Genomic DNA, 55,315 nt, shown 5'->3' with positions numbered 1-55,315 from the left:
GTTTCATCGGCGAGGTGAGGCGATATGTCCGGCTCCTCCGCGAACTTGGAACTACGAGAGGTGACCGTCCGCTTCGCCGGGCTGGTCGCACTGGACGGCGTGTCCCTCTCCGCGCCGCAGGGCCGGGTCACCGGCGTGATCGGCCCGAACGGCGCCGGCAAGACGACCCTCTTCAACGTGGTGTGCGGGTTCGTCCGGCCGGTGTCCGGCGAGGTGCGCTGGCGCGGCCGGGTCCTCGGCCGGCACCGGCCGCACGACTTGACGCGGCTCGGGATCGCCCGGACATTGCAGGGACTCGGGCTCTTCCCCGGGCTCACCGTCCTGGAGAACGTCATGGTCGGCGCGGACCGGCACGCCAGGGCCGGGTTCTGGTCCGGCCTCCTGGCGCTGCCGCGCGGCGACCGCGACGAGTCCGCGCTGCGCGAGCGGGCGATGGCCCGTCTCGCGGAACTGGGCGTAGAGGGGGAGGCGCACCGGCTGTCCGGTGAGCTGCCCTACGGCGTGCAGAAGCGCGTCGCGCTCGCGCGGGCGCTGGTCGCCGAGCCCGACCTGCTGCTGCTGGACGAGCCCGCCGCCGGGCTGTCGGCGGCGGAGATGGACGAGCTGGCCGAGCTGATCCGCGGCCTGCGCGGCGGCCCGGCGGTCGTGCTCGTCGAGCACCACATGGACCTGGTGATGAACGTCTGCGACCAGGTCGTGGTGCTGGACTTCGGCAAGGTCATCGCGAACGGGGCGCCCGCGGAGGTCCGCGACGACCCCGCCGTCCTCGACGCCTACCTCGGCGAGGAGGTCGCGGGTGCTTGAGGTGAAGGGGCTGACCGTCCACTACGGGGCCGTCCGCGCGCTCGGCGGCGTGGACCTGACGGTGGACGAGGGCTCGGTGACCGCGGTGCTCGGCGCGAACGGCGCCGGGAAGACCACGCTGCTGCGCACGGTCTCCGGGCTCCTGCGGCCCCGGGCGGGCCGCGTCGAGCTGGACGGGACGGACCTCACCCGGCTGCCGGTCGAGGACATCGTCCGGCTCGGGGTCGCGCACGTCCCGCAGAGCGGCGGCGTCATCACCGAGCTGACCGTCGAGGACAACCTGCGGCTCGGCGGGCTGTGGAGAGGGGACCGGGCCGCGCTCGCGCGGCGGGTCGCCGAGATGTACGAGCTGTTCCCGCCGCTCGCCGAGCGGCGCGCGAGGACCGCCGCCACCCTGTCCGGCGGCGAGCGGCAGATGCTCGCGCTGGCCCGGGCGCTCACCGGCGCGCCCCGGCTGCTGCTGGTCGACGAGCCGTCCCTCGGCCTGGCGCCGCGCGTGGTCGCCCAGCTGATGGCCGTGCTGCGCCGGCTGTGCGACGAGGACGGGCGCACGGTGCTGCTCGTCGAGCAGAACGCCCGCAGCGCGCTGTCGGTCGCCGACCGCGCGATCGTCCTGGACCTCGGCGCGGTCGTCGCGTCCGAGCCCGCCGCGACCCTCGCCGCCGACGACCGCCTCCGCCACGCCTACCTGGGGTTCTGATGGTGCGCTTCATCAATCTCACGCTCGCCGGCATCACCTCCGGCATGGTGTTCGCGGCCGTCGCGCTCGCGCTCGTGCTGATCTGGCGGGCCACCCGCATCGTGAACTTCGCGCAGGGCGGGATGCTGATGTTCACGACGTTCCTCGCCTGGAGCGTCATCGACGCCGGCGGCTCCTACTGGCTCGCGCTCGGCACCGCGCTGGCGTCCGGGCTGGTGCTCGGCGCGGTGATCGAGCGGGTCGTGGTCCGCCCGGTGGAGAACAAGCCGCCGCTGAACGCCGTCATCGTCACGCTCGGCCTGTACGTGCTGCTGCAGGCGGGCGCCGGGATGATCTGGGGCGACACCCCGCACTCCTACCCGCCCGCTTTCACGATCAAGGGGCTGTCGGTGGCCGGGACGCGGCTGCTGCTGTCGCCGTTCGACCTGTTCGTCATCGGCGCCGTCGCCGCGGTGATGGTGCTGCTGACGCTGCTGTTCGTCCGCACCGACCTCGGGCTGCGGCTGCGCGCGTCGGCGTTCGCGCCGGAGATCGCCCGGCTGCAGGGCGTCCGCGTCGGCCGGATGCTCACCCTCGGGTGGGCGCTCGCCGCGCTCGTCGGGTCGCTCGCCGGGGTGCTGATCGCCCCGTCGGTGTTCGTCGGCCCCGCCCAGTTCGACGCGATGCTCGTGTTCGGGTTCACCGCGGCGGTCATCGGCGGGCTGGACAGCCCGGCCGGCGCCGTCACCGGCGGGCTGCTGCTCGGCTGCGCGCTCAGCTACGTGTCCGGCTACGTCAGCTCGGACCTGGTCACGTTCGGGGCGCTCGCCGCCCTCATCACCGTCCTGATGGTCAGACCCAACGGCCTGTTCGCCGCGAGCACGGCGAGAAGGGTGTGACGCGGTGGACACCGTCCTGAACCTGCTGCGCCGCTCGACGCTGACGCGGCACACCGCCGGCGCCCTCGCCGCGCTCGCCGCCCTGTACGTCCTGACGACCGCCGTCGGCCCCTACCGGGACCTGCAGATCGCGCAGGTCGCCTACCTCACCTGCGCGGTCGCCGGCCTCACCGTGCTGACCGGGCTCGGCGGGCAGATCTCGCTCGGGCACGGCGCGTTCATGGCGGTCGGCGCCTACACGGCCGCGCTCGTCATCGGGCACTGGGGCTGGCCGCTCGCCGCCGTCCTCGCCGCCGCGGCCGGCGTCACCGCCGTCGCGGGCGTGCTGGTCGGCGCGGTCGCCGCCCGGCTCCACGGCCCGTACCTGGCGGGCGCCACGCTCGCGTTCGCGGTGGGGCTGCCGGGCCTCGCCAACTACGAGCCGCTCACCGACCTGCTCGGCGGGCAGAACGGGCTGACGCTCGTCCCGCCGGTGCCGCCCGAGGCGCTCGGCGAGACGTTCCCGCTGGAGCGCTGGCAGGCGTGGATCTCCTGCCTCGGCGCCGTCGTCACGCTGTTCCTGCTCGCCAACCTCACCCGCGGCCGGTTCGGCCGGACGCTGCGGGCCAGCCGCGACGACGAGATCGCCGCCGCGCTCAGCGGGGTCCGGGTCGCCCGGCTGCGGATCGCCGCGACCGTCGTCTCGGCGGCCTGCGCCGGCCTCGGCGGCGGGCTGCTCGCGGTCGTCGCGACGCTCGCCGCGCCGGGCGCCTTCCCCCTCACGCTCTCCCTCCAGCTGATCGCCGCGATCATCATCGGCGGCCTCGGCAGCCTGGCCGGCGCCGTGTGGGGCGCGCTGATCCTGGTGTACGTGCCGACGTGGGCGTCCGACCTGACGTCCTCGTCCGGCCTCTCGCACAACATCGCCTCCAACCTGCCCCTCGCCGTCTACGGCCTCGTCCTCATCGTGGTGACGCTGGCCTTCCCGCGCGGCCTGCAGGGCGGGCTGCGCGGCATCGGCGGCGCCGTCCGGCGCCGCGCGCACGCATGGCGCGACCGAGCTCCCGGGCCGCGCGGTTCCGCATCGACCGACACATCGGGGCCCACCACCACGCACCCAGGAGGAGCAGATGAAGCGATTGCGGACCAGGGCGCTCGCCGTGATGACCGCGGCGAGCCTGGCGATCGCGGCGAGCGGCTGCGGCGGTGACGGCGGGGACGGCGGCGGCTCGACCGCGCCCGGCGTCACCGCCACCACCGTCACCATCGGCAGCCACCAGCCGCTGACCGGCCCCGCCGCGCCCGGATACAGCGCCAACTCCGCGGCGTCCAAGGCGTTCTTCGACTACGTCAACGCCAACGGCGGCGTGCACGGCCGCAAGATCGTCTACAAGTACGTGGACGACGCCTACAACCCGACCCAGACCGTCAGCGTGACGCAGAAGCTCGTCCTCCAGGACAAGGTCTTCGCGATCTTCAACGGGCTGGGCACGCCCACCCACTCCAAGGTCGTCGACTACCTCAACGCCCAGCGCGTGCCCGACCTGTTCGTCGCGTCCGGCTGCGGCTGCTGGGACGAGCCGCAGAAGCACCCGCAGACGTTCGGCTGGCAGGTCGACTACATCCGCGAGGGCAAGATCCTCGGCGACCACATCAAGAAGACGTTCGCCGGCAAGAAGGTCGCCTACTTCTACCAGAACGACGACTTCGGCCAGGACGGCGTCAAGGGCCTCGACAAGTACATCCCGAAGGCCGACGTGGTCACCCGCCAGTCCTACCAGCCGGGCAGCACCGACATCGGCGCGCAGGCCCAGGCGATCGCGCAGTCCAAGGCCGACGTCGTCGTGCTGTTCAGCATCCCCACCTACACCGCGCTGTTCCGGCTCGCGGCGCTGAAGCTGAACTACAAGCCCACGTTCGTCGTCAGCAACGTCGGATCCGACCCGATCACCCTCACCGGGCTGCTGGAGAGCTTCGCCAAGAAGGGCGGCGCCGAGGTCAAGGGCAGCCCGCTCATCCAGGGCATGATCACCGACGGGTACCTCGCGGCGCCCGGCGACGACTCCAACAGCTGGACGCAGCTGTTCAAGAAGATCCACGCGCAGTACATCCCGAAGCTGCCGTTCAACGGCAACATCGTCTACGGGATGTCGGTCGCCTACACCTTCGTGCAGGCGCTGCAGGCGGCCGGGAAGAACCCGACCCGCAAGAGCCTCGTCGAGGCGCTGGAGAAGTCCGACTTCACCGGGCCCGGCGTCGTCCCCTTCGCCTACAGCAAGGAGTCGCACGCCGGGTACACCGGCGCGGTGATCGGCAAGATCCAGGGCGAGAACGTCGTGCCCGAGGGCCAGCCGCTGACCACCGACGACGGCGACGGGCCGATCCAGCCCTACACGACGCCGCAGCCGCAGGCGCCCGCCAACGGCGTCCCCGCCGCCGGCTGACGGGTACGCCGCCGCCCCGCGCGACCGCTCCGGCGGCGCCGGGGCGGCGGCATCCCGCCGCATCGGGCCCCCGCCACGCGCGGCGGGCCCGGGGCCGCTAGGCCCGGACGACCTCCGGCCCCGCGGCGGCGAGGTCGGCGGCGAGGTCGGTGTCCAGCCCGGTGTCGGTGATGAGCACGTCGATGTCGGACAGCCCGCCGAACCGCACCAGGTGGTCGTGCCCGATCTTGGTGCGGTCGGCGAGCAGCACCCGGCGCCGGGACGAGGCGATCATCGCCCGCTTCACCGCCGCCTCCGCCTGGTCGGAGGTGGTCAGCCCGCGCTCGACCGAGCAGCCGTTGGTCGCCATGAACGCCACGTCCACCCACAGGTCGGCGAGCGGGCGCAGCACCCAGTCGTCGACCGTGGCGAGCGTCCGGCCGCGCACCCGCCCGCCCAGGATGATCACGGTCAGGTTGGCGCGGGTGGCCAGCACCGCGGCGTGCGGCGGCGAGTTCACGATCACGGTCAGCTCGCGGTCGGCCGGCAGCAGCTGGACGAACCGGGCCGTGGTCGTGCCCGCGTCCACGATGATCGACCCCTCGGCGGGCAGCTCGTCCAGCGCCGCCTTCGCGATGCGCTGCTTCTCCTCGGTCATCACCGCGTCCCGCGCCGCCAGCTCCGGCTCGAACCCGAGCCGCTCCACCGGCATCGCGCCGCCGTGCACCCGGCGGATCGTCCCGGCGCGCTCCAGGACGGTCAGGTCGCGGCGGATCGTCTCGGTCGTGACCGAGAACTCCTCCGACAGCGCGACCACGTCCACCCGGCCCTTCGAGCGCGCCAGCGCAAGGATCGCCTGCTGCCGTTCCTCGGCGTACATGACCGTCCCACCCGTCCCGCGTCAGTCCCGTCCCGCCCCATTGTGGCGGGTGCGGGCGGGCCGCCGCGCCCCCGGCGGCTCACGCACGGCCGGCCTCCTCGGCGTCCAGGTCGCGGGAGAGCAGGCCGGCCAGCTCGTCCAGGGCCGCGGCGGCGCCGTCGCCGTCGGCCGACAGCGTCACCTCCGTCCCCGGCCCGGCGCCGAGCGACAGCACGCCGAGGATGCTGCTCGCCGGGACGGGCGCGCGGTCGCCGACCCGGATGGACACCGGGACGGGCTGCCGCGCGGCGGTCCGCACGAAGATCTGCGCGGGCCGCGCGTGCAGGCCCTGCGCCGAGCCGATGACGACGCTGCGTTCGGGCATGGCGTTGCTCCTTCAGGGTTCGATCGTGACCTTGATCGCCTCGCCCCGGGTGACCAGGTCCAGGGCGTCGTGCAGCGCGTCCAGTGGGAGCCGGTGGGTGATGAGGTCGTCCACCTGCACCTGACCGGAGCCGATCAGTTCCAGTGCGCGCGCGTTGTGCGCGGGGCTCGACCCGTTGGCGCCCACCAGCGACAGCTCCCGGTAGTGGACGCGGTTGGCGTCCACGGAGATCAGCGGGTCGTCCTTCGGCAGCCCGCCGAACAGGCTGACCCGCCCGCCCGGCGCCATCAGCCGCTGCGCCTGCTCCTGCGCGGCGCCGGACGCGGCGGCGGTGATCGCGACGTCGGCGCCGCGCCCGCCGGTGCGCGCGAGGACCTCCGCGACCGGGTCGGCGACGCCCGCGTCGATCGCGGCGTCCGGCTTGACCAGCGCGGCCGCCCGGTGCAGCCGCTCGGCGTTGACCTCGACGAGGAACACCCGGGCGGCGCCGCGGGCCCGCGCGACCCGCACGTGCAGGCAGCCGACCGGGCCGGAGCCGAACACCACGACGTCGTCGCCCTCGCCGACCCGCGCCAGCTCCTGGCCGTTGAGGACGCAGGCGAGCGGCTCGGCCACCGACGCCTCGGCGAACGAGACGCCGCCGGGGATCCGGTTGACCCCGTCCACCGCGAGCACCTTCGCCGGGACGATCATGTACTCGGCGAAGCCGCCGTCGTAGTGGTACCCCATCGACTCCTGCGCGGTGCAGACGGTCCGGCGGCCGCGCCGGCACTCCGCGCACGTCCCGTCCGGGACGGCGGCGATGACCTGGACGCGGTCGCCCGCCGCCCAGCCCGCGACGCCCGCGCCGGCCTCGGCCACCTCGCCGGCGATCTCGTGGCCCATCACCCGGGGCGGCACGATGTGGTGGTGCCCGAAGCGGGAGATCTTGACGTCGGTCCCGCAGGTGGAGCAGTTCCGGACGCGGATCTTCAGCTCGCCGGGGCCGGGCGAGGGCTCCGGCGCGTCCTCCAGCCGGATGTCGCCGGGAGCGTAGAAACGGGCGACCTTCATACGGTGTGTCCTTGTCCTGTCGGTCGGTGCTGCCTTGACTGCGGGTGTTCTTCCCGCGGGTGTTCTTCCCGCGGGGCGAGCAGGGCGAGGACCTTCTCGGGCTCGTCCGCCTCGCGCAGCGCGCGGGCCCGGACGGGGTCCATCAGGATCTCGGCCAGCTCGGCCAGGATCTCCATGTGCCCGCCGCCCCGCGCGGCGATCGCGATGCACACGGTCACCGGATGGCCGTTCCAGTCGGTCCCCTCCGGGAACCGGACGACGGCGAGGGCGTCGCGGCGGATGAGGCCGCGGCCCTCGTTCGTGCCGTGCGGGATGGCCACGCCCTCGCCGAGGTAGGTGGAGACCGAGCGCTCCCGCTCCAGCATCGCCTCGACGTAGCCGGGCTCGACGGCGCCGGTGTCCACCAGGACCCGCCCGCAGACCCGGACGGCCTCGTCGCGGTCCCCGGCGCGGGCGTCCAGCCGGATCGCCTCCGGCGCCAGCAGGGCCGCGGCGCGGTCAGGCACCGACCTCACCGCCGTCCTTGATCGCCTTGACCAGCCGGTCCACGGCCGGGTCGCCGAGGTAGACCTCGAAGGCGATGACCGGGGCGTCCCCGGCGCCGCGCCGGGCGCGGTCGGCGAGCCCGGCGTGGGTGACGACCACGTCGGCGTCGCCGGGGATCGCGTCGACGGGCGTGTGCTCGACGGTCACGTCGGTCTTCTTCAGCGCCTTGCGGAGCTGCCCGGCGAGCATGACGCTGCTGCCCATCCCGGCATCGCAGGCGATGACGAGCTTGCGGATGTCCTTGCCGTTCATCTGTCCTCGCCGTTCATCGTGGGTGTGCCCTCCATCGGACGGGGTGGTGGTTCAGGACGCGGCGGCCTCCTTGGCGGTCCCGCCGGCGGCCTTGTTCTCGGCCGTCCTCTTCTCGGCCTCCTTGAGTTCGTCCTCGGCCCCGTCCTCCTTCGGCTCGGCGAGCCGGCCGAAGCCGAGCAGGGCGGCGCCGACGCCGAAGGACACGGCGGCGGACGCGAGCAGGCCGGTGTAGACGCCGATCCAGTTGCCGGCGCCGCGCGGGGTCTGCGCGAGGTAGGCGAAGATGCTGCCGGGGGAGGGCGTCGCGACGAGCCCGGTGCCGGTCGCCACGAAGATAGCCACGCCGGTCATGCCGCCCGCCATCGCGGCGAGGATCATCCGCGGCTTCATCAGGATGTAGGGGAAGTAGATCTCGTGGATGCCGCCGAAGAAGTGGATGATGGCGGCCGCCGGGACGCTCGGCCGCAGCCGGCGCGGTCCGAAGAACCAGTAGGCGAGCAGCACGCCGAGGCCCGGCCCGGGGTTGGACTCCAGCATGAACAGCACCGACTTGCCGCTCTCGGCGGCCTGCTGCACGCCGAGCGGGCCGAGCACGCCGTGGTTGACGGCGTTGTTGAGGAACAGCACCTTCGCGGGCTCGATCAGCAGGGAGGTGAGCGGCAGCACGTCGTGGTCGACGAGCCAGCTCACGCCGTCCCCGGCCCACTCGCTGAAGGTGTTCATCACCGGGCCGATCACCCGGTTGCCGGCGACCGCCATGGCGCCGCCGATGATCCCGGCGGAGAAGTTGTCGACGAGCATCTCGAACCCGGTGCGGACGCGGTCCTGGACGAGCCCGTCGAACAGCTTCAGCAGGTACGCGGCGAGCGGGCCGATGATCATCGCGCCGAGGAACATCGGCACGTCCGCGCCGACGACGATGCCGGCGGTCGCGACGGCGCCGACCACCGCGCCGCGCTGGCCGTGCACCATCCGGCCGCCGGTGTAGCCGATCAGCAGCGGCAGCAGGAATTTGATCATCGGGTCGACCAGCTCGCCGAGCTCCTTGTTCGGGAGCCAGCCGGTGGGGATGAACAGCGCGGTGATCAGGCCCCAGGCGATGAACGCGCCGATGTTCGGCATGACCATCCCGGCCATCTTGCCGCCGACGCGCTGGACGTGCGCCCGGAAGCCGGTGCCGGTGGGCTCCGGTGTGTACGTGGTGGCCATCTCGGGCCTCCTGTCGATCGGGGGTGGGTACTGCGGGCCGTCGGGTGAGCCGGCGTCAGGTGAGTAGGGGCCGGGCCAGGTCCGGCCGCGGATGGATGCGGACGGTGTCGCGGCGGATCTCGGCCGGGCCGGGCACGCGCCCGGCCGGGGTCCGCACCGCCGCCGCGCCCCAGGCGAGCGCCTCGGCGAGCGCGGCGGGCCCGCGGGCCCCGGCCGCGAGGAACCCGGCGAGCAGGGCGTCGCCGGCGCCGACCGTGCCGCGCGGGCGCGCGACGGGCGCCTCGCCGGTGCGGACGCCGTCGTCGTCGACGAGCACGGCGCCCTCCGCGCCCAGGCTGACCAGGACGGTGCGGGCCCCCCGCGCCCGCAGCTCCCCGGCCGCCTCGACGGCGTCGGCGACGGTGTCGACCGCCCCGCCGGCCGCCTCGGCGAGCTCCTCCCGGTTCGGCTTGATCAGGTCGGGCCCGGCGGCGACGGCGGCCCGCAGCGCCGCGCCGCTGGAGTCGACCGCGACGCGGACGCCGTCCGGGGCGAACCGGCGGCACAGCGCGGCGTAGGTGTCGTCCGGGACGCCCGGCGGGAGGCTGCCGCAGCCGACCACCCAGCTCGCCGCGCCCGCCTCGGCCGCGACCGCCGCGGCGAGCTCGTCCAGCTCGCCGGGCGACAGCGGGCCGCCCGGCTCGTTGAGCTTGGTGTCGACACCGCCGGGCTCGGCGATCGTCACGTTGGACCGGGTGCGTCCCGCGACGCGGACGGCGCGGACCCGCATGCCCTCGGCGGCCAGCAGCCGGTGCAGCTGGTCGCCGTCGGCGCCGCCCACCGCGACCACGGCGGTGGAGGCGACCCCGTTGGCGAGCAGTGCCCGGGACACGTTGACCCCCTTGCCGCCCGGGTCCAGCCGCGCGGACCGGGCCCGGATGACCGCGCCGCGGGCCAGCACGTCCACCTCGATCGTCCGGTCGAGGCTCGGGTTGAGCGTCACCGTCACGATCATGCGTGCGCCGTTCCCCGGACCATGTGGCTTCCTTTCCGTTTGATTTTGTTTCCCTTGTATTTATGCCCGTTTGGCGCCGCCGTCAAGGGGCCGGGGCGCCGGCGTGCGGGACGGGGGCCGGGACGGGGAAGGAGATGCGGGGGTTCATGGTCGTCTAGCCCCATCGTGGGGAGGATGATCTGAGGGGGTGGAGCGATGCGCGAGGCGGGAGTGACGGCGTGAACCGGGGCGGGCCGCCCGGCGCGGCCGAGCCGGCGGCGGGCGAGGACGGGGGACGGGCCGCGTCGGCCGCGCGGGAGATCGCCACCGCGCTGGCCGTCCTGGTCGTCTACCTGGTCTTCACCCACGCCTTCAGCGGGGACCGCGCGGTCAGCGACGCGCACGGCCGCGCCCTGCTGGAGTTCGAGCGGTGGGCGCGCCTGGACGCCGAGCGCCCGCTGAACGAGTTCCTCGCCCGGCACGGATGGCTGGGCGCGGTCGCCGCGTGGGAGTACGCGACGACCTACGTGGCCGGCACCTTCGGATTCCTGGCCTGGCTGTGGTGGCGCCGCAGCCCCGCCTACCCCTGGGCGCGCAACACGCTGATCCTGGTGACGCTGATCGCGATCTGCTGCTTCGCCCTCTGGCCGGCGACGCCGCCGCGGCTGCTGCCGGGCGAGGGGTACACCGACATCATCGCGCTGCACCATCCCCCCGCCACCTGGGGCACCGGGGTCGTGTCCGCGGGCGCCAACCCGTACGCGGCCATGCCGAGCCTGCACATCGGCTGGGTCGCGTGGATCGGGGCGGCGGCCCTGCGGGCCCGGTGCCGCCCGTTCGTCACCTGGCTCTGCGGCCTGCACCTGGCCGTCACCGCCCTGGTGATCGTCGCGACCTCCGCGCACTACGTCGTCGACATCCCGGGCGGGCTGCTGCTCGTCCCCGCCGCCGCGGGCGCCGAGGCGCTGCGGGCCCGGCTGGTGCGGGGCCGCCTGACGGGGGGCCGCCTGATGGGGGGCCGTCATCGGGACGGTCTCCGGCGGGCGCGGCGGGAGCAGCGGGTGGCCGCCGCCGACGCCTTCTTCCTGCACGTCGAGAGCCGGGACGTCCCGCAGGTGGTGGGCGGGGTCGCCGAGTTCGCGGGCCCCGCGCCGCCGGCCGAGCGGGTGCGCGCCCTGCTCGCCGAGCGGCTGCCCCGGCTGCCGCGCCTCACCCAGCGGGTCCGGCCCGGCGGCGCGCTGCGGCGGCCGCGCTGGGTCGAGGCCGGTACCGTCGACCTGCGCAGGCACGTCCAGGAGGTGCGGCTGCCGCCCGGCGGGGGCCGCGGCGCGCTGGACGGCCTCGTCGCCCGCCTCGTCGCCGAGCCGCTGGACCACGAGCGCCCGCTGTGGCGGTTCTGCCTCGTCCGCCGCGGCCCGGACGCCCCGGACGCCATCGTGATCCTCTTCCACCACGCCATCGCCGACGGCATCGGCGTCGTCGACATCCTGCGCGGCATCCTGGAGCCCGCCCTGCCGGAGGCGGCCCCGGCGCGCGGCCCCGGCGGGCTCGCCCGCGCCGCCGCCGTCCTGCCCGGCCTGGTCCTGCTCGGACTGGACGGGACCGCCCGGACCACGGCCGTCACCGGGACGCTCGGCCCCGAGCGCGCCTTCGGCACCGCCACGCTCCCGCTCGGCCGGGTGCGCGCGGTCGCCCGCGCCGCCGGGGTGCGGATCACCGACGTGCTCCTCGCCCTGGTCGGCGAGGTCGTCGCGGACGTGCTGGCGGCGCGCGGCGAGCCCGCGGACGGGCGGCCGCTGCGCGCCGCCGTGCCGATGACGCTGCGCGCCCCCGAGCCCCCCGGCCTCGGCCGCACCGCCGTGCCCGGCAACCTCACCGCCGCGCTCCGCCTCGACGTGCCCGTGGGGCCGATGCCCGTCCTCGACCGGGTGGCGGCGGTGCACGCGGCGGCCGAGCCGCGCCGCAGGTCCGGCCGCACCGCCGCGAGCACCGCCGCGATGCGCCTGATGGGGGCGCTGCCCCCGCCGCTGCACGCGCGCGCGGCACGCGGCACTTACCGTGCGGGGTTCTTCGGTGGGATCGTGTCCAACATGCCGGGACCGCCGCTGCCGATGTCGCTCGCGGGCGCGCCGCTCGGCGACGTCCACCCGATCCTGCCGCTCGCCGACGGCGTCCCGTTCGCGGTGGGCGCGCTGAGCTGGAACGGGTCGCTGCACGTCTCGGTCACCGCCGAGCCGCGGGTGCTCCCCGAGGCGGCCGCGTTCCCCGGCGGCCTCCTGCGGGCGTTCGAGCGGCTGGCCGCCGCGGTCGGCGCGGCGGGCGCGGGCGGCGGTGCGGCGGGCGGGGCGGCGGGAGGCGGCGCCGGCAGCGGCGCGGGCAGCGGGGCGCAGAGCGGGACGGCGTGATGGCGTGGTCCGCCGGCTTCAGCCTCGTCGCCGCGTTCCTGTTCGCCGCGGCCGCCGCGCTGCAGTACCGGGCCGCCCGGCGCGCGGTGCACGGCGGCTCGGACGCGAGCGCCGCGCACGGCCTGATCCGCCGGCTGGTCCGCGACCCGGTGTGGCTGACCGGGTGGGGGGTGAACCTGGCGGGCTTCTGCGCGCAGGCGGTCGCGCTGCACTTCGGCTCCACGGCCATCGTGCAGCCGCTGCTGGTCACGCAGCTCGTCTTCACCATCGTGCTCGGCACGGTCGGCACCGGGCGCCGCCCCGCGCGGCTGGACCTGCTCGGCGGCCTCGCCGTGTCGGCGGGCCTCGCGGTGCTGTTCACGGTGCCGGGCGCGATCCCGCCCGAGGGCGAGCCGTCCCGGCCGCGGATCCTGCTCGCCGGGCTGATCGCGGCGCCCGCCGTCGTGCTGCTGTCCCGCGCCGCCTGGATGCGCGCGGGCCCGGTCCGGGCCGCGCTGCTCGGCGTCTGCGCCGGGCTGTGCTTCGCCGCCACCGCGGTGCTGATCAAGCTGACCACCGCGGACCTCGTCGACCGCGGCGTCGCCGCCACCGCCGTGGACTGGCCCGGCTACGCGCTCGCGGGCAGCACGCTGCTCGGGCTCGTGCTGGAGCAGCGCGCGTTCGCCGCCGGGTCGCTGCCCGCCGCCATGACCGCGATGACGATGACCAACCCGATCGCGTCCTACCTGGTCGCCGCCCTCGCCTTCGAGACGCTGCCGCCCCGGACCGCCTCGGCGTTCACCGCCGTCTCCTTCAGCGTGCTGCTGCTCACCGCCGGTGTGGCGTTGCTCTCCCGGTCCGCGCACGCCGCCCGCGGGCACGAGGAGGCCCCTACACTCCCGGGGGCATGAAGGACCCGAAATGATCACCCGGCGCGCGCTCCTGCTCGGCGGGCTCGCCGGCGCCGGCGCCGCCGCGGCCACGGGCGGCACCGGATACGCCCTCGTGGAGAACGGCGTGCTCCCCGGCAAGGTCCGCCTCGACCGCGCGCTCGGCCGGTGCGGGGACGTCCCCGCACCGCCCGCCGCGTCCGTCGCCGTCCAGCGGATGGCGTGGCGGTCCGCGCACCGGCGCACCGCCGTCACCGCCACCGTCGTCCCGCCCGCGCCGGGCCGCTCCCTGCGCGGCCTGCCGGTCGTTCTCGCGCTGCACGGCAGCGGCGAGACCGGGGCGGGCCTGGTCGCGCACCTCGCCCTGGACCGCTACCTCCCGGACGCCGTCGCGAACGGCGGCGTCCCGCCGTTCGCCCTCGTCGCCGTGGACGGCGGCCCCGACACCTACTGGCACGCCCGCGCGAACGGCGACGACCCCATCGGGATGCTCGTGGACGAGCTGCTGCCGCGCCTGCGCGAGCGCGGCGCCCGGACCGGCCGCGTCGGCGTCGTCGGATGGTCGATGGGCGGCTACGGCGCGCTCGTCCTGACCCGCCGGCTCGGCGCCGCCCGGACGGCGGCCGCGGTCGCCTCGTCCCCGGCGCTGTTCGCCTCGTACGAGGACGCCCGCTCCGCCAACCCGCGCGCGTTCGACGGCGCCGCCGACTTCGCCCGCAACGACGTGTTCGCCGCCCTGGACGCGCTGAAGGGCGTCCCGCTCCGCGTCGACTGCGGCGCGAGCGACCCGTTCGCCGCCATGGCGCGCAGGTTACGGGACCGCGTGCGCCCGGCGGGCGCGGTCGCGGGGGGCTGCCACGACGCCGCCTTCTGGCGGTCCCGCCTGCGCGCCCAGCTCGCCTTCCTCGGGCACCACCTGGACGGCTCCTGACGGGGGCCGGCCGTCAGGCCGTCCGGTCGGCGCGGCCGGTGCGCACCAGCCAGCTGAGCATCAGCATGAGGTCGAGGCGACCGCCGGGCTCGGTGAACCGCCCGCCGGTCAGCTCGGTGATGCGGCGCAGCCGGTACCGGACGGTCTGCTCGTGGATGTGCAGCCGCTCCGCCGCGATGACCGCGTTGTCGCCGCACTCCAGGTAGGTCAGCAGCGTCTCGGCGAGCGGCTGCCGGCGGGCGGGGGCGAGCTCCAGCAGCGGCCCGAGGACGGTCGCGGCGGTCGCGCCGACCAGCTCCTCGGCGGCGAACGCGGCCAGCGCCGCGATGTGGTCCGCGCACCGGACCGGCGCGTCGCGCGGCAGCAGGCCGCGCTCGGCCAGCGTCAGCGCCTGCCGGGCCCAGCGCAGCGAGACCGCGCCCTGCCCGACCGGCACCGTCGGGCCGATCGCGGCCGTGCCGAGCCGGCGCAGCACCGGCCACAGCCGCTCCTGCCCGGGGCCCTCGGGGTCGGGCACCACGAGGAACGGGACCGGCGCGTCCCACCCGGCCAGCACGCCGGGCGGCAGGATCCGGGCGCCGGTCGGCGCCCCGGCGGGCAGCGCGATCAGCGCGATGCTCTTCGGCACGTCCCAGCGGGCCGCCGCCGCGAGCTCGGCGATCGCCTCCGGGGCGGGCGGCGGGTCGGCGACCAGCAGGTCCCGCAGCCGGTCGCGGCGGCGCTCCCGCTCGGTCGCCAGCTGGCCCTGCTGGCGCGCGTAGCCCTGCGCGGCGGCGTCGGCGACCCGGGCGAGCAGCATGAACAGCGAGTCGGTCAGCCGGCTCAGCGTCTCCCGGGACCAGCCGAGCCGGTAGGCGTCCTTGATGAAGCGGCGGCAGGCGACCTGGCTGCTCACCCGCATCGCGTTCTGCAGCGCGGCGAGGCTGCGGCCCTGCCGGGCCTCCTCCTCGCCGAGCCGCATGTACAGCTCGGTCAGGGTGCGCGCGTCGGCGTCCGGGTGGTCGACGGAGTCGATGAAGAAGGCGACGGTGTCGCCGACCGTCCGCTCCACGCGCTTGGCGTACTCGCCGCCGTCGTCGCCCGCGTACTCGGGGACCTGGTCGCGGATCTCGCGTTCCATCTCGTCGACGGCGGCCTGGAGGTGCTGCCGCAGCATCTCCGGCAGCTCGGCGGGCATCGGCCCTTCTGTCATCCGCGGTTCCGTTCGGCGGCTGGGGGTGGGATGGGCCTCACCCTAGGCAAGAAGGCCAACGCTGTCATCACTCACCCCCCGGCCACGCGCCGGGTCAGGATCGCGCGGTCTGGGCCGCCGCGGCCTGGCCCGCGGCCTGGCCTGTGGCGGGGGGCGCGGCCCGACCCGCGGCGGGACCGGCCCGGTGCCGCGCGGTGAAGCGCCTTCCGAGGCGCTGGGCCGGAAGCTCCACGTACCGGTGCGCGAGGGCCGCGGACACCAGCACGGCCGCCGCCAGCGCCGCGCCCCAGGCCGCCCGGACGGGCACCGGCAGGCCCCAGGTGTCCTGCCCGGCCGCGTACCAGACCGTCTGGACGACCAGCGGATGCAGGAGGTAGAGCGAGTAGCTGATCAGCCCCGACCACACCAGGAAGCGGGGCATGCGGTGGTGCCGGAGCGCGAGGCCGACCAGGAAGGTCGCCCACGCGGCGGCGACGGCGGCCGACCAGTCCGGGCCGAGCGGGTCCGGGTTGGCGTGCAGCGCCCAGGTCGTCGGGGTGCGCATGCCCGCCAGCAGCGAGAGCGCCGCCACGAACGCGACCATCGCCACGGCCGGACCGCGCCGGAGCCGCCCGTCCTGGATGCCGCGGACCGCCGTCCCGGCGAACATCGTGGCGATGATGCACAGGCTCTCGATCGCGCCGATGCGGCTGTTGAGCACGAGCAGGGTCAGCGCCAGCCCCGCCACGACGACGACGCCCGCGCGCCGCACGGCCCGCCGCCGGGTGAGCATGGCGCCGAGACCGCCGACCAGCAGCAGCGCTGCGGCGAGGACCGTGCCGCCCGGCCACCGGGAGGCCAGCAGCCCGGACGGCAGCGCCACGCCGAGGATCGCCGCGCCCACGCCGAACCCCAGCGCGACGCGGGCGCTGGAATGGCGCACGCCGGCGACGAACATCGCCGTGATGAGCAGGTAGAACACCATCTCGTAGGACAGCGTCCAGAGGACGTTGACGGCGTTGGGCACGCCCAGCAGGTCCTGGAGCATCGTCAGGTGCGCGAGGCCGGACGCCCAGGGACGGTCGCCGAGCGCGGCGGGCAGCCCGTAGCCGATGCCCGCCGACGCGAGGACCAGCGCGAGCACCAGCGACACCGCCCAGGCCGGGTACAGCCGGAAGAACCGCCCCGCCCAGAACTCCCGGACGCTGCCGCGCCGCTGCAGCGAGAACGGCACGACGTAGCCGCTGACGAGGAAGAACACGAAGACGCCGTAGCGTCCGAAGTCGAACCAGGGGCTGGCCGTGCGGCGCACCTCGGGCAGCAGCACGTCCAGCGAGTGCTCGAACACCACCACCAGGGCGGCCAGCCCGCGCAGGGCGTCGAGCCACTCCATCCGAGAGGCCCGGCCCTTGGGAGCAGCGTTCGTCTTTCCGGCTGAAGGCGGGGTGTTCGTCGGCATCGACGGCCACCATAGGGGCCGAACCGTTACCGTCCCTAACGGGTGAATGAGATTTCCGTGCGATAGGTGTTGTCGGGTCTGACTGAGCGTGACGGGTGCGGAACGCCCGCAGGCGCCCACGAGCAGGGCCGTCGCGGAGGTCGGCGGGCGCGCGCGGCGCGGCCGTTCCAGATCCGCGGCTGTGACCAACGCCACACGGTGCGGGCGCGGCTCCGGGCCCGTTCAGCGCCCGGTCAGCCGGCGGGGTCGCGCCACATGAGCCAGACCGGCGGGCAGCCCCGGCCGGGCAGGGCCAGCTCCCGGGTCACCCGGAACCCGAACCTCTCGTAGTAGGGGACGTTGCGCTCCTTGGAACTCTCCAGGTAGGCGGGCAGGCCCGCGGCGTCGCACCGGTCGAGCCTGGACCGCAGCAGCGCGCCGCCGAGGCCGCCGCCCTGCGCGGGCGGGTCGGTGCCGAGCACCGCCAGGTACCAGTGCGGCTCCCGCGGGTGGTGCCGCTCGATCTCGCCGAGGGCGCGCAGCGTGGCCGGCACCCGGGTGCCGAGGATGCGCAGCAGCGGCACCGCCTGCGCCGCCTGGAGCCGCAGCGGCACCCGCCAGCGGCCGGGCGGGTCCCACAGCGCGGCGGCCTCGGTGGCGCCGTCGCGCCCGGTGGCCTCGGTGGCGGCGTGCGGCAGGTGGACCCGCCGCAGCAGGACGTCGAACAGGCCGGTCAGCCGGCGCACCCGGGAGGCGTCGTCGGGCAGCAGCCAGCGCCAGACCGGGTCGTCGTCGAAGGCGCGCCCGAGCAGCGCGGAGATCGCCGCGGCGTCGGCCGCGCCGGCCGTGCGGACGGGCGGCGCGGGCCAGGACCCTGCGGGCCGGGACTCGGCGGGCCGGGACTCGGCGGGCCCGGAGCCGGCGGGCTGGGACGGGGAGGGCTGGGGCGGGGACGTCATGGGCGCGGCCTCCGGTGGGGGACGGGCCGATCCTCACCGCCGCCGCGCCGCCGCGTCAAGGACGGCGGTCCTCCCGGATCCGGGCGAGCTCCTCCAGCACGAGCGAGGCCCCCACGCCCACCAGCCAGAAGTCCTTGGCGAGCGGGACGCCCTGCTGGGTCGGGCGGATGCCGCCCTCCTCGCGCATGCCCGGCAGCCGCAGGTACAGGCCGGTCAGCCCGGCGGCGAACGCGGTCAGCGCCGCGCCCGCGAGCAGCGAGGGCACGAACGGCGCGATCAGCGCGGAGCCGAGGGCCATCTCGGCCCGGCTGAGGTCGCGGGTGAAGGCCCGCGCGTCCTTCGATTCCAGGAACGGGTAGGCGGTCTTCGCCATGCCGTGGGTCTGTTCGGCCGACTCTTCCAGGGCCTTGTGCTTCGACAGCCCCGAGTTCAGCACGAACGCCCCCACGGCCAGGCGGACCGGCATCTGGTGAGCACGAGCAAAGAGACGCATCGTTCCCCATCACGGTCGGGAGAGTCCGGGCGGAGGGCATCATTCCCGCCGTCGGCCCACTACACCTGGAACCGGGTCAAGTCTCGGCCTTGCCGTCCCGCTAGGCGCGCAGGTACACCCGGATCGCGGTGCCGGCGGGCCCGGTGTGCACGCGGACGAGGTCGGCGAGGTGGTGGACGAGCAGGATGCCCCGCCCGCCGTGCGGGCTCATGTCCGCCGGGCGGCGCCCGGCCAGCGGGTCGGTGATCGTCCCGGCGTCGCTGACCTCGCAGACGACCTGCCCCTCCTCGGACCAGAGCCGGGCCGTGCCGGACCCGCCGCCGTGCAGGCACGAGTTCGCGGCCAGCTCGCTGACGGCGAGCTCCATGTCGCCGACGGCGTCGGCGCGGAGGCCGAGGCGGGCGGCCCAGTGGCAGGCGAACTCGCGGACGCGGGGGAGCGCGTCCATGTCGAACCGCATCGCCACGGCGCCGGCCGGCTCCGGCAGCGGCCGGTTGTAGGCGCTGATGACGCGGTGGGGCGCGAAGTCGCCGCTGACGTGCTCGCCGTCGCGGTCGATTAGCACAGGGTGGGTGGCGCGCGCGTCGGCGAGCGCGACCTCGTCCAGCCCGGCGGTGTCGTAGGGGCACAGTATCGACACGCCGCGCCCCGCGAAGGCCAGGTTGATCAGCGCCTCGTGCTGCGCGCAGGCGGGGTACTCGGTGGCCGTCCGGCCGGGCCAGACCGGCTCGCCGATGATCCGCACGCGGCCGCTTCCGTGCCGGTCGGCGAAGGCGCTCAGCACGCCGGGGATGATCCGCCCCGGATTGCGCCCCGCCTCGGCCATGTCCAGCCAGGTGACCTCGCGGGCGGCCGGGCCGAGGGCGTCGCGCAGCAGCTCGAGGCGGCGGCCGGGGACCGCGACCGCGACCGGCTCGCCGGCCGCGCGCCCCGCCTGGACGAACGGGACGGTGCCGCCGAGGTACTCCGCGTCGTCGCGGTAGAAGAGCGCGGGATGGACGAAGGGGCCCTGAGGCTTCACGCCCGGTCCGCCGGGCCTGAGGCTCATCGTGCGGTCACTCCGTCCGAGGTCGCTGCGGTCGCCTGCATCGATTCGAGCGTACGCGGTCGCGGGCGGCCGTGCGAGACGGCCCCCCGCCCCCGCCCGGATCCCGGCGGCGACTGGTCCAGACCAGTTGGTACCCCGCGCCGACCGGGGGAAACGGGTCAAAGTCGTATAACCCGGCCACACCGGGGTGAGGTGGCGGTCACCGGTCCGGCAGCAGCGCGGCGTCGACGACGTCGGACAGCCGGCCGCGCCTGCGGTAGGCGGCCCGCTGCCGCTCGGCGCCCGTCCCGCCGGTGAGCAGCCGCCGGACGCCCGCCGTGACGAAGGCGAGGTCGTCCGCGGCGCTCAGCGCGGGCAGCGCGTGCGCCAGCAGCTCGCCGGCCAGCTCCCGGTGGCCGGCGGCCCGGCCGGTGCGCACGTCCAGGCCCCGGCCGTCCAGCCCGTCCCGCGCGGCGAGCCAGTACGCCGCGCGCAGCAGCTCCTGCGGCGGGTCGGGCGCCCGCTCCCCGGCGTCCACCGCGCGCGACGACTCCCGCACCAGCGCGCGGATCAGCGCGGCGAGCACCGCCGCGTCGGCGGCGGTCGGCGCGACGTCGGCGAGCCGGACCTCCACGGTCGGCAGCCGCGCCGACGGCCGGACGTCCCAGAAGATCGTCCCGGTGTCCATCAGGGCGCCGCAGCCGAGCAGCGTCCCGACGAGGTCGTCGTAGTGGGCGGCGGACGCGAAGTAGGGCGGCGGGCCCGCCACCGGCCAGCGGGCCCACGCCATCGCGCGCCAGCACGCGTGGCCGGTGTCGCGGCCGGCCCAGTACGGGGAGTTCGCGGCGAGCGCGAGCAGCGTCGGCAGCCACGGCCGCAGGTGGTTGCCGACCTGGACGGCGTGCTCCCGGTCGGGCATCTCGACGTGGACGTGGCAGGAGCAGATGCTCTGCTCGTCGTCCAGCCCCCGGTAGACGGCCAGGCTCTCGGCGTAGCGGGCGCCCGCGGCGATCGGCGCGGGGACCAGCTCGCCCAGCACGGGCGTCCCGGTGGCGGCGAGCCGCACGCCCTCGGCCGCCGCGGCCGCCGCCATCGCGGCCCGCATCGCGCGGATCTGCTCGCGGAGCTTGTCCAGGTCGTCGCAGGGCGAGGTCTTGGCCTCGGCCAGGAAGGCCACCAGCTCGGTGGAGGCGCGCTCGCCCAGTGCCGCCCCGGCCCGCCGCACGACGGCGGCGGCACGGGGGACGACCTCCCGGGACACGGGATCGACGACGAAGTACTCTTCCTCGATGCCGAACCGCAGGGCCTTCCACCACCTCGGGCTCGGGGCGACTCGGGCGGCCACGCTCCCTTCGACGGTACGTGGCCGCCGCCGCGCCCGCACCTGGCGGACGGACCGTAATCCGGGCGGGAACGGATCTTCTTGACCCGCTTTTGACCCGCCGGCACGGCCGGCCGGACCGGGCTAGCGGCCCGGCCCGGCGTCGACGAAGTACATCGCCAGCGCGATGGCGTGCGTGACCACGACCACGCCGACGCTGAAGAAGAACAGCATCTTGGCCGGGGCGTGCGGGAAGACCGCCCCGTGCTTCAGCTCGCCGCGCTCGCGCTGGCGCGCCGCGATCCGCTCCTCGATGGGAGGACGCCCGAACGCCATGGCGGTCCCGCCTACTGCCGGGGGTCGTCGACGATGACGTCGGTCATGATGTCGACGGCCAGCGCGACGATGCCGCCCAGGACGGTGATCGCGGCGCCCACGCCGAACACGACCCAGTCGGGGCCCATGGTGATGCCGACGCCGCCGACGACGAAACCGACGAAGATGATGGCCACGGCGACCCAGGACTTCGGGCGCCCGGCGTGGCTGCCAGTCGACATGCGTAGGTTCCTCTGCAAGGTTGTTCTGGAGGGCGGTACGTTGCCCGAACTCTAGCAACGCCCCTAGCCAGAGGGCCTTCCGGGGTACCCGCTAGATCACTTTCAGGCCGGTCCGGGGGCGGCGGATCAGACGAACGCCCCCATTCCGGTCGCCGCACGGCCGACGATCAGCGTGTTGATCTCCCGGGTGCCCTCGTAGGAGTACAGCGCCTCGGCGTCGGCGACGAAGCGGCCGATGCCGTAGTCGAGCACGATCCCGTTGCCCGCCATCAGCTCGCGCGCCCAGCCGACCACCTCCCGCATCCGGGTGGTGCAGTACGCCTTGGCGAGCGCCGAGTGCTCGTCGCGGTACCGGCCCGCGTCCTGGAGCTGCGCCAGCCGCACCACCATGCCGAGGCAGGCGGTGGCGTTGCCCAGCATCCGGACGAGCAGGTCCTGGACGAGCTGGAACCGGGCGATCGGCCGGCCGAACTGCTCGCGCCCCACCGCGTAGTCGCGGGCGATCTCGTAGGCGGCGAGCATCACCCCGACGGCCTGCCAGGCGACGCCGCTGCGGGTCCGGCGCAGGATCGCGGCGGTGTCCTTGAAGGTGTTCGCGCCCGCGAGCCGGTCGGACTCGGGGACGCGGCAGTCGGCCAGCACGATGTCGGCGTTCTGCACCGTGCGCAGCGCGATCTTGTTCTGGATCGGGGTGGCGGTGAACCCCGGCGTCCCCTTGGCGACGACGAACCCCTTCACCTGGTCGTCCGCCTCGTCGCGCGCCCACACGACCGTGTGGTCGGCGAACGTGGCGTTGCCGATCCAGCGCTTGGCGCCGTTCAGCACCCAGTGGTCGCCGTCGCGGCGCGCCGTGGTGCGCAGCCCGAGCGCGACGTCCGACCCGCCCTCCGGCTCGGTGAGCGCGAACGCGCCGATCTTCTCCATCCGCCCCATCGCGGGCAGCCACCGCGCGCGCTGCTCGGGGGACCCGCAGCGGCCGATGCTGCCCATCGCGAGCCCGGTGTGGACGCCGAAGAACGTCGCCATGGACGGGTCCACGCGCGCCATGTCCATCGCGAGGAACCCGGTGAGCAGGCTGCTCGGCTTCTCCCCGGGGCACTCGTCGTGGGCGAGCCCGGCGATGCCGAGCTCGCCGTACCGGGGGATGAGGTCGAACGGGAACTCCGCCCGCGCCCAGCAGTCGTCGGCGATCGGCGCGACCTTCGACTCCAGGAAGGCGCGGACCCGCCCGACGATCTCCTGCTCGCGATCGTCGAGGAGTTCCTGCATGTGGTAGAGGTCTCCGGGGAGGGAATCCAGGTTCATGACGCCCCTCTTCCCGGCCCCCGGGGCGCTAACCGGAGGCTCGTGGCACGGCCCGGGACCCGGCCCGTGGGCCGGCCGTGGGCCGGCACGTGTACTGGACAGCGGGACCCGCTTTAGAGCGGCGTTCGGCCGCTCACCTACGATTTCCGCCATGACGGTGCCGCCTGAGGAACTCGAACTGGCCGCCGCCTTCCCCCCGGCCGAGCGCGACCGGTGGCGGGAGATGGTGAAGGGGGTGCTGCGCAAGTCCGGCGCGGCGACAGACGACACCCCCCTCGACGCGATCGAGGGTCTGCTGACCCGCGAGTCGTACGACGGAGTGCCGATCGCGGCGCTCTACACCCGGGCCGACGCCCCGCCGGGACGGCCCGGCCTGGCCCCCTACGTCCGCGAGGTGCGGCCGGACGGCGAGGGCGTCGCCGGCTGGGACGTCCGGCAGCGGCACGCGCACCCCGATGCCGCCGCCACCCGCGAGGCCGTCCTCGCCGACCTGGAGAACGGCGCCACGTCGGTCTGGCTGCGGCTCGGCGACGGCGGACTGCCGGTCGCGGGCCTCCCGGACGCCCTGCGCGGCGTCCTGCTCGACCTCGCGCCCGTGGTGCTGGACGCGGGCGCCGCGACCGCCGAGGCGGCCGAGGCCTTCCTAGACCTGGCCGCCGAGCGGGGCAACGCGTCCGACGTCTCCGGCGGCCTCGGCGCAGACCCGCTCGGGCTTCAGGCCCGCACCGGCACCGCCGGGCAGATGGACGAGGCCGCCGCGCTGGCCGTCCGGTGCGCCCGGGAGTTCCCCCGGCTCCGCGCGATCACCGTGGACGCCACCCCGTACCACGACGCGGGCGGCGCCGACGCCGAGGAGCTCGGCGCGGCCGTCGCCGCCGGGGTCGCCTACCTGCGCGCCCTGACCGGCGCCGGGCTGAGCGTGGACGAGGCGTTCGGCCAGCTGGAGTTCCGCCTGGCCGTCAACGCCGACCAGTTCTCCTCGATCGCCAAGCTGCGCGCGATGCGCCGGCTGTGGGCGCGGGTCGCCGAGGTCAGCGGCGCCGCCGAGGGGACGGCCGCGCGGGTCCACGCGGTCACCTCGGCGGCGATGATGACGCGCCGCGACCCGTGGGTGAACATGCTCCGCACCACGATCGCGGCGTTCGCGGCCGGGGCCGGCGGCGCCGACGCGGTCACCGTCCTGCCGTTCGACGCCCGGCTCGGGCTGCCCGACGACTTCGCCCGCCGCATCGCCCGCAACACCCAGACCCTCCTGCTGGAGGAGTCGAGCCTCGCCCGCGTCGTCGACCCGGCCGGCGGGTCCTGGTACGCCGAGAGCCTCACCGAGGGCCTCGCCCAGGCGGCCTGGACCTGGTTCACCGAGATCGAGAAGGCCGGCGGCCTGGCCGCCGCCCTGGAGTCCGGGCTCGTCGCCGGCCGCATCGCCGCGACATGGGAGCGGCGCCGCGCCGACATCGCCCGGCGCAAGGCGCCGCTCACCGGCGTCAGCGAGTTCCCGAACCTGGCCGAGGTGCTGCCCGAGCGCGACCCCGCCCCGGCCCAGCCGGGCGGCGGCCTGCCGGTGGTGTCGTACGCGCAGGACTTCGAGGCCCTCCGCGACCGCTCCGACGCCCACGAGAAGGCCACCGGCGCCCGGCCCCGGGTGTTCCTGGCCACGCTCGGGCCCATCGCCGTCCACACGGCGCGCGCGTCGTTCGCCGCCAACCTCTTCCAGGCGGGCGGGATCGAGACGGTCACCGGGACGCCCGAGGAGTTCGCGGCGTCCGGCGCCGCCGTCGCCTGCCTCTGTTCCAGCGACAAGGTCTACGCCGACCAGGCCGCCGGCGCGGCGCGGATCCTGCGCGACGCGGGCGCGGTGAAGGTCTGGCTCGCGGGTAAGGGAACCTACGAGGGGGTCGACGCCCGCGTGTACGCAGGATGCGACGCCGTCGGGGTCCTGGAGACCACCCTCTGCGATCTGGGAGTGACCGAATGATCCCCGACTTCAGCGAGATCGACCTCGGCGCCGCGCCCCCCGCCGACGAGGCCGCCAAGCGGTGGCGCGCCGCCGTCGCCGACGCCACCGGCAAGGACCCCGAGGCCCAGACCTGGGACACGCCGGAGGGCATCGGCGTCAAGCCGCTCTACACCGCCGACGACCTGGCCGGGGTCGACTTCCTCGACACCCTGCCGGGCATCGCGCCGTACCTGCGCGGCCCCTACCCGGCGATGTACGCCACCCAGCCGTGGACGATCCGGCAGTACGCCGGCTTCTCCACCGCCGAGGAGTCCAACGCGTTCTACCGGCGCAACCTCGCCGCCGGGCAGAAGGGCCTGTCGGTCGCGTTCGACCTCGCCACCCACCGCGGCTACGACTCCGACCACCCGCGCGTCGCGGGCGACGTCGGCATGGCCGGCGTGGCGATCGACTCCATCTACGACATGCGGCAGCTGTTCGACGGCATCCCGCTGGACCGCATGAGCGTGTCGATGACCATGAACGGGGCCGTGCTGCCCGTCCTCGCGCTCTACATCGCCGCCGCCGAGGAGCAGGGGGTGAAGCCCGAGGCGCTGGCGGGGACCATCCAGAACGACATCCTCAAGGAGTTCATGGTCCGCAACACCTACATCTACCCGCCGCAGCCGTCGATGCGGATCATCTCCGACATCTTCGCGTTCACCTCGCAGCGGATGCCGAAGTACAACTCCATCTCGATCTCCGGCTACCACATCCAGGAGGCCGGGGCCACCGCCGACCTGGAGCTGGCCTACACCCTCGCCGACGGGGTCGAGTACATCCGCGCCGGGCGCGAGGCCGGGCTGGACATCGACGCGTTCGCGCCCCGCCTGTCGTTCTTCTGGGCGATCGGCATGAACTTCTTCATGGAGGTCGCCAAGCTCCGCGCCGCGCGGCTGCTGTGGGCGCGGCTGGTGAAGACGTTCGGGCCGCGGAACCCCAAGTCGCTGTCGCTGCGGACCCACTCCCAGACGTCCGGCTGGTCGCTGACCGCGCAGGACGCCTTCAACAACGTCGCCCGCACCTGCATCGAGGCGATGGCCGCCACGCAGGGCCACACCCAGTCGCTGCACACCAACGCGCTGGACGAGGCGCTGGCTCTGCCGACCGACTTCTCGGCCCGCATCGCCCGCAACACCCAGCTCGTCCTGCAGCAGGAGTCCGGGACGACCCGCACCATCGATCCGTGGGGCGGCAGCGCCTACGTCGAGCGGCTCACCTACGACCTCGCCCGCCGCGCCTGGGCGCACATCACCGAGGTCGAGCAGGCCGGCGGCATGGCCAAGGCCATCGACGAGGGGCTGCCCAAGCTCCGCATCGAGGAGGCGGCGGCCCGCACCCAGGCCCGCATCGACTCGGGACGGCAGCCGGTCATCGGCGTCAACAAGTACCGCCCGGACGCCGAGCAGGAGATCGAGGTCCTCAAGGTCGACAACGCGTCCGTCCGGGCGCAGCAGATCGACAAGCTCCGCCGGCTGCGGGAGGAGCGCGACGAGGGCGCGGCCCGGTCCGCGCTTGACGCGCTGACCCGCGCCGCCGAGGCCGCCGAGAGCGGCACCCGGCCGTCCGGCCTGGAGCACAACCTGCTCGCGCTCGCCATCGACGCGGCCCGCGCCAAGGCCACCGTCGGGGAGATCTCCGACGCGCTGGAGCGGGCGTACGGGCGGCACGCGGCGCAGATCCGTACGATCTCCGGTGTGTACCGCGAGGAGGCCGGCGAGGTGACGGGCATCGAGCGGGCGCGCGCCGCGACGGCCGCGTTCGAGGAGGCCGAGGGGCGCCGCCCGCGCATCCTGGTCGCCAAGATGGGGCAGGACGGCCACGACCGCGGCCAGAAGGTGATCGCGACCGGGTTCGCCGACCTCGGCTTCGACGTCGACGTGGGCCCGCTGTTCCAGACCCCGGCCGAGGTCGCCCGGCAGGCCGTCGAGGCCGACGTGCACATCGTCGGCGTCAACTCGCTCGCCGCCGGCCACCTCACGCTGGTGCCCGCGCTGCGCGAGGAGCTGGCCGCGCTCGGCCGCCCCGACATCATGATCGTCGTGGGCGGCGTCATCCCGCCGCAGGACTTCGACGAGCTGCGCGCGGCCGGGGCCGCGGCTATCTTCCCGCCGGGCACCGTGCTCGCGGACGCGGCGGTCGGGCTGCTGGAGGAGCTCTCCGCCGAGCTGGGGCACGTCGCGCGGTGAGGCCGGGGCTCGACGACTACGTCGCCGGGGTGCGGGACGGGTCGCGGGCGTGGATCGCGCGGGCGGTCACGCTGGTGGAGTCGACCCGTCCCGACCACCGGGAGCTGGCGCAGAGGCTGCTGGTCGAGCTGAGCCCGCACGCCGGGAACGCCCGCCGCGTCGGGATCACCGGCGTGCCCGGGGTCGGCAAGTCGACCTTCATCGACGCGCTCGGCACCCGGCTGACGGGGGAGGGGCACAAGGTCGCGGTCCTGGCCGTCGACCCGTCCTCGACCAGGACGGGCGGCAGCATCCTCGGCGACAAGACCCGCATGCAGCGCCTCGCCGCCGACCCGGACGCCTTCATCCGGCCGTCGCCGACGGCGGGGACGCTCGGCGGCGTCGCCAAGGCCACCCGCGAGGCGATGGTCGTCATGGAGGCCGCCGGGTACGGCGTCGTGCTCGTCGAGACGGTCGGCGTCGGCCAGTCGGAGACGACCGTCGCCGAGATGGTGGACTCCTTCCTGTTCCTCACCCTGGCCCGGACCGGCGACCAGCTCCAGGGCATCAAGAAGGGCGTCCTGGAACTGGCCGACGTGATCGCCGTGAACAAGGCCGACGGCGAGCACAAGATCGAGGCCAAGCGCGCGGCCCGGGAGCTGGCCGGGGCGCTGCGGATGCTGCGCAGCGATGAGCGGGTCCGCGACACCCCCGTCCTGACGTGCAGCGCCCGCGAGGGCACCGGGCTGGACGAGGTGTGGCAGCGGATCGTCGAGCACCAGGAGCGGCTGCGCGCGTCCGGCGAGCTGGAGGCCCGGCGCCGCCGCCAGCAGGTCGGCTGGACGTGGGCGATGGTCCACGACCGGCTGCTCGGCGAGCTGCACGCGCACCCGGGCGTCCGCGAGCTCGCGCCCGGCCTGGAGCGGGAGGTCGCGGAGGGGAGGCTCACCCCGGCCCTGGCCGCCGACCGCATCCTGGAGGCGTTCACCCGGGACGCGTGACGGGGACGCCCGACCCGGTTCCGGGTACAGGATGTCCGGGGTCCCGGTCGCGGCGGGCCCGTATCCGGTACAAAAGTCGGATGGACGTCATCGCGCTCGATGCTCCGACCGACGCGCAGATACGCGCGTGGCACGAGGTGGTCGCGGCCGTCCACGCCGCCGATCCGGCCGGGGAGCCCGCCCCGGACCCCGACGCGACGGCGCGGCGGCTGCTCGGCGCCGACCCCGGCTCCCGGCAGCGGCTCTGGGCGGTGGCCGACGGCGGCCGGCTGCTCGCGGTGGCGGCGCTGCGGCTCCCGGGCGAGCCGGGCGCCGGCCGCCCCGGCGAGATCGATGTCCGGGTCCGGCCCGAGCACCGGCGGCGCGGGCTCGGCGGCCGGCTGCTGGCCGCGGCCGCCGGGGGCCTGCGCGCCGACGGGCGCGCCAGCGTGATCGCGCAGGTCCTCGCCGGGACCCCGGCCGTCCCGTTCCTGGAGTCGCTGGGCTTCGAGTGCGTGCTCACCCTGCGCGGCATGGTGCTGCGGCTGGCGGACGTCCCCGCCGGGCGCGTCGAGCGGCTGCTCGCCGAGGCGCCCGCCGGGTACCGCCTGGCCCGCTGGCGGGGCGTGGTGCCGGATGAGCACGCCGCCGCCTTGGCACGCGCCAAGTACGCCATGGCCGACCTCGGCGAGTACGAGGGCACGCGGTGGGACGCGCACCGCGTCCGGGAGATGGCCGAGGCCGTCGCCAAGCGCGGCGACGACCTCTATACGGTCGCCGCGCTGCACGGCGGCGCGATCGCGGGGTTCACCGAGGTCGTCGTGCCGCACGACTCGGGCGGGCGGGCCGCGCAGTACGACACGGCGGTCGTCCCCGAGCACCGGGGCCGGCGCATCGGCATCTGGGTGAAGGCCGCGATGCTCGCCTGGCTGGCCGCCGAACGCCCCGACGTGCGCGAGATAGAAACGGACAATTCGGGCGACAACGTGCACATGATCGCGGTCAACGAGGAGCTCGGATTCCGGACCGAGCGCGAGTCCCTGGAGTACCAGGCCCCCGTGGCCGCGCTGCCCTGACCGGCCGTCCCGGCGCGAAAACACCTTGCCGCCGCGGCCCGCGCCTCGGCATTCTTGGGGAGGCCGCTCCGGGAAATACCCGGCGGCCACGGAATTGCCGAAGCATTTCCCCATAGTTCACCGGAAGAACGCCGTGCTGCGGCATTCTCCAATCCTCTCCGTTGTACGGGCCGGGGAATGGAGGGGTTCAGTGCGGGAGGATCCGGGTTCGAATCCCGGTGGGGAAGCGGCACACAGGGGCAAGGAGGTGACCCGGTGAACGTGCTCGTCCTGAACGCGTCGTACGAGCCCTTACAGAGGGTGGACCTGCGGCACGCCATCCGCATGCTGGTGCGCGAGGTGGCGGTCGTCGAGGAGGCGGAGGAGGGCCGGACCTTCGGCCGCTTCCCCGTGCCGCGGGTCCTGCGGCTCGTCCGGTACGTCGCGATGCGCTGGCGGCACGGCAGGCGCCCCCCGTGGAGCAAGCGCGGCGTGTACCTGCGCGACCGGGGCCGCTGCTGCTACTGCGGCGGGCGCGGGAACACGATCGACCACGTCCGCCCGCAGTCCCGCGGCGGCGGCGACACCTGGGAGAACACCGTCCTGGCGTGCGGGAGGTGCAACAACCGCAAGGGGGACCGGACGGTCGCCGAGGCCGGGCTCCGGCTGCTGTGGACGCCGCGAGTCCCGCGCTGGGAGGAACTCGTCGGCGCCTGACGGGGCGCGCGGGGGCCGGACCGCCGGACGGCGGTCACGCGGGGCCGGATCGCCGGACGGCGGTCCGGCCCTCGCGCGTCACGTACCATGTGCCCCATCTCGGTGACTTTCGCGTGACAGTGCGTGTTCTGGGGAAGCCTCTGAGGCTAAATGGGCGATTGTGATAGCGTGCCGCCAATCTTGAGCTTTGTTATCTAGGAGTGATCTGTGGCGGCCCTCGATCCCGATGGCAGGACGGCCCGTGCGGCGCGCGGGCGCACGGCGGCGAAGCGCCTGGCGGCGGTCGCGCTCGCGGTGGGGGTGTCGGCGGCGCTGCCGCCCGCGTCGGGGTCCGCCGCGGGGCTCCCGCAGGAGCCGAAGGACCTGAAGGCGGAGTACGCCAAGCTCAAGAAGCGGTCGGAGAAGCTGTCCAAGGAGTACCGGGGCGAGCTGGTCAGCCTGGAGGAGGCGAAGAAGGCCGCCGAGCGCGCGGGCACGGACGCCGAACGGACCGGCCGCGAGTACGACGCGGCCCGCGTCGCCGTCGCGCGGATCGCCTCCACCACCTACATGACCGGCCGCCTCGACGTGATCCCGATGGTCTCCTCGGCCGAGCCCGGCGCCGCCGTCCGCGACGCCGCGGTCATCGAGCACATCACCCGCAACAACGGCCGCCGCATCGCCGAGCTGGAGACCCTCAGCACGAAGGCGGCGCAGTCGCGGGAGGCCGCCCAGAAGAAGCTCGCGGCGGTGAAGAAGGAGATCGAGGACCTGGAGGGCCAGCGCGCCCGGGTGAAGAAGCTCCTCGCCAAGTACAAGCCCGAGGTGACCAAGGCGCCCGTGAGCGGCGGCGGCGCCGGGCGCCCCGACGGGGTCAGCGGCACCAAGTCGCCGATCGTCGGCAACTCCATGACCTCGCGGATGCGCACGGTCCTGCTGGAGCTCGACGGCAAGTTCGGCCCGTTCCCCACCATCGGCTGCTCCCGCCCCGGCGACCCGCAGGACCACGGGTCGGGCACCGCGTGCGACTTCATGGAGAGCACCGGCGGCAAGATGCCGAGCGCCTCCGCCCAGGCCCACGGCGACAGCGTCGCGCAGTACGTCATCGACAACGCCTCACGCCTCGGCATCAAGTACGTCATCTGGAAGCAGCGCATCTACGACATGCGCAGCAGCGGCGGCTGGCGCGCGATGGAGGACCGCGGCAGCATCACCCAGAACCACTTCGACCACGTGCACGTCTCCGTCCTCTGACCGTCGCTCCGCGCCCGCGCCCGCGCCGGCGAGGGCGCCGCGCTACTGGGGGTCGAGGGCGACGACGGCCGCCTCGCGGGCGGAGCGGGCGGCGGCCTCGATGACCTCCAGGCCCGTGATCGCGTCCGCGAGCGTGGTGGGGGGCGGCGCACCGTCGCGCAGGGCGCGGACGACGCCCGCGTAGAACTCCTGGTAGGCGCCGGGCGCGGTCGGTTCCGGGGACGCGTCGCCGGGCACGCCGAGCAGGCCGCGGGAGTCGGGGTCGGCGATGCCGTAGCCGGGGTCCTTCGGGGTGAGGCCCTCGCGCAGCTGCTCCTCCTGCGGGTCCATGCCGGAGACCGTGTAGGACGCCCGGCTCCCCAGCACCCGGAAGCGGGGGCCGAGCTGGGCGGCGGTCGCGCTCATCCACAGGTGCGAGCGGACGCCGCCGGGATGGGCCAGGGCGACGAACACGTCGTCGGGGGCGGTGGCGCCGGGGCGGCGGGTGTCGATCTCGGCGTAGACGCGGGCGGGGCGCCCGAACAGCACGACCGCCTGGTCGATGAGGTGGGAGCCGAGGTCGAACAGGATGCCGCCCGCGTCGCGGGGGTCGGTGCTCTCCTTCCAGCTCTCGCGCACCTCGGGCCGCCAGCGCTCGAAGCGGGACTCGAACCGCTGGACGCGGCCGAGCGCCCCGGACTCGGCCAGCCGGGCCACGGTGGCGTAGTCGCCGTCCCACCGGCGGTTGTGGAACGGGAAGACCGGCACGCCGCGGACGGCGCTCAGCGCGGCCAGGGACCGGGCGTCGGCCGCCGAGGCCGCGACCGGCTTGTCCACCACGACCGGGACGCCCGCGGTCAGCGCCGTCCGGGCCAGCGGCACGTGCTGCCGGTTCGGCGCGGCGACCACGACCAGGTCGTACTCGCCCGAGGTGCTCCACAGCCGGTCCGCGCCGTCCAGGACCTCCGCCTCCGGGTACCGCTCCCGCACCGCCCGGCGCCGCTCGGGGGAGCCGGTCACGACGGCGGCGAGCCGCAGTCCCTGCACCGCGGAGATCAGCGGGGCGTGGAACACCGCGCCGCCGGTGCCGTATCCGATGAGCGCAACTCGCAGGTCCATGCCCCGATCATGACCGATGCGGCCCCGGCGGCCGGGCGGCGGGGGTCGTGTCGCGGGCCGCGTGCGCGGGCAGGGGGTAGTTGAGACGTAGGCTTTCGTCCGGGATCGTGCCGGATCGAGGGGGAGACGTTGCCCAAGCCAGTGCTGCTGACCGTCGACGACGATCCGGGCGTGTCCCGGGCGGTGGCGCGCGACCTGCGCCGCAGGTACGCCGAGGCGTACCGGATCGTGCGCGCCGAGTCGGGGCCGCAGGCCCTGGACGCGCTGTCGGAGCTGCGCCTGCGCGGCGACGACACGGCCGTGCTCCTGGCCGACTACCGGATGCCCGGCATGGACGGCGTGGAGTTCCTCGAGCACGCAATGGACCTGTTCCCGTTCGCGCGCCGCGTCCTGCTGACCGCCTACGCCGACACCGACGCGGCGATCCGCGCGATCAACGACGTCGACCTCGACCACTACATGCTGAAGCCGTGGAACCCGCCGGAGGAGAAGTTCTACCCGGTGATCGACGAGCAGCTGGACGCGTGGGCCCGCCTCGACCGCCGCCCGCCGGCCGAGCTGCGGGTGGTCGGGCACCGCTGGTCGTCGCGCTGCTACGAGGTCCGCGAGCTCCTCGCCCGCCTCCAGGTCCCCTACAGCTGGGTGATGGACACCGACCCGGAGGGCGCCGAGCTGGTCGCGGCCGCCGGGTCGCCGGAGCTGCCGCTGGTGGTGACCGCGGACGGCACGGCGCTGTCGGCGCCGTCCGACGCCGAGCTGGCCGCCGCGGCCGGGGTGCCGAGCACCCCGTCCACCGGGTTCTACGACCTGATCGTCGTGGGCGGCGGGCCGTCCGGGCTCGGCGCGGCCGTGTACGGGGCGTCCGAGGGGCTGCGGACGGTCGTGGTGGAGCGGCGCGCCCTCGGCGGCCAGGCCGGGCAGAGCTCCCGCATCGAGAACTACCTGGGCTTCCCCGACGGGGTGAGCGGGGCGCAGCTCACCGACCGCGCCCGCCGGCAGGCCGACCGGTTCGGCGCCGAGCTGCTGCAGGCGGGCGAGGTCGTCGCGCTGGAGTCGCGCGGCACCGCGCGGGTGGCGCGGCTGTCGGACGGGACGGAGATCGCCGCGCACGCCGTCATCCTCGCCAGCGGCGTGTCCTACCGGCGCCTCAACGCCGAGGGCGTGGACGACTTCGTCGGGCGCGGCGTGTTCTACGGCGCCGCGCTCACCGAGGCGCCGTCGTGCGCGGACGAGGAGGTCGCCGTCGTCGGCGGCGCCAACTCCGCCGGGCAGGCGGCGGTGTACCTGGCGAAGTACGCCAGGAAGGTGCACGTGATCGTCCGGGCGGACGGCCTGGAGAAGTCGATGTCGCACTACCTGATCGAGCAGATCGCGGCGACGCCGAACATCGAGGTGCACACCGGCAAGACGGTGTGCGCGGCGGAGGGCGCCGACCGCCTGGAGCGGCTCACGTTCGCCTCGGCGGCGGGGAAGAAGACCATCGACGCGCACTGGCTGTTCGTGTTCATCGGTGCGGAGCCGGGCACCGACTGGCTGGACGGGTTCGTCGAGCGCGACGCGCGCGGCTACGTCCTGACCGGCCCCGACCTCGTCACCGGGGGGCGCCGCCCCGCCGGGTGGCCGCTGGCCCGGCAGCCCTACCACCTGGAGACGAGCGTCCCCGGGGTGTTCGCCGCGGGCGATGTGCGCTCGGAGTCGATGAAGCGCGTCGCCTCCGCCGTGGGCGACGGCGCTATGGCCGTCGCTCTGGTTCACCGCTATTTGGAGCAGGCATGAGGACGGCATCACCGGAGGAGCTGCGGACGCTGTTCCTCTTCGAGGCCCTCGACGACGAGAAGCTCGACTGGCTGTCGCTGTGCGGGACGGTCGCCGAGTACCCGGCCGAGGGCGTCATCTGCGCGCAGGGCGACCCCGCCGAGTTCCTGTACGTGCTGCTGGACGGCGAGATGGTGATGACCCAGACGGTGCGGGGGCACGCCGTCGAGGTCAGCCGGACCGACCGCCCCGGCACCTACGGCGGCGCCGTCCAGGCGTACCTGGGGCACAAGATCGAGCAGAAGTACCAGCACTCGCTGCGGGCGGGGCGGCCCGCGCGGGTGTTCGTGCTGCCGGCGCTGAAGTTCGCCAAGGCCGTCCGCAAGTGGTTCCCGATGGCCACGCACCTGCTGGAGGGCATCTTCTTCGGGATGACCAACGCGCGGCGGATCGTCGACCAGCGCGAGCGGCTCACCGCGCTCGGCACGCTCACGGCGGGGCTGACCCACGAGCTGAACAACCCGGCCGCGGCCGCGGCGCGGGCCAGCGCGGAACTCGGCGAGCGGCTGCTCGGCGCGCAGCGCGGCCTCGCCGACCTCGCCGCGCAGGGCGTCGACTGCAAGCACCTCAGCGCTCTGGTGTCGCTGCGCCCGTCGCTGCCCGCGGCGCCGCCCGGCGGCCGGCGCAGCCCCCTGGAGGTCAGCGACGCCGAGGACGAGCTGGGCGACTGGCTGGAGGAGCGCGGCGTCCCGGACGCGTGGGAACTCGCGCCGGGCCTCGTCGCCGCCGGGGTCGGGACCGAGCAGGCCGAGGAGGTCGAGCAGGCGGCCGGCGGGCACCTGCCGGCGGCGATGCGCTGGCTCGCCGAGGTGCTGGAGGTGACGCAGCTGCAGGCGGAGATCTCCGAGGCGATGGGCCGCATCACCGCGCTGCTGGACTCGGCGCGCCAGTACTCCCAGCTCGACCGCGCCCCCTACGGGCGGGCCGACCTGCGCGAGCTGCTGGACAGCACGCTCACCATGCTCAAGCGCAAGATCGGCCCGGACGTGACCGTGAAGATCGACTACGACCCGGGGCTGCCGCCCGTGCCGGTGTACGCGGCGGAGCTGAACCAGGTCTGGACGAACCTGATCGTGAACTCGCTCTACGCGATGGGCGGCGCGGGGACGCTGACCATCCGGACCGCGCGGGTGAACGACCAGGCGCTCGTCGAGATCGGCGACACCGGGACGGGCATCCCGGAGGAGGACGTCGACCGGATCTTCACGCCGTTCTTCACCACCAAGCCGGTCGGGCAGGGCACCGGTCTCGGCCTCGACATCTCCTGGCGCATCGTCGCCGACCGGCACGGCGGCGACATCAAGGTGGCGTCGTACCTGCCGGGCGACACCCGCTTCCAGGTGTTCCTCCCGCTCACCGAGTCCGCCGCCGAGCACGCCGGCGACGGTCCCGGCGAGGGCTCGGGCGACGGGGCGGGCGGCGGCCCGGCGGGGTAGGCCGGGCGGGGCCGCCCGAACCGGCCGCCCGAACCGGCCGCCCGTACGGCTACTCGAACAGGTCGGGCTGCTCGCGGGTGATCTGGTCGTAGAGCGGCTGGTAGTTGATCCAGCCGACCAGGTCGTTGCCGATCTGCTCGTGGGTGAGGACGGCGTTGTCGTGCTCGATGGGGACGACCTGCCCGGCGGCCTTGGCGAGGAGCTGCACCTGGCAGGAGCGCTCCATCGTGATGAACCACCAGGCGGCGGCGTCCACGGTGTCGCCGACGGTGAGCAGCCCGTGGTTGCGCAGGATGACGGCCTTGTGCCCGCCGAGGGCGGCGGCGATGCGCTTGCCCTCCTCCAGGTCGGTGACAACGCCGGTGTAGTCGTCGAAGAGGCCGTGGTCCTGGTAGAACGCGCACACGTCCTGCGTGATCGGCTCCAGCTTCTGGCCGAGCGCGGACAGCGCGCGGCCGTAGGTGGAGTGGCTGTGCGCGGCGGCGACGACGTCCGGGCGGGCCTGGTGCACCTGCGAGTGGATCGCGAACGCGGCCTCGTTCACCGGGTAGCGGCCCTCGACGACCTTGCCCTGGTGGTTCACCAGGATCAGGTCGCTGACCTTGATGTGCTTGAACGACATGCCGAACGGGTTGACCCAGAAGTGGTCGGTGTGCTCGGGGTCGCGGGCGGTGATGTGGCCGGCCACGCCCTCCTCGAACCCGAACTTGCCGAATATGCGCAGCGCGGCGGCGAGGCGCTCCTTGCGGTGCCGGCGCTCGTCCGCGACGTCGTCGAACGAGGGCGGCAGCCGGAAGATCAGGTCGGTCGGCAGCTTCTCCAGGAACTCGTCCTCGTCGGACATGGGGGCCTCCTCCGGGTTCGCCTGCCCCCACCGAACACCATGCGGTGGCGGTGCGGCTAGACCGGCGGCGCCCAATCACCGCGGGGCCGGTTGTCCGGGCGGGACAACGGTGGCGCAGAATGTCGGGATGCAGAGCGGCGCGGGCGACCGGTTCCTCCGGTTGCTGACCGACCACGGCGACGACCCGGCGCTGCTGGAGGCGACGGTGCGCGCCGCCCGCGGCCGGTCCGAGCTGGTGGCGGCGCTGCCCGAGGAGGAGACCCGGCGGCACACCCGCGCGCTCGTGCGCGGCGTCGTGTCCGCGCTGCGGGACGGCGGCCCGAGCGAGGAGGTGCTCGCGGCGGCGGCGCGGCTCGGCTCGGACCGGGCCCGGCAGGGGGTGCCGGTCGAGGCGTTCCTGGACGGCTTCCAGGCGGCCCGCGCGCACCTCGTCCGGGCGGTCGTCGCCGGGGGCCGCCGGAGCGGCGTGCCCGACGCCGAGCTGCTGGACGGGGTGACCCGCATCGACGAGATCACCGCGGCGCTCGTCCACCGGATGGTGCAGGCGCACCGGGTCGCCGAGCTGGAGACGGCCCGTACCGCGCGGGAGGCCCGGATCCAGATGCTCCGGCGGCTGCTGCACGGCGAGCCGGTGGCGGTCCGCGCGCCGCTCGACCCCGCCGCGGCCTACCACTGCGTGGTGTCGGACGTGAGCGACCCGGAGGTGGCGGCGCGGCTGGAGGAGGAGCTGACCGCGGCGGCGCCCGGCCTGTGCGGGCTCGTGGACGGCCGGTTCGCCGCGCTGGTCCCGCGCCTGCCGGACCCGGCGCCGTCCGGGCCGCTGCTGGTGGCCGCGCCGCCCGCCCGGCCCGCCGGGGTCGCGCCGATGTACCGGCTCGGGCGCCGCGCGCTGCGGGCGGGCGCCGCCGCGGGGCTCACCGGGACGCGGGAGCTGGTGGACCTGGCGCTGCTCACCGCCACCGCGGCGGAGCCGGAGCTCGGCGGGCTGCTCGCCGCCGCGCTGCTGTCCGGGCTGGACCCCCGCGAGCCGTTCCACCGGGAGCTGGCCGAGACGGCGCTGGCCTACCTCGACCACGGCGGCCGGATCGAGCCGACGGCGGCGGCGCTGCACGTCCACGGCAACACGGTGAAGTACCGGATCCGCCGCTTCCAGGAGCTGACCGGGCGGCCGCTGCCGGACCCGGCGGGCGGGGCCGCGGTGGCGCGGACCGCGAACCGGTGGTGGGCCCTGCACCGCTGGCTCGCCGATGCAAGACCATGATGGAGCGAGGAGAAACGGAGACACGGGTGAACGCACCGAAGATCGGCGCCGTGCTGTGGCCCATGCGGTCGTGGCCGGAGGCGGGGGAGCTGTGGCGGCGGGCCGAGGACCTCGGGTTCCGGCACGCCTGGGTGTACGACCACCTGGCCTGGCGGGGGACGACGCCCTGGTACGACGCGTACACGACGCTGGCGGCGGCGGCCGCGGTCACCTCCCGGGTGCGGATCGGCACGCTGGTGACCTCGCCGAACTTCCGGCATCCCGTCCCCACCGCGCACGCGATCAAGACGATCGACCATGTGAGCGGGGGCCGGCTGACGGTCGGGATCGGGTCGGGCGGGACGCGCCGCACCAGCGACGCGGGCGTCCTCGGCGGGCCGGAGTGGTCGCCGGGCGAGCGCGCGTCCCGGTTCGCCGAATGGGTGGAGCTGCTCGACCGGCTGCTGGCCGAGCCGCGGACGACCTTCGAGGGGACGTACTACAGCGCGCGGGAGGTCGTGGAGGAGCCCGGCTGCGTCCAGCGCCCCCGGGTGCCGTTCCTCATCGCGGGGGACGGGCCGCGCGGGATGCGGCTCGCCGCCCGGTACGGCACGGGCTGGGTGACCAGCGGCCACGCCGAGGGCAGGAAGCCGCAGGAGGTCGTCCGGACCCGGCTCGCCGCGCTGGAGGCCGCCTGCGCCGAGGAGGGGCGCGAGCTCGACGACCTCGTCCTCCTGACGGGGTTCTCCGGGGAGCCGTGGCTGGAGTCGCCCGGCGCGTTCGCCGACCTCGCGGGGCGGTACGCGGAGCTGGGCATCACCGAGATCGCGCTGCACTGGCCGCGCCCGGGGAGCCCGTTCGACGCCGACATGAAGGTGTTCGAGGCCATCGCCGCCGAGTACGGGGCCGCCGGGTACGGGGCCGCCGGGTACGGGACGGCCGAGCCCGGCGGGGCCGGCTGATGCCGTTCGTGCTGCTGGCGTTCGCGATCGCGTTCGAGGTGACGGCCACGCTGGCGATGCGGGCGTCCGAGGGGTTCACGCGGCTGTGGCCGTCGCTGATCGTGGTGGGCGGGTACCTGGTCTCGTTCGCCTTCATGGCCAAGGCGCTGACGTCGCTGAACGTGGGCCCGGTGTACGCGATCTGGTCCGCGCTCGGGACGATCGGCGCGTTCGCGGGCGGCGTGCTGCTGTTCGGCGAGCAGCTCAAGCCGCTCACGGTCGCCGGCGCGGTGATCATCGTGATCGGGGTCGTCGTGATGAACCTCGGCGGCGGGGTTCATCAGGGCTGAGGCCGCTCCCGGCGCGTCCCCTCAGGCCCGGTCCGCGCGCCGGGTCAGGCGGGCTCGGCGAGGGTGGTGACGCGCTGCTGCTCCAGCTGGCCGCCGATCAGCTCGGTGGGCGTGCAGCCCGACAGGGCGCGGAACTCGCGGTTGAGGTGCGCCTGGTCGTAGTAGCCGGCGGCGGCCGCGGCGGCGGCGGGCCCGGCGCCGCCGGTCAGCAGCTCGACGGCGCGCCGGAACCGCAGCACCCGCGCCATCACCTTGGGCGGCAGCCCCACCTGCTCGCGGAACCGGTGGGTGAGGTGCTTGCGGCTCCAGCCGACGTCGGCGGCGAGGCCGCCGACCGTGACTTCGGCGCCGCCGTCCAGCAGCCGCCACGCCCGGGCCACCTCGGGGTCGGGGACGGGCCCGGCGTCGAGGCGGCGCAGCAGGAAGCCGTCGAGCAGGTCGAAGCGGGCGGCCCAGGACGGCGCCTCGGCGAGGCGCTCGACCAGCACCCGCGCCTCGCCGCCGAGCAGGTCGGGCAGCTCCACGGCGGCGTTGGTGAGGCGGGCCATCGGGACGCCGAGCAGCGAGTAGGCGCCGAGCGGGGTCACGTCGAGCTGGATGCCGCGCTGGCCGCCGGGGCTGAGGTACATGCCGTGCCCGTCGTGCATGCCGGCCACGAACGACCCGTACGCGCGGTCGCCGACGCCGGGGTCGGGAACCGCCAGGTGCAGCGGCGGGCCGAGGTTGAGGATCACGACGGTGGTGCGGGTGGGCAGCGTCCGCATCCGGGTCGGGACGGTGAGCGTCTCCCAGTAGCCGTCGTAGGAGCGCAGGAACGGGCGCAGCGCCGGGTGGGGGCGCCCCTGCGCCAGGAACCAGCCGCCCCTGTCGGTGACCGTGACCGGTCTGTCCGCCATGCTCCCAGTCCTACCACGCGGGGCCGACGGAACCGCCTACTCGTACATCTGGCCGCACACCGCGATCCGCGCGAGGTCGCCCCAGGTCATGGTCGTGATCGGGCGGACGTAGGAGCGGGCCGGGGGCTCCCCGGGACGGGGCGGCAGCGGCACCCGGGCGCCGTCGGCGGCGTCCCAGCCGCCGAGGCTGCCCGCGACCGCGCACTCCAGGTACGTCGCCGGGTCGAAGTTGTACCAGCGGGCCGGGGTGGCGCGGGCGCCCGAGCCCGGCGGCCGGGGCGCGTCGGCGCCGAACCGGGCCCGCGGCCCCGGCGGGTGGGCGAGGAAGTCCTCCAGGTCGGCGATCTGCGACAGCAGGACCCGCTCCCAGTCGGCGTACCCGTCCGGCTCGGGGCCGGGGAGCGAGAGGTCCTTGCCCGTCCAGGCGGGGTCGAAGTCGGCGGGCGGGGTGGTGGACGCGGCGGCGAACATCGCCGCGACGTCGTCGGGCTCCAGCCGGGACCGGTCACTCAGCGGAGCGCCGACCTTCCACAGCGAGCGCAGGAACGCCGACAGCGACCAGGACGCCGCGCGGGCCTCCTGGCCGAGGTGCAGGAAGACCAGGTACAGGTCGCGGTTGGTGCGGACGGCGGGCTCGGCCGGCCCCTCCACCCAGTACGACTGCTTGTGCGGGACGCCGCTCTCCAGCACCAGGACCTGCGCGAGCGCCGCGATGCGCGAGTCGTGGGCGGCCACCCGGAAGGTGTTGCCGAGATCGTCCTGGCGCATGACGTCCCAGGTGTGCATGCGGCTCCCTCACAGGTCGCGGTGCCTACTCCACGGCCCCCGCACAAAAAAGTGTGCCATTCCGGACGCCGACCGCTAGTAGTGGCCATGTCACTTTCCGGACTCGAAGTCGTGACTTTCCGCTCATGCACTACGCGGCGGAGACGGGTACGGGCCCGGCGTCCGGCGCCGGGCCCGTACCCGTCGGTCCCGCTCAGAGCTTAGAGCGGTGGATCACCTGCAGCTCGGTGAAGCCGTACAGGCCCCACGGCCCGTTCTCGACGCCGACGCCGCTCCACTTGAACCCGCCGAACGGCTGGCTGGGGGAGAGCGCCAGGTGCGTGTTGACCCACGCGGTGCCGCACTCCAGCCGCCCGGCGACCTCGGCGGCGCGGTCGGTGTCGGTGCCCCACACCGAACCCGACAGCCCGAAGTGGGTGCCGTTGGCGCGGGCGAGCGCGTCCTCCAGGTCGGTGTACTTCACGATGGGCAGCGCGGGGCCGAACTGCTCCTCGTCCACGATCCGGGTGCCGTCGGAGACGTCGGCGAGGATCGTCGGCTCGAAGAAGTAGCCGGGGCCGTCGATCGGCTTTCCGCCGGCGGCGGCGCGGGCGCCGCCCGCGAGCGCGTCGGCGACCAGCTCCGACACCCGCTCGTACTGCGGCTTGTTGTTGACCGGCCCGTACTGGACGCCCTCGTCCATGCCGTTGCCGACCTTGGCGGACCTCGCCCGCTCGGCGAGGGCGTCCACCACGTCGCCGTAGAGCGCCTCCGGCACGTACACGCGCTTGATCGCCGAGCAGACCTGGCCGTTGTTCTGGAACGCCGCGCCGAACAGCCGGTCGGCGACCGCGGCCGGGTCGGCGTCGTCCAGCAGGATCGCCGGGTCGTTGCCGCCGAGCTCCAGCGTGACGCGCTTGAGGTCGGGGGCCGCGGCCGCGGCGACGCGCTTGCCGGTCGCCACGCTGCCGGTGAAGCTGATCTTGCGCGGGACGTCGTGCGAGGTCATCCAGGCGCCGAGGTCGTCGCCGCCGGTGACGACGTTCAGCACGCCGGGCGGCAGCACGTCCCGCAGCACCTCGCCGAGCTTCAGGCTGGACAGCGGGGTGAACGGGGACGGCTTGAGGACCATCGTGTTGCCCGCGAGCAGCGCCGGGGCGATCTTCCACACCGCGAGCAGCAGCGGGAAGTTCCACGGGGTGATCGCCGCGACGACGCCCATCGGGCGGCGGACGACCTCGACCAGCGCGTTGTCGTCGTCCTGGATGACCTCGCGGGGCAGCTCCAGGTCGGCGAAGTACTTCAGCCACACCCCGGCGCCGACGACCTCCATGGTCCCGTCGGCGAGCGGCTTGCCCTGCTCCAGGGTGAGGATGCGCCCGATCTCCTCGGACCGGGCGAACAGGACGTCGGCCGCCGCCTGCAGCGCCTTGCGCCGCGCGGCCTCGTCGCGGCGCCAGTCCGCGTAGGCCGCCTGCGCCGCGGCCATCGCCGCGTCGAGCTGCTCCCGGGAGGCGTCGGGCGCCTGCTCGGCCACCTCGCCGGTCGCCGGATTGATCACCCCGAAGGTGCCGGGCGCGTCGGCCGCCGCGCCGTCGATGGTCATCGAGAAGGTCTCGGACACCGTTGATCCTCCGCTCAGGGGGTTACCGAACGAGATTCAGTATTCACCCTCGACGCCCGTCTGACGAGACGTGCCCGCCCCGGACCGCGTCCGGGGCGGGCACCGCGGGGTCGCGGACCGCGCGCCGTCACCCGGCGCAGACGCGGTCCAGCAGGTCCCGGTAGCCGCGCAGCGCCAGCCTGAGGCGCTCGGTGTCGGCGCCCGCGCCGCCGTCCAGGCCGTCCGACAGCGACCGGCGGCGCGCGGCGAGCGCGCGGCCGAGGGCCTCGGCGGCCTCGGCGGCCAGCTCGTCCGCCCGGCGGACCGCGCCGCCCGGGTCGTCGACGAACGCGGACTGCACCTCGTGCCAGCGCTCCCGGAACCGCTCGGCCTCGGCCGGGTCGAACAGCCTCTCCGTGCCCGCGGCGGGCCCGGAGGCCGCGGTGGGTGCGGCCTGGTCGGCGGGTGCGGCCTGGTCGGTGGGCGCGGCCGTGCCGGTGGGGTCGGTCGGGCCGGTGAGCTCGGCTGACTCGGATGACTCGGTGGGCTCGGGGGGCGCCGTCGGGCCGGAGGCCGCCGGGGGTTCGGGGGCCAGGGCCGGCATCGGGTCGGGGGAGGTGTCGGGCACCGGTTGCGGTGCGTCCGTCACGGGGGTCTCCGGTGCGGTACCGGCGACGCGGGTGTCGCCGGACCCGCCCTGGGCCGGGGCCCGTCCATCGTGCCGCATGTGCTTCATCGGGGGTCAGCTCCTCGGGGTCCGGGTGGTGGGGGTCTGCGCCTCGGGCGCGGGGCCGCCGGCGGCGTGCCGGCCCACCCGCTCGTGGCCGGTCCGCTCGTGACCGGTCCGCTCGTGGTCGGCTGCGTGCCCGTCCCGTGCGTGGTCGGCGGGTGCGTGGCCGGTCCGGCCGTGGCCGGGCGCGGCGAGGAGCTCCTCGAACAGGGCGCGGTAGTGGACCATGGCCTGCCGCAGGTCCTCGGTGGACGCCTCGTTGGACGCGGCCTTGCCGCTGATCGCGTGGGCCCGCCGGTAGTGCTCCAGCGTGCGGCCGTGCTCCACGGACAGGTGGGCGGCCTTGTCCTCGAACCCCTGCGTGGGGTAGCCGCGCTCGCCCATCACGATCGTGACGAGCCCGTCGGCCTGCTCGACCGCCGCGGCCGGCGTGTCGACGAACCGCTCCTGAACGCGGACCCACTGCTCGTGGTACTGCTCGCGCTTGCCCGGGTCCAGCTCCCGCAGCTCCAGCTCCTCGTGGCGCCGCTCGCGGGAGAGCAGCTCCCGTTCGGCCGCCGAGCGGCCGCCCGCGTCCCGCACGGCCCGGTCGTACTCGGGGCCGAACCGCCCCTTGAGCCGCCGCGTCCGGGACCTGGTGCGGGCCAGGTGAACCGCGGCCACGACGGCGGCGACGGCGATTACGGCGATGACGACCCATATCGCGGTCGACATGGTCTCCTCCAGCGTGCGTCGGACAGGATGGAACCGCGATGCCCTATCAATGGCGTTCAAAACGAACCACCAAGAAACGGTCATCCGCTCCGACCGGGTGCGGGCCTCGCCAGGGGCGGTCCCGGACAAGGTCATCTGAGTTGATTTACTGCGCTATGCCCGACTCGCATGTTGTGATTGGGGGCGCTACCGGATACCTGCGCGCCCGGCGGGCGGGCGCGCGTGAATGGATGTGATGCGCGGTGCGCCACGCGTTCGGCTTCGTCCTCGGCGTCCTGCTGACCCCGGCGCTGCTGTACGGCGCGGCCTGGGGCTACGTCCAGGCCGGCCGGTCCTTCGACGGCACCGGGCAGGAGATCACCGACCGCACCCGCATCTACGGAGCGTTCGCCCTGCTGGCCGCCGTCGGGCTGGTGATGGGCGTGATCATCGTCGCGCGCTGGGCGTCGCCGCTGGTCTCGCTGGTGCCGGCGCTCGCGCTGCTCGGCCTGTCCGGCTACTTCCTGGTGGACCCCGGCGCCGTCCTCGACCTGCCCGGCCGGGTGCCGCCGGCGGGGGACCTGGACGCCGGGCTGCGCATGCTGCTCGGCTCCGGCCTGTACGCGATGATGGGCCTCGCGCTGCTGATGCCGTCGTGGGCGCCGCGCCGCTGGAGCTCCGAACGCGACGACGACGCCGCCGACATCGACTTCTACCAGTCGATGGAGCGCGGCGGCCGCGTCCGCTGAGGCGGCCGCCCGCCCGGGACGCGGCGGGGACACTGCGGGGACACCGCGGGGACGCCACGGGGACACCACGGGGACGCCGCTACGGCGCCACCGGGCGCCCGGGGCGCCCGTACGCGTGGTCGCCCCGGTAGAGCGCGGCGAGGACCTCCTCGATCCCGGACTCGCGCAGCGCGATGTCGCGGACCTCGTGGACCCGGGCCAGCTCGGCGATGACCGCGGCCGCGTTCGCCGAGCGCGGCAGCCGCAGCCACTGCCGCGGCCCCTCGACACGCTCGGCCCGGATCCCGTCCAGCCCGATCGGCGGGCCGGGCCGGGCCAGCTCGACGACCAGCAGCCGCTCGGCCGCCACGGTGCGGCGCAGCGCGTCCAGCCCGCCGTCGAACGCCAGCCGCCCGTGGTCGATGATCATGACGCGGCGGCAGAGCCGCTCGATGTCGCCGAGGTCGTGGGTGGTCAGCAGGATCGTGGTGCCGCGCTCGGCGTTGATGCGCTCCAGGAAGTCGCGGACGGTCGCCTTGCTCACCACGTCCAGGCCGATCGTCGGCTCGTCCAGGACGAGCAGCTCCGGGTCGTGCAGCAGCGCGGCGGCGAGGTCGCCGCGCATCCGCTGGCCGAGGCTGAGCTGCCGGACTGGGGTGTCCAGGAACGGCTCCAGCTCCAGCAGCGCCGTCAGCTCGGCGAGCCGGGCCCGGTGCGCCGCCGCCTCCACCCGGTACAGCCGCCGGACGAGGGCCAGGCTGTCGCGCAGCGGCAGGTCCCACCACAGGGTGGTGCGCTGCCCGAACACCACGCCGAGCCGGCGGGCGAGCGAGGTGCGGCGCCGCGACGGGTCCAGCCCGCACACCCGCAGCCGGCCGGACGAGGCGGTGAGGATCCCGGTCAGCATCTTGATCGTGGTGGACTTCCCGGCCCCGTTCGGGCCGAGATACCCGACGAACTCGCCCGGCTCGACGGTGAACGACACGCCGTCCACGGCGCGCACGGTCCGGCGGGCCCGGCGCAGGCCGCCCGCGCGCGCCCGGACGGTGAACGACTTGACGACGTCCGCGGCCTCGATCATCGGCACCGGCCTCAGCTCCCTGTCGATCGGTAGTGCCGCAGCCCCGCCCGCCACGCCGCCGCGCCGAGCGCGCACACCGCCACGGCGACCGCCGGCGAGGCGAACCGCGCCGCAGCGGGCAGCCCCAGCGGGTCGGGGCGGTCCAGGATGTACAGCGCGGGCTGCCAGTTGACGAACGCCAGCGGCACGATGAACGTCACACCGCGCACGAAGTCCCGGGCGAACACGGTCATCGGGTACTGGGTGAGGAACGCGCCGCCGTAGGTCACCGACTTGCCCGCGCCGTGGACGTCGACCACCACGAACTGCACCGCGCCGGTCAGCACCCACAGCCCGCCGAAGATCGCCGCCCCGGACAGCACCATGACCGGGACCATCGCGATCCGGCCGGGCGTCCACCCGATGTCCGCCGCGGCGACCGCGTACACCAGCACGGTGACCGCCGGGACGAGCTTGCCGAACCGGCGGGGCGAGAACTCCTCCGTCGCGACCTGGACGAGCGGGCTCACCGGCCGCACCAGCATCGCGTCGAGGGTGCCCTGCCGGACGTGGTGCCCGAGCCGCTCGGTCGTGCCGAGCAGGATGTCGGAGATACCGAACGCCAGCGCGGAGGTGCCGTAGAGGAACAGCACCTCGGGCGCGGAGAAGCCGGCGATGCTCGGCGCGTGCGCGAACAGCAGCACGATCGCGGCCACGTCCAGCCCGGTGACGGCCGCCGTGGTGAGGGCGAGCAGCACCATCGACACCGGGTACTGCGCCGCCGCGCGGATCCACGTCCAGGCCAGCAGCCCGTACATGCGGACCGTCCCGGCGGCCGCGGGATCAGCCACCGTGCACCACCAGCTTCCGGCGGGCCGCCCGCGTCAGCAGCGCCCCGGCGGCGAGCAGCGCCGCCGCCCAGGCCGCCTGGAACGCCAGCGCGCCGAGCAGCCCGGCGCCGGTGTGCCGGCCGAGGAACACGTCCGCCGGCACCTGGACCTGCGCGGACCACGGCAGGGCCCGCGCGACGTCGCCGAGCCGCCCCGGGAAGACGACCAGCGGGAGGATCATGCCGGAGAAGAACAGCGACATCACGAGCGTGACCGCCTGCAGGCCGCGGTCGTCGTGCAGCCAGAACATCCCGAGCGCGACCATGTAGCGCAGCGCGAAGCCCACCGTCACCGCGAGGACCAGCGCCACCGCGAACGCGGCGAGGTGCGCGGGGCCGGGCGTCCGGAACGGGAAGACCAGGGCCCCGGCGACCAGCGGCGGGCCGCCGCGCAGCAGCAGGGATCCGGCCGCGCGGCCGAGGTCGTCGGCGAACCACCAGCCCTGCAGCCCGACCGGGCGGTACAGGTCGATCGCCACGTCCCCGTTGCGGATGCGCTCGGTGAGGTCCATCCCGCCGAACACCTGCACCGGCCCGATCAGCGCCTGGGTGAGGAAGCAGAAGGTGACGGCGTCGGCGGCGTCGTACCCGCCGAGCGACGGCCGCACGGTCCACAGGGCGAGGAGCACGTAGGCGCGCATGAAGCCGAACAGGGTGTTGGTCACCGCCTCGGTCAGCGAGCCGAGCGGGTACGAGGTGTGCCGGCGGAAGCCGTACCACCACACCCACGGAAGGACCCCCACTTGCCGGAATGCTAGGGCGGCGGAGCACCGCTTACCGCGTATTCCGCCACAGAACCGGCCCCCGGCGGGGCGCCGGGGGCCGGTTCCGCGCGAGGGCCGGTCAGCCCTGCGGCAGCTCGGGCTTGATGGGGGAGTAGAGCCAGTCGTTGAAGAAGGTGCTCAGGTCCTGCCCGGCGATCCGCTGTGCGAGCGAGGTGAACTGCGCGGTGCGCGCGTTGCCGTACTTGTGCGTCGCGTACCAGGTGCGCAGCAGGGTGAGGAACGCCTCGTCGCCCATCTTCTCCCGGAGGAACTGCAGCATCATGCCGCCGCCGTTGTAGACGCGGTCGTTGAACATGGTGTCGCGCTGCGGGTCGGCCGTGATCACCGACCAGAACGGCCGGCCCTCGCGGTCGGGGAACGGCCGGGCGGCGTAGGTGGCGCGGGCGGCGTCGTGGGCGCTCCGCCCGCCCGTCAGCTCGGTGTAGTACCAGGCGGACCAGGTCGCGAAGCTCTCGTTGAGCCAGATGTCCTTCCACTGCGCCGGGGACACCGCGTCGCCGAACCACTGGTGCGCCAGCTCGTGCGCGATCGTCCCGGTGCTGCGCACCGCCGAGTAGACGGGCTTGCTCTGCGTCTCCAGCGAGAACCCGAGCGGCTGCCCCTCGTAGCGGGCGTCGTCGGCGATCGCGCCGGTGCTGCCGAAGGGGTAGCGCCCGAACGCCTTCGACCACAGGTCGGTGACCTCGGCGGTGGTGCCGTGGAAGAAGTCCACCGCGTCCGGCTGGTCCTTGAGCAGGACGGGGTCGACGGCGGTGTAGCTGGGCACGCCGCCGGGTGTGCGGCCCTGCTTCACGACCCACTTGCCGATGTCGATCGTGGTGAGGTAGCTCGCCATCGGGCTGTCCTCGCGCCAGCGGAACACCTCGGCCCGCGTCTTGCCGGGACGCCGGCTGAACGTGGACACGGCTCTGCCGTGCCCGGTCAGGCGCCCGTTCGCGACGGCCGTCAGGCCCTCCGGCACCCTGAGCGTGTAGTCGTAGGTCGCCTTGTCGTTCGGGTGGTCGTTCACCGGGAACCAGGTGTGGGCGCCGTTCGGCTCGCCGCCGACGAACGCGCCGTCGGGGGTGTGCAGGAACCCGTACGGGGAGCCGAACACGATCGGGGAGCCGACGATGGTCTGCGGGACGCCGCCGTACTTGACGACCGTCCGGAACACCGACCCCTTCCGCACGCCGTGCCGCGGCGTGATGATCAGTTCCTGGCCCTGCCGCCGGTGCTGGGCGCGCTGACCGCCGACCCAGATCCGCTCCACGTCCATGCCGGACAGGTCCAGGTCGAACCGCGACAGGTTCTGGGTGGCCCGCGCGGTGATGGTCACGGTGCCGTCGAGCTGGTCGTGGTCGGGATCGTAGGCGAGGTCCAGCGAGTAGTGCCGGACGTCGTAGCCGCCGTTGCCCTCCAGCGGGAAGTAGGGGTCGCCGACTCCGGGGGCGCCGGGGGTGAAGCGCCCGTGGCCGTGCCCGGCGGAGTCCGCGGCGGCCGCGGGGGCCAGCGCGACGGTGCTCACGGCGGCGACGGCGATCGGCAGCATCCGGCCGGGGATCGCCCGGGACCGGATGGACCGGGGGTGACGCGCCATCAGGGATCCTCTCTCGGAGTGATCAACTAGCGCGCTCACGATGCGCCCAATACCGGGCGTTGTCGAGGTGACTTGCCGCATGTGGCCGGATCACCGGCGTGTCACCGGGGCGGCGGGAGCGGTCCCGGAGGGCCCGAGGACACCGTAAGGCCCCCGCGGGTGTAGGGACGCGGGGGCCTTCGGGGCCTAGGGGTGGGGCGGGAAGGACGGGCCGGCCGTGCCCGGGAGCGCGGCCGGCCGGGGCGGATCAGTGGAACTGGCCCTCTTCCGTGGAGCCCTTGAGGGCCGTGGTGGAGGAGTCGGGCGCGATCGCGGTGCTGACCATGTCGAAGTAGCCGGTGCCGGCCTCGCGCTGGTGCTTGACCGCGGTGAAGCCCTTCTCGGCCGCCGCGAACTCGCGCTCCTGCAGGTCGACGTAGGCGGTCATGCCCTCGCGGGCGTAGCCGTGGGCCAGGTCGAACATGCCGTAGTTGAGCGCGTGGAAGCCGGCCAGCGTGATGAACTGGAACTTGAAGCCCATGTGGCCGAGCTCGCGCTGGAACTTGGCGATGGTCGCGTCGTCCAGGTGCGCCTTCCAGTTGAAGGACGGCGAGCAGTTGTAGGCGAGCATCTGGTCGGGGTACTCGGCCTTGACCGCCTCGGCGAACTTGCGGGCCTGCTCCAGGTCCGGGGTGCCGGTCTCCATCCAGATGAGGTCGGAGTACGGCGCGTACGCCTTGGCGCGGGCGATGCAGGGCTCGATGCCGTTGCGGACCCGGTAGAAGCCCTCGGCGGTGCGCTCGCCGGTGATGAACTCGCGGTCGCGCTCGTCCACGTCCGTCGTGATCAGGGTCGCGGCCTCGGCGTCGGTCCGCGCGATGATCAGGGACGGCACGCCCGAGATGTCCGCCGCGAGGCGGGCGGTGTTGAGCGTCTTGATGTGCTGCGAGGTCGGGATGAGGACCTTGCCGCCGAGGTGGCCGCACTTCTTCTCGGAGGCCAGCTGGTCCTCCCAGTGCACGCCCGCGGCGCCGGCGGCGATCATGCCCTTCATCAGCTCGAAGGCGTTCAGCACGCCGCCGAAGCCGGCCTCGGCGTCGGCCACGATCGGGGCGAGGAAGTGGGTGTCGCCCTCGCCCTCGGCCCACTGCACCTGGTCGGCGCGCAGGAGCGCGTTGTTGATGCGGCGGACCACGGCCGGGACCGAGTTCGCCGGGTAGATGCTCTGGTCCGGGTAGGTCTGGCCCGCCAGGTTGGCGTCCGCCGCGACCTGCCAGCCGGACAGGTAGATGGCCTTGAGCCCGGCCTTGACCTGCTGGACGGCCTGCAGCCCGGTCAGCGCGCCGAGGGCGTGGACGTAGTCCTCCTCGTGCAGGAGCTTCCAGAGCCGCTCGGCGCCGAGGCGCGCGAGGGTGTGCTCCTCCTGGACCGAACCGCGGATCCGCACGACGTCCTCGGCCGTGTAGGTCCGCTCGACGCCCTTCCAGCGGGGGTCGGACTCCCACTGTCGCTGCAGCTCCTCGGCTGCGCCCTTGAGGCGACTGTCGCTCATCATGTTGCCCTTCCGTGTCGTCCCCTGGGTGCTTGCCAACGACTATGCCCCGGCCGCAACCCGCTAATGAACTCGCGAGTAACGAAAGAACTGCGAAATTTCCGCTACGATGAACCCGTGACGACCTTGCGACCAGAAGAACCCCTCAACTTGACGAGCGACGTCGACCTCGTCACCTTCGGGCAGCGCCTCCGGCACCTGCGGCGCGCCCGCGGGCTGACGCTCTCGGAGCTCGGCGAGCGCGTCGGCCGCGCCCCGTCCCAGCTGTCGCTGCTGGAGAACGGGCGGCGCGAGCCGAAGCTGTCGCTGCTGCAGTCGCTGGCCGCCGCGCTGGAGTGCCCGGTGGAGGAGCTGCTGCGCCGGCAGCCGCCGAGCCGCCGCGCCCAGCTGGAGATCCAGCTGGAGGAGGCCCAGCGCGACCCGCTGTACCGGTCCCTCGGGCTCTCGCACCTCAAGGTCGGCAAGCGGATGCCGAACGAGGTGATCGAGCACATCCTCGCGCTGTACGGGGAGCTGAAGCGCAGCCGCACCAAGCCCACCGCGAGCCCGGAGGAGGCGCGCAAGGCCAACGCCGAGCTGCGCCGCCAGATGCACGAGCGCGGCAACCACTTCCCGGACATCGAGCGGGTCGCCGCGCAGACCCTCGACGCGGTCGGGTACCGGCGCGGCGCCGTCTCGCAGGGCCTGCTGATGACGCTGGTCGGCCACTTCGGGTTCAGCCTCCAGTACGTGCAGGACCTGCCCCGCTCCGTCCGGTCCGTCACCGACCTGCGCAACCGGCGGATCTACCTGGAGCGCGAGCAGCTCGGCATGCACACCCCGCGGACGATCCTGCTGCAGACCCTCGGGCACATCGCGCTCGACCACGACCAGCCGCGCGACTTCGCCGACTTCCTCCGCCAGCGCGTCGAGGCCAACTACTTCGGCGCGGCGATCCTGATGCCCGAGCGCAGCGTCGTCCCCTTCCTCCAGGAGGCCAAGGCGGCGCGGGAGCTGTCGGTGGAGGACCTGGCGGACGTCTTCTCCGTCTCCTACGAGATGGCCGCGCACCGCTTCACCAACGTCGCGACCCACCACCTCGGGCTCCAGCTGCACTTCACCAAGAACGACGAGAACGGCACCATCTACAAGGCGTACGCCAACGACGGCCTCGCGTTCCCGCAGGACGAGGACGGCGCGATCGAGGGCCAGCGGATGTGCCGCGAGTGGGCCGGCCGGCACGTGTTCGGCGCCGCGGACCGCTTCTCCGTCTACTACCAGTACACCGACACCCCCAACGGGACGTACTGGTGCCTCTCGCACATCGACCCCAGCCACGAGCGCGACTTCGCGATCACGCTGGGCGTCCGGTTCGAGGACTCGCGCTGGTTCCGCGGCCGGGAGACGACCCGGCGGGTCAAGTCGGCCTGCCCGGACGGCGACTGCTGCCAGCGGCCCCCGCAGGAGCTGTCGGACCGCTGGGAGGGCATGGCCTGGCCGTCGGCGCGCGCGCACTCGCACGTCCTGTCCGTGCTGCCGCCCGGTGCCTTCCCCGGCGTGGACGACGCCGACGTCTACGAGTTCCTCGACAAGCACGCCGCCGAATGACGGGCGTGTTGCGCCCGCGTCAACTCTTCGGGTCGGTTCGTTGCCTCCCGTCCCACAGGTGAATGATCTGGGAGGATTTGGCGTTCCCTAGTCAGTGAGGGGCGTTCCGTCCGGGACGCGCCAGAGGGGAGGGGGACCGCGTGCTGCCCGAGGTCGCGTCGTGGTTGGCCCGCCGCACCAGCACGGCGGCGGACTGGCCGCCGCGCCTCCTGCTGGACGCCAAGGGCGACACCCGGATCAGCGTGGTGCTGCCCGCGCGCGACGAGGAGGCCACCGTCGGCGCGATCGTCGCGGCGATCCGGACCGACCTGGTCGAGCGGATCCCGCTCGTGGACGAGATCGTCGTGGTCGACTCCCGCTCCACCGACCGGACCGCCGCCGTCGCCGCGGCGGCGGGCGCCGAGGTGGTCGCGCAGGACGCCGTCCTGCCCGGGCAGGGCCGCATGTCCGGCAAGGGCGAGGCGCTCTGGAAGTCCCTGTACGCGACCTCCGGCGACCTGCTGGTGTTCATCGACGCCGACCTGCGCGAGTTCACCTCGTCCTACGTCACCGGGCTGCTCGGCCCGCTGCTGGCCGATCCGGCCGTCGGCTACGTGAAGGGCTGCTACGACCGCCCGCTGGTGGACGGCGGGCGGCGCGTCGAGGGCGGCGGCGGCCGGGTCACCGAGCTGGTCGCCCGCCCGCTGATCAACATGCACTGGCCGCTGCTCGCCGGCGTCATGCAGCCCCTCGGCGGCGAGTACGCGGGCCGGCGCGCGCTGCTGGAGCGGCTGCCGTTCGTCACCGGCTACGGCGTGGAGCTCGGCCTGCTGCTGGACGTCTACCAGCACGCTGGGCTGGACGCGATCGCGCAGGTCGACCTCGGCCGCCGGGTCCACTCCCACCAGTCCACCGAGGCGCTCGGCGCGATGTCCGGGCAGATCATGCAGACGGCCTGGTCGCGGCTGGAGCGGCACGGCCGGATGATCCCGCTGGAGGCCCCCTCCACCGCGCTCACCCGCTTCCATCGCGGCGCGGACGGCCACGACGCCCGCACCACCGACGTCGCCGTGGGGGAGCGCCCGCCGATGGCCGAGGTCCCCGGCTACGCCGCCGCCCGCTCCTTCTCCCCGGGCACGCGCTGATCCTTCGCGGGAGCGCGCTGAGCGTCTCCGGGCGCGCGCCGGCCGCGTTGTGACACCGGCCACCGTGTTACCCGCGGTAACGCCCGATGGTGCTACCGTTGGTAACAGCCATATTGGAGAAAGGGTCTATTAATCATGACGAGCGCGGAGCAGACGCCGTTCTCGCTGGAGCCCAGCGAGGACGTTCGCGAGGTCAGGGACTGGGTGCACGAGTTCGCCAAGGACGTCATCCGCCCCGCGGCCCAGGAGTGGGACGAGCGCGAGGAGACCCCCTGGCCGCTCATCCAGGAGGCGTCCAAGGTCGGCATCTACTCCCTCGACTTCTTCGCCACCCAGTGGCTGGAGCCGACCGGCCTCGGCATCCCGGTGGCGTTCGAGGAGCTGTTCTGGGGCGACGCGGGCATCGCGCTGTCGATCGTGGGCACCGGCCTCGCCGCCGCGTCCGTCGCCGCCGTCGGCACCCCCGAGCAGACCGCCGAGTGGGTGCCGCAGATGTTCGGCAGCGCCGACGACGTCAAGCTCGGCGCCTTCTGCGCGTCCGAGCCGGACGCCGGCAGCGACGTCGGCTCCATCCGCACCCGCGCCGTCTTCGACGAGGCCAAGGACGAGTGGGTGCTGAACGGCACCAAGACCTGGGCCACCAACGGCGGCATCGCCGACGTCCACGTCGTCGTCGCGTCGGTCCACCCCGAGCTCGGCAGCCGCGGCCAGGCCAGCTTCATCGTCCCGCCGAACACCCCCGGCCTGAAGCAGGGCCAGAAGTTCAAGAAGCACGGCATCCGCGCCTCCCACACCGCCGAGGTGATCCTGGACGACGTGCGCATCCCCTCCCACCTGATCGTCGGGGGCAAGGACAAGTTCGACGAGCGCATCGCCCGCACCCGCGAGGGCAAGAGCTCCAAGGGCCAGGCGGCGCTGAAGACGTTCGAGACGACCCGCCCGTCCGTCGGCGCGATGGCCCTCGGCGTCGGCCGCGCCGCCTACGACTACGCCCTGCAGTACGCGCGCGAGCGCGAGCAGTTCGGCCGCAAGATCGGCGACTTCCAGGCCGTCGCCTTCAAGCTCGCCGACATGAAGACCCGCCTGGACGCCGCGCGCCTCATGGTCTGGCGCGCCGCCTGGATGGCGCGCACCGGCAAGGACTTCGAGAACGCCGAGGGCTCGATGGCCAAGCTGATGGCCAGCGAGATGGCCGTGTACGTCACCGAGGAGGCCATCCAGATCCTCGGCGGCAACGGCTACACCCGCGAGTACCCGGTCGAGCGCATGCACCGCGACTCCAAGATCTTCACCATCTTCGAGGGGACCTCGGAGATCCAGCGCCTGGTCATCGGCCGCACGGTCACCGGCCTCCCGGTCCGCTGATGGCCGCACCCCGCGCCCGGCGGCGGCCCCGGCACGGCCGGGACCGCGCCGGCCGGGGCCGGGCCGCCGCCGGGCGACGCCGGTGTTGTCGCCGGGTAACACCCCCGATAGCGTGCCTTCCATGACGAGTGCGGCGGGCAGGCCGGGAGCGCGGCGCGACCCCGGCCGCCGCCGCGCCCTGCTGGAGGCCGCCGACCGGGTCATCCAGCGGGAGGGGCCGGAGGCGTCGATGGCCGCGATCGCGGCCGAGGCGGGGATCAGCAAGCCGATCCTCTACCGCCACTTCGGCGACAAGAGCGGGCTGTACCAGGCGCTGGCCGAGCGGCACACGCGCAAGCTGATCGAGGGCATCCGGGACGAGTTCTCCCGCGACGAGCCGATCCGCGACCGGACCCGCTCCACCATCGACACCTACCTGGCCACCATCTCCAAGAACCTCAACCTGTACCGGTTCCTGATGCACCGGGCGAGCGCCGAGGACACCGCCACGCACAGCGCGATGAGCACGATGATCCGCGACGTGAGCCGGGAGTTGGCCGAGGTGATGATCGCCGAGGGCGAGATGTCGGACCGCACCCGCGCCTACGTGTGGGGCCACGCGATCGTCGGCATGGTGCAGACCGCGGGCGACTGGTGGCTCGACCACGCCGCGGAGGTGTCCCGCGAGGACGTCGTGGACGGGCTCGTCGACCTGGTCCTCGGCGGGCTGCCCGCCGCCGCGTCCGGCGCCCGGGACGCCGCCGGGCCCGGCCCCGGCGGCCCGGTCGCCCGCTGAGCGGGCGACCGGGCCGGCGCGGGCCGCTGGGGCCGCGCGGGTCGGGGACGGGCGGTCAGGTGGTCCCGCTGAGGTCGAGCTCCTTGACCTTCGGGTCGCCCTCGTCGGCGAAGTAGTCGTGCGCGCGGGTGGCGTCGTCGCCGTCCGCCAGCTTGGCGGCCCGGCACACCAGCGTGCCGACCGCCGCCACCGCGACGTTGACGACGAGCGCCAGCACGCCGACGTAGATCGTCATCTTGGTGTCGAAGCCGAGGTCGCCGAGCGGGTAGGCCGACCCGCCGAAGTGCTCCTTGCCCTTCGCCGGGTTCGGGATCTGGTACAGCATCCACAGCCCGGCGAGCATGCCGCCGGCCCAGCCCGCGATCAGCGCGCCGCGGTGGAACCAGCGGGTCATCAGGCCGAGCCCGACCGACGGCAGCGTCTGCAGGATGATGACGCCGCCGATGAGCTGCAGGTCGATGGAGAACTGCGGGTCGAGCGCGAGGATGCAGGCCACCGCGCCGGCCTTGACGATCAGCGAGACCAGCTTGCTGACCGTGGCCTCCTGCTTGGCGGTGGCGTCCCGCCGGATGTACTCCTTGTAGATGTTGCGGGTGAACAGGTTCGCCGCGGCGATCGACATGATCGCCGCCGGGACCAGCGCGCCGATGCCGATGGCGGCGAACGCCACCCCGGCGAACCAGTCCGGGAACATGTGGTCGAACAGCACCGGGACGGCGGTGTTGCCGTCCGGCTTGCCGTCGGTGCTGATCGGCTTCACCTCGGCCGCGATCGCCATGTAGCCGAGCAGCGCGA

At 74.4% G+C, this 55,315-nt stretch carries 53 protein-coding genes and 1 tRNA gene (1 of these 54 running past the window's edge); 25 read left to right on the top strand and 29 right to left on the bottom strand.

Translation table 11 applies throughout. The annotated features are described in order from the left end of the window. Positions 1 to 24 precede the first annotated feature (24 nt). From CHF16_RS22440 to CHF16_RS22420, 5 genes are read left to right on the top strand one after another with little or no spacing between them, the layout of a single operon-like run. On the top strand, positions 25 to 804 hold the full coding sequence (locus CHF16_RS22440) for an ABC transporter ATP-binding protein (RefSeq protein ID WP_089328064.1): 780 nt from the start codon (positions 25 to 27) through the stop codon (positions 802 to 804). Next, on the top strand, positions 797 to 1,504 hold the full coding sequence (locus CHF16_RS22435; RefSeq protein WP_089328063.1) for an ABC transporter ATP-binding protein: 708 nt from the start codon (positions 797 to 799) through the stop codon (positions 1,502 to 1,504). The genes CHF16_RS22440 and CHF16_RS22435 overlap by 8 nt, the downstream gene beginning before the upstream one ends. Further along, on the top strand, positions 1,504 to 2,382 hold the full coding sequence (locus CHF16_RS22430; protein WP_089328062.1) for a branched-chain amino acid ABC transporter permease: 879 nt from the start codon (positions 1,504 to 1,506) through the stop codon (positions 2,380 to 2,382). Before CHF16_RS22435 ends, CHF16_RS22430 begins: the two co-directional genes overlap by 1 nt. A 4-nt stretch (positions 2,383 to 2,386) precedes the next feature. Then, entirely contained in the window at positions 2,387 to 3,571 is a 1,185-nt protein-coding gene (locus CHF16_RS22425; RefSeq protein ID WP_089328061.1) for a branched-chain amino acid ABC transporter permease, read from the top strand. After that, a complete protein-coding gene (locus tag CHF16_RS22420; RefSeq protein ID WP_089328060.1) occupies positions 3,492 to 4,805 on the top strand; it encodes an ABC transporter substrate-binding protein in 1,314 nt (437 codons plus the stop codon). Before CHF16_RS22425 ends, CHF16_RS22420 begins: the two co-directional genes overlap by 80 nt. A gap of 97 nt (positions 4,806 to 4,902) precedes the next feature. On the opposite strand, the gene CHF16_RS22415 is transcribed toward CHF16_RS22420, so the two are convergent. The 7 genes from CHF16_RS22415 to pfkB all read right to left on the bottom strand — a co-directional run bounded on the left by CHF16_RS22415 (position 4,903) and on the right by pfkB (position 10,082). Further along, positions 4,903 to 5,664 (bottom strand): DeoR/GlpR family DNA-binding transcription regulator, encoded by a 762-nt coding sequence (locus tag CHF16_RS22415; RefSeq protein WP_089328059.1) that lies wholly within the window; start codon positions 5,662 to 5,664, stop codon positions 4,903 to 4,905. 79 nt (positions 5,665 to 5,743) lie between these two features. Further along, positions 5,744 to 6,028, bottom strand: coding sequence for an HPr family phosphocarrier protein (locus CHF16_RS22410; RefSeq protein ID WP_089328058.1), 285 nt, complete (start codon positions 6,026 to 6,028; stop codon positions 5,744 to 5,746). 12 nt (positions 6,029 to 6,040) lie between these two features. Next, positions 6,041 to 7,081, bottom strand: a complete 1,041-nt coding sequence (locus CHF16_RS22405) for an alcohol dehydrogenase catalytic domain-containing protein (RefSeq protein WP_089328057.1) — start codon at positions 7,079 to 7,081, stop codon at positions 6,041 to 6,043. After that, positions 7,078 to 7,596, bottom strand: a complete 519-nt coding sequence (locus CHF16_RS22400; RefSeq protein WP_342750111.1) for a PTS mannitol transporter subunit IIA — start codon at positions 7,594 to 7,596, stop codon at positions 7,078 to 7,080. Before CHF16_RS22400 ends, CHF16_RS22405 begins: the two co-directional genes overlap by 4 nt. Further along, complete coding sequence (locus tag CHF16_RS22395) at positions 7,580 to 7,879, bottom strand: PTS lactose transporter subunit IIB (protein ID WP_089328055.1); 300 nt, start codon at positions 7,877 to 7,879, stop codon at positions 7,580 to 7,582. The genes CHF16_RS22400 and CHF16_RS22395 overlap by 17 nt, the downstream gene beginning before the upstream one ends. Positions 7,880 to 7,930: 51 nt before the next feature. Next, positions 7,931 to 9,088 (bottom strand): mannitol-specific PTS transporter subunit IIC, encoded by a 1,158-nt coding sequence (gene mtlA, locus CHF16_RS22390; protein WP_089328054.1) that lies wholly within the window; start codon positions 9,086 to 9,088, stop codon positions 7,931 to 7,933. A 55-nt stretch (positions 9,089 to 9,143) separates the two neighbouring features. Next, complete coding sequence (gene pfkB / locus CHF16_RS22385) at positions 9,144 to 10,082, bottom strand: 1-phosphofructokinase (RefSeq protein WP_089328053.1); 939 nt, start codon at positions 10,080 to 10,082, stop codon at positions 9,144 to 9,146. A gap of 218 nt (positions 10,083 to 10,300) precedes the next feature. Between pfkB and CHF16_RS22380 the strand changes: the two genes are divergently transcribed. From CHF16_RS22380 to CHF16_RS22370, 3 genes are read left to right on the top strand one after another with little or no spacing between them, the layout of a single operon-like run. Continuing rightward, positions 10,301 to 12,466, top strand: a complete 2,166-nt coding sequence (locus CHF16_RS22380) for a bifunctional phosphatase PAP2/O-acyltransferase family protein (protein ID WP_089328052.1) — start codon at positions 10,301 to 10,303, stop codon at positions 12,464 to 12,466. Further along, positions 12,466 to 13,356 (top strand): DMT family transporter, encoded by an 891-nt coding sequence (locus tag CHF16_RS22375; RefSeq protein WP_089328051.1) that lies wholly within the window; start codon positions 12,466 to 12,468, stop codon positions 13,354 to 13,356. Before CHF16_RS22380 ends, CHF16_RS22375 begins: the two co-directional genes overlap by 1 nt. Positions 13,357 to 13,366: 10 nt before the next feature. Further along, positions 13,367 to 14,266, top strand: coding sequence for an alpha/beta hydrolase (locus CHF16_RS22370; protein ID WP_089328050.1), 900 nt, complete (start codon positions 13,367 to 13,369; stop codon positions 14,264 to 14,266). Between the two features lie 13 nt (positions 14,267 to 14,279). Here CHF16_RS22370 and CHF16_RS22365 read toward each other — a convergent pair whose 3' ends face one another. From CHF16_RS22365 to CHF16_RS22325, 9 genes are all read right to left on the bottom strand, one after another. Then, the gene (locus tag CHF16_RS22365; RefSeq protein WP_143228090.1) at positions 14,280 to 15,458 is read right to left on the bottom strand and encodes a PucR family transcriptional regulator; all 1,179 of its coding nucleotides are present in this window, start codon (positions 15,456 to 15,458) and stop codon (positions 14,280 to 14,282) included. A gap of 94 nt (positions 15,459 to 15,552) precedes the next feature. Further along, positions 15,553 to 16,830 (bottom strand): acyltransferase family protein, encoded by a 1,278-nt coding sequence (locus CHF16_RS22360; RefSeq protein ID WP_179271650.1) that lies wholly within the window; start codon positions 16,828 to 16,830, stop codon positions 15,553 to 15,555. A gap of 299 nt (positions 16,831 to 17,129) precedes the next feature. Further along, positions 17,130 to 17,834 (bottom strand): GNAT family N-acetyltransferase, encoded by a 705-nt coding sequence (locus tag CHF16_RS22355; RefSeq protein ID WP_089328047.1) that lies wholly within the window; start codon positions 17,832 to 17,834, stop codon positions 17,130 to 17,132. Between the two features lie 55 nt (positions 17,835 to 17,889). Then, positions 17,890 to 18,327 (bottom strand): hypothetical protein, encoded by a 438-nt coding sequence (locus tag CHF16_RS22350; RefSeq protein WP_089328046.1) that lies wholly within the window; start codon positions 18,325 to 18,327, stop codon positions 17,890 to 17,892. Positions 18,328 to 18,427: 100 nt separating this feature from the next. Further along, positions 18,428 to 19,348 carry a sensor histidine kinase gene (locus tag CHF16_RS22345; protein WP_245869011.1) on the bottom strand — a complete coding sequence of 307 codons (921 nt, stop codon included), beginning with the start codon at positions 19,346 to 19,348 and terminating at the stop codon, positions 18,428 to 18,430. Between the two features lie 226 nt (positions 19,349 to 19,574). Then, positions 19,575 to 20,699, bottom strand: coding sequence for a carboxylate-amine ligase (locus CHF16_RS22340; RefSeq protein WP_089328044.1), 1,125 nt, complete (start codon positions 20,697 to 20,699; stop codon positions 19,575 to 19,577). A 120-nt stretch (positions 20,700 to 20,819) separates the two neighbouring features. Beyond that, positions 20,820 to 21,011, bottom strand: coding sequence for a hypothetical protein (locus tag CHF16_RS22335; RefSeq protein WP_089328043.1), 192 nt, complete (start codon positions 21,009 to 21,011; stop codon positions 20,820 to 20,822). Positions 21,012 to 21,022: 11 nt separating this feature from the next. Further along, the gene (locus CHF16_RS22330) at positions 21,023 to 21,232 is read right to left on the bottom strand and encodes an HGxxPAAW family protein (protein ID WP_089328042.1); all 210 of its coding nucleotides are present in this window, start codon (positions 21,230 to 21,232) and stop codon (positions 21,023 to 21,025) included. Between the two features lie 126 nt (positions 21,233 to 21,358). After that, positions 21,359 to 22,537 (bottom strand): acyl-CoA dehydrogenase family protein, encoded by a 1,179-nt coding sequence (locus CHF16_RS22325; RefSeq protein ID WP_089328041.1) that lies wholly within the window; start codon positions 22,535 to 22,537, stop codon positions 21,359 to 21,361. A 151-nt stretch (positions 22,538 to 22,688) separates the two neighbouring features. Between CHF16_RS22325 and CHF16_RS22320 the strand changes: the two genes are divergently transcribed. The 7 genes from CHF16_RS22320 to CHF16_RS22295 all read left to right on the top strand — a co-directional run bounded on the left by CHF16_RS22320 (position 22,689) and on the right by CHF16_RS22295 (position 30,686). Continuing rightward, positions 22,689 to 24,512 carry a methylmalonyl-CoA mutase subunit beta gene (locus tag CHF16_RS22320; protein WP_089328040.1) on the top strand — a complete coding sequence of 608 codons (1,824 nt, stop codon included), beginning with the start codon at positions 22,689 to 22,691 and terminating at the stop codon, positions 24,510 to 24,512. After that, on the top strand, positions 24,509 to 26,722 hold the full coding sequence (scpA, locus tag CHF16_RS22315; protein ID WP_089328039.1) for a methylmalonyl-CoA mutase: 2,214 nt from the start codon (positions 24,509 to 24,511) through the stop codon (positions 26,720 to 26,722). The genes CHF16_RS22320 and scpA overlap by 4 nt, the downstream gene beginning before the upstream one ends. Then, complete coding sequence (gene meaB / locus CHF16_RS22310; protein ID WP_089328038.1) at positions 26,719 to 27,702, top strand: methylmalonyl Co-A mutase-associated GTPase MeaB; 984 nt, start codon at positions 26,719 to 26,721, stop codon at positions 27,700 to 27,702. The genes scpA and meaB overlap by 4 nt, the downstream gene beginning before the upstream one ends. An 80-nt stretch (positions 27,703 to 27,782) precedes the next feature. Then, positions 27,783 to 28,757, top strand: coding sequence for a GNAT family N-acetyltransferase (locus CHF16_RS22305; RefSeq protein ID WP_089328037.1), 975 nt, complete (start codon positions 27,783 to 27,785; stop codon positions 28,755 to 28,757). Between the two features lie 106 nt (positions 28,758 to 28,863). Beyond that, positions 28,864 to 28,984 (top strand) — tRNA-OTHER (locus CHF16_RS40415). A 28-nt stretch (positions 28,985 to 29,012) separates the two neighbouring features. Beyond that, a complete protein-coding gene (locus CHF16_RS22300; protein ID WP_089328036.1) occupies positions 29,013 to 29,453 on the top strand; it encodes an HNH endonuclease in 441 nt (146 codons plus the stop codon). A gap of 207 nt (positions 29,454 to 29,660) precedes the next feature. Then, a complete protein-coding gene (locus tag CHF16_RS22295) occupies positions 29,661 to 30,686 on the top strand; it encodes a coiled-coil domain-containing protein (protein ID WP_143228089.1) in 1,026 nt (341 codons plus the stop codon). 42 nt (positions 30,687 to 30,728) lie between these two features. On the opposite strand, the gene CHF16_RS22290 is transcribed toward CHF16_RS22295, so the two are convergent. Continuing rightward, the gene (locus tag CHF16_RS22290; RefSeq protein WP_089328035.1) at positions 30,729 to 31,784 is read right to left on the bottom strand and encodes a Gfo/Idh/MocA family oxidoreductase; all 1,056 of its coding nucleotides are present in this window, start codon (positions 31,782 to 31,784) and stop codon (positions 30,729 to 30,731) included. Between the two features lie 129 nt (positions 31,785 to 31,913). On the opposite strand from CHF16_RS22290, the gene CHF16_RS22285 reads away from it, so the two are divergent. Both CHF16_RS22285 and CHF16_RS22280 read left to right on the top strand, forming a co-directional pair. Beyond that, a complete protein-coding gene (locus CHF16_RS22285) occupies positions 31,914 to 33,560 on the top strand; it encodes an FAD-dependent oxidoreductase (RefSeq protein WP_089328034.1) in 1,647 nt (548 codons plus the stop codon). Beyond that, on the top strand, positions 33,557 to 35,035 hold the full coding sequence (locus tag CHF16_RS22280) for an ATP-binding protein (RefSeq protein ID WP_089328033.1): 1,479 nt from the start codon (positions 33,557 to 33,559) through the stop codon (positions 35,033 to 35,035). Before CHF16_RS22285 ends, CHF16_RS22280 begins: the two co-directional genes overlap by 4 nt. A gap of 49 nt (positions 35,036 to 35,084) precedes the next feature. On the opposite strand, the gene CHF16_RS22275 is transcribed toward CHF16_RS22280, so the two are convergent. Continuing rightward, a complete protein-coding gene (locus tag CHF16_RS22275; protein WP_179271649.1) occupies positions 35,085 to 35,879 on the bottom strand; it encodes a class II aldolase/adducin family protein in 795 nt (264 codons plus the stop codon). 127 nt (positions 35,880 to 36,006) lie between these two features. Here CHF16_RS22275 and CHF16_RS22270 point away from each other — a divergent pair, with 127 nt between their 5' ends. From CHF16_RS22270 to CHF16_RS22260, 3 genes are read left to right on the top strand one after another with little or no spacing between them, the layout of a single operon-like run. Then, on the top strand, positions 36,007 to 37,140 hold the full coding sequence (locus CHF16_RS22270; protein WP_089328032.1) for a helix-turn-helix domain-containing protein: 1,134 nt from the start codon (positions 36,007 to 36,009) through the stop codon (positions 37,138 to 37,140). A gap of 26 nt (positions 37,141 to 37,166) precedes the next feature. Beyond that, complete coding sequence (locus tag CHF16_RS22265) at positions 37,167 to 38,081, top strand: LLM class flavin-dependent oxidoreductase (RefSeq protein ID WP_218826779.1); 915 nt, start codon at positions 37,167 to 37,169, stop codon at positions 38,079 to 38,081. Further along, complete coding sequence (locus CHF16_RS22260) at positions 38,081 to 38,410, top strand: DMT family transporter (RefSeq protein WP_089328031.1); 330 nt, start codon at positions 38,081 to 38,083, stop codon at positions 38,408 to 38,410. Before CHF16_RS22265 ends, CHF16_RS22260 begins: the two co-directional genes overlap by 1 nt. Positions 38,411 to 38,454: 44 nt before the next feature. Here CHF16_RS22260 and CHF16_RS22255 read toward each other — a convergent pair whose 3' ends face one another. The 5 genes from CHF16_RS22255 to CHF16_RS22235 all read right to left on the bottom strand — a co-directional run bounded on the left by CHF16_RS22255 (position 38,455) and on the right by CHF16_RS22235 (position 43,118). After that, positions 38,455 to 39,306 carry a helix-turn-helix domain-containing protein gene (locus CHF16_RS22255; protein WP_089328030.1) on the bottom strand — a complete coding sequence of 284 codons (852 nt, stop codon included), beginning with the start codon at positions 39,304 to 39,306 and terminating at the stop codon, positions 38,455 to 38,457. Positions 39,307 to 39,342: 36 nt separating this feature from the next. Continuing rightward, positions 39,343 to 40,092: a hypothetical protein gene (locus CHF16_RS22250; RefSeq protein ID WP_089328029.1), complete on the bottom strand. Its 750-nt coding sequence runs from the start codon at positions 40,090 to 40,092 to the stop codon at positions 39,343 to 39,345. Between the two features lie 193 nt (positions 40,093 to 40,285). Beyond that, positions 40,286 to 41,695: an aldehyde dehydrogenase family protein gene (locus tag CHF16_RS22245; RefSeq protein ID WP_245869009.1), complete on the bottom strand. Its 1,410-nt coding sequence runs from the start codon at positions 41,693 to 41,695 to the stop codon at positions 40,286 to 40,288. Between the two features lie 127 nt (positions 41,696 to 41,822). Then, complete coding sequence (locus tag CHF16_RS22240) at positions 41,823 to 42,410, bottom strand: hypothetical protein (RefSeq protein WP_143228088.1); 588 nt, start codon at positions 42,408 to 42,410, stop codon at positions 41,823 to 41,825. A 6-nt stretch (positions 42,411 to 42,416) separates the two neighbouring features. After that, a complete protein-coding gene (locus CHF16_RS22235; RefSeq protein WP_179271647.1) occupies positions 42,417 to 43,118 on the bottom strand; it encodes a hypothetical protein in 702 nt (233 codons plus the stop codon). Positions 43,119 to 43,360: 242 nt separating this feature from the next. Between CHF16_RS22235 and CHF16_RS22230 the strand changes: the two genes are divergently transcribed. Continuing rightward, the gene (locus tag CHF16_RS22230; RefSeq protein WP_089328027.1) at positions 43,361 to 43,846 is read left to right on the top strand and encodes a hypothetical protein; all 486 of its coding nucleotides are present in this window, start codon (positions 43,361 to 43,363) and stop codon (positions 43,844 to 43,846) included. Between the two features lie 79 nt (positions 43,847 to 43,925). Here the strand turns inward: CHF16_RS22230 and CHF16_RS22225 are convergent, their stop codons facing one another. The 5 genes from CHF16_RS22225 to aceA all read right to left on the bottom strand — a co-directional run bounded on the left by CHF16_RS22225 (position 43,926) and on the right by aceA (position 49,669). Then, positions 43,926 to 44,906, bottom strand: a complete 981-nt coding sequence (locus CHF16_RS22225; protein ID WP_089328026.1) for an ABC transporter ATP-binding protein — start codon at positions 44,904 to 44,906, stop codon at positions 43,926 to 43,928. A gap of 11 nt (positions 44,907 to 44,917) precedes the next feature. Continuing rightward, entirely contained in the window at positions 44,918 to 45,736 is an 819-nt protein-coding gene (locus CHF16_RS22220; RefSeq protein WP_342750109.1) for an ABC transporter permease, read from the bottom strand. Further along, positions 45,729 to 46,517 (bottom strand): ABC transporter permease, encoded by a 789-nt coding sequence (locus CHF16_RS22215; RefSeq protein ID WP_089328025.1) that lies wholly within the window; start codon positions 46,515 to 46,517, stop codon positions 45,729 to 45,731. Before CHF16_RS22215 ends, CHF16_RS22220 begins: the two co-directional genes overlap by 8 nt. 100 nt (positions 46,518 to 46,617) lie before the next feature. Continuing rightward, positions 46,618 to 48,138 (bottom strand): M1 family metallopeptidase, encoded by a 1,521-nt coding sequence (locus CHF16_RS22210; RefSeq protein WP_089328024.1) that lies wholly within the window; start codon positions 48,136 to 48,138, stop codon positions 46,618 to 46,620. A 247-nt stretch (positions 48,139 to 48,385) separates the two neighbouring features. Further along, on the bottom strand, positions 48,386 to 49,669 hold the full coding sequence (gene aceA / locus CHF16_RS22205) for an isocitrate lyase (protein WP_089328084.1): 1,284 nt from the start codon (positions 49,667 to 49,669) through the stop codon (positions 48,386 to 48,388). Between the two features lie 150 nt (positions 49,670 to 49,819). Between aceA and CHF16_RS22200 the strand changes: the two genes are divergently transcribed. The 4 genes from CHF16_RS22200 (at position 49,820) to CHF16_RS22185 (ending at position 54,520) form a co-directional block, all read left to right on the top strand. Beyond that, a complete protein-coding gene (locus tag CHF16_RS22200; RefSeq protein ID WP_089328023.1) occupies positions 49,820 to 51,256 on the top strand; it encodes a helix-turn-helix domain-containing protein in 1,437 nt (478 codons plus the stop codon). Between the two features lie 140 nt (positions 51,257 to 51,396). Further along, positions 51,397 to 52,380 carry a glucosyl-3-phosphoglycerate synthase gene (locus CHF16_RS22195; RefSeq protein WP_089328022.1) on the top strand — a complete coding sequence of 328 codons (984 nt, stop codon included), beginning with the start codon at positions 51,397 to 51,399 and terminating at the stop codon, positions 52,378 to 52,380. Positions 52,381 to 52,515: 135 nt separating this feature from the next. Then, on the top strand, positions 52,516 to 53,745 hold the full coding sequence (locus CHF16_RS22190; RefSeq protein WP_089328021.1) for an acyl-CoA dehydrogenase family protein: 1,230 nt from the start codon (positions 52,516 to 52,518) through the stop codon (positions 53,743 to 53,745). A 121-nt stretch (positions 53,746 to 53,866) separates the two neighbouring features. Continuing rightward, entirely contained in the window at positions 53,867 to 54,520 is a 654-nt protein-coding gene (locus CHF16_RS22185) for a TetR family transcriptional regulator (protein ID WP_089328020.1), read from the top strand. Between the two features lie 55 nt (positions 54,521 to 54,575). On the opposite strand, the gene mctP is transcribed toward CHF16_RS22185, so the two are convergent. Further along, positions 54,576 to 55,315, bottom strand: the end of a protein-coding gene (gene mctP, locus CHF16_RS22180; RefSeq protein ID WP_089328019.1) for a monocarboxylate uptake permease MctP. The gene runs 871 nt beyond the window's last position; only the last 740 of its 1,611 coding nucleotides appear in the window; its start codon lies off the right edge, out of view — the gene reads right to left on this strand; it ends in the stop codon at positions 54,576 to 54,578.

Source organism: Actinomadura meyerae, from assembly GCF_900188445.1.
GTDB lineage: Bacteria > Actinomycetota > Actinomycetes > Streptosporangiales > Streptosporangiaceae > Spirillospora > Spirillospora meyerae.
The sequence above is the reverse complement of the archived record's forward strand: the minus strand, read 5'-3'. Positions and strand labels throughout refer to the sequence as shown.

What these genes read in the sequence shown, in the direction of transcription:
- CHF16_RS22440 (WP_089328064.1), top strand. Translation starts at nt 25, where the DNA reads ATGTCCGGCTCCTCCGCGAACTTGGAACTACGAGAGGTGACCGTCCGC.
- CHF16_RS22430 (WP_089328062.1), top strand. Translation starts at nt 1,504, where the DNA reads ATGGTGCGCTTCATCAATCTCACGCTCGCCGGCATCACCTCCGGCATG.
- CHF16_RS22420 (WP_089328060.1), top strand. Translation starts at nt 3,492, where the DNA reads ATGAAGCGATTGCGGACCAGGGCGCTCGCCGTGATGACCGCGGCGAGC.
- CHF16_RS22415 (WP_089328059.1), bottom strand. Translation starts at nt 5,664, where the DNA reads ATGTACGCCGAGGAACGGCAGCAGGCGATCCTTGCGCTGGCGCGCTCG.
- CHF16_RS22410 (WP_089328058.1), bottom strand. Translation starts at nt 6,028, where the DNA reads ATGCCCGAACGCAGCGTCGTCATCGGCTCGGCGCAGGGCCTGCACGCG.
- CHF16_RS22405 (WP_089328057.1), bottom strand. Translation starts at nt 7,081, where the DNA reads ATGAAGGTCGCCCGTTTCTACGCTCCCGGCGACATCCGGCTGGAGGAC.
- CHF16_RS22395 (WP_089328055.1), bottom strand. Translation starts at nt 7,879, where the DNA reads ATGAACGGCAAGGACATCCGCAAGCTCGTCATCGCCTGCGATGCCGGG.
- mtlA (WP_089328054.1), bottom strand. Translation starts at nt 9,088, where the DNA reads ATGGCCACCACGTACACACCGGAGCCCACCGGCACCGGCTTCCGGGCG.
- pfkB (WP_089328053.1), bottom strand. Translation starts at nt 10,082, where the DNA reads ATGATCGTGACGGTGACGCTCAACCCGAGCCTCGACCGGACGATCGAG.
- CHF16_RS22375 (WP_089328051.1), top strand. Translation starts at nt 12,466, where the DNA reads ATGGCGTGGTCCGCCGGCTTCAGCCTCGTCGCCGCGTTCCTGTTCGCC.
- CHF16_RS22370 (WP_089328050.1), top strand. Translation starts at nt 13,367, where the DNA reads ATGATCACCCGGCGCGCGCTCCTGCTCGGCGGGCTCGCCGGCGCCGGC.
- CHF16_RS22365 (WP_143228090.1), bottom strand. Translation starts at nt 15,458, where the DNA reads ATGACAGAAGGGCCGATGCCCGCCGAGCTGCCGGAGATGCTGCGGCAG.
- CHF16_RS22360 (WP_179271650.1), bottom strand. Translation starts at nt 16,830, where the DNA reads ATGGAGTGGCTCGACGCCCTGCGCGGGCTGGCCGCCCTGGTGGTGGTG.
- CHF16_RS22355 (WP_089328047.1), bottom strand. Translation starts at nt 17,834, where the DNA reads ATGACGTCCCCGCCCCAGCCCTCCCCGTCCCAGCCCGCCGGCTCCGGG.
- CHF16_RS22350 (WP_089328046.1), bottom strand. Translation starts at nt 18,327, where the DNA reads ATGCGTCTCTTTGCTCGTGCTCACCAGATGCCGGTCCGCCTGGCCGTG.
- CHF16_RS22335 (WP_089328043.1), bottom strand. Translation starts at nt 21,011, where the DNA reads ATGGCGTTCGGGCGTCCTCCCATCGAGGAGCGGATCGCGGCGCGCCAG.
- CHF16_RS22330 (WP_089328042.1), bottom strand. Translation starts at nt 21,232, where the DNA reads ATGTCGACTGGCAGCCACGCCGGGCGCCCGAAGTCCTGGGTCGCCGTG.
- CHF16_RS22325 (WP_089328041.1), bottom strand. Translation starts at nt 22,537, where the DNA reads ATGAACCTGGATTCCCTCCCCGGAGACCTCTACCACATGCAGGAACTC.
- CHF16_RS22320 (WP_089328040.1), top strand. Translation starts at nt 22,689, where the DNA reads ATGACGGTGCCGCCTGAGGAACTCGAACTGGCCGCCGCCTTCCCCCCG.
- scpA (WP_089328039.1), top strand. Translation starts at nt 24,509, where the DNA reads ATGATCCCCGACTTCAGCGAGATCGACCTCGGCGCCGCGCCCCCCGCC.
- CHF16_RS22305 (WP_089328037.1), top strand. Translation starts at nt 27,783, where the DNA reads ATGGACGTCATCGCGCTCGATGCTCCGACCGACGCGCAGATACGCGCG.
- CHF16_RS22290 (WP_089328035.1), bottom strand. Translation starts at nt 31,784, where the DNA reads ATGGACCTGCGAGTTGCGCTCATCGGATACGGCACCGGCGGCGCGGTG.
- CHF16_RS22280 (WP_089328033.1), top strand. Translation starts at nt 33,557, where the DNA reads ATGAGGACGGCATCACCGGAGGAGCTGCGGACGCTGTTCCTCTTCGAG.
- CHF16_RS22275 (WP_179271649.1), bottom strand. Translation starts at nt 35,879, where the DNA reads ATGTCCGACGAGGACGAGTTCCTGGAGAAGCTGCCGACCGACCTGATC.
- CHF16_RS22270 (WP_089328032.1), top strand. Translation starts at nt 36,007, where the DNA reads ATGCAGAGCGGCGCGGGCGACCGGTTCCTCCGGTTGCTGACCGACCAC.
- CHF16_RS22260 (WP_089328031.1), top strand. Translation starts at nt 38,081, where the DNA reads ATGCCGTTCGTGCTGCTGGCGTTCGCGATCGCGTTCGAGGTGACGGCC.
- CHF16_RS22255 (WP_089328030.1), bottom strand. Translation starts at nt 39,306, where the DNA reads ATGGCGGACAGACCGGTCACGGTCACCGACAGGGGCGGCTGGTTCCTG.
- CHF16_RS22250 (WP_089328029.1), bottom strand. Translation starts at nt 40,092, where the DNA reads ATGCACACCTGGGACGTCATGCGCCAGGACGATCTCGGCAACACCTTC.
- CHF16_RS22240 (WP_143228088.1), bottom strand. Translation starts at nt 42,410, where the DNA reads ATGAAGCACATGCGGCACGATGGACGGGCCCCGGCCCAGGGCGGGTCC.
- CHF16_RS22235 (WP_179271647.1), bottom strand. Translation starts at nt 43,118, where the DNA reads ATGTCGACCGCGATATGGGTCGTCATCGCCGTAATCGCCGTCGCCGCC.
- CHF16_RS22225 (WP_089328026.1), bottom strand. Translation starts at nt 44,906, where the DNA reads ATGATCGAGGCCGCGGACGTCGTCAAGTCGTTCACCGTCCGGGCGCGC.
- CHF16_RS22210 (WP_089328024.1), bottom strand. Translation starts at nt 48,138, where the DNA reads ATGGCGCGTCACCCCCGGTCCATCCGGTCCCGGGCGATCCCCGGCCGG.
- aceA (WP_089328084.1), bottom strand. Translation starts at nt 49,669, where the DNA reads ATGAGCGACAGTCGCCTCAAGGGCGCAGCCGAGGAGCTGCAGCGACAG.
- CHF16_RS22190 (WP_089328021.1), top strand. Translation starts at nt 52,516, where the DNA reads ATGACGAGCGCGGAGCAGACGCCGTTCTCGCTGGAGCCCAGCGAGGAC.
- CHF16_RS22185 (WP_089328020.1), top strand. Translation starts at nt 53,867, where the DNA reads ATGACGAGTGCGGCGGGCAGGCCGGGAGCGCGGCGCGACCCCGGCCGC.